The sequence below is a fragment of the Stutzerimonas chloritidismutans AW-1 genome, from assembly GCF_000495915.1.
Classification (GTDB): domain Bacteria; phylum Pseudomonadota; class Gammaproteobacteria; order Pseudomonadales; family Pseudomonadaceae; genus Stutzerimonas; species Stutzerimonas chloritidismutans.
The window spans coordinates 1-55,644 of the sequence record NZ_AOFQ01000074.1 but is presented as its reverse complement, the minus strand read 5'-3'; the positions used below and the strand labels follow the sequence as shown (position 1 = coordinate 55,644).

Below are 55,644 nucleotides of genomic sequence, written 5' to 3'. Positions count from 1 at the left end.
CGTCACCTGCAACGTCTGTACGACGATCTGGTGGCCGACGATCGCAGCAAGAGCGGCCTGCTCGGCAAGCTGTTCGGCAAGAAACAGCAGGAGCCGATCAAGGGCATCTACTTCTGGGGCGGCGTTGGCCGCGGCAAGACCTACCTCGTTGATACCTTCTTCGACGCATTGCCGTTCAAGCAGAAGACGCGCACGCACTTTCACCGCTTCATGAAGCGCGTGCACGAGGAAATGAAGACGCTCAAGGGCGAAAAGAACCCGCTGACCATCATTGGCAAGCGCTTCGCCGACGAGTCGCGGGTGATCTGCTTCGACGAATTCTTCGTCTCCGATATCACCGACGCGATGATTCTTGCCACGCTGCTCGAAGAGCTGTTCAAGAACGGCGTGAGCCTGGTGGCGACCTCCAACATCGTGCCGGACGGTCTGTACAAGGACGGTCTGCAGCGCGCGCGCTTCCTGCCGGCCATCGAGCTGCTGAAGAAGCACACCGAGATCGTCAACGTCGACAGCGGCATCGACTATCGCCTGCGTGCGCTGGAACAGGCCGAGCTGTTCCACTTCCCGCTCGATGCCGAGGCCGAGCAGAGCCTGGAACGCAGCTTCAAGAGCTTGCTGCCGGAGAACTGCCGGGTCGTCGACAAGGACGCACTGATGATCGAGAACCGCGAAATCCGTGCGGTAAAGACCGGCAACGATGTGGCCTGGTTCGAGTTCCGCGAGCTCTGCGACGGGCCGCGTAGCCAGAACGACTACATCGAACTGGGCAAGATATTCGGCGCCATCCTGCTGGCCAATGTCGAGCAGATGAGTGTCACCAAGGACGACATGGCGCGCCGCTTCATCAACCTCGTCGACGAGTTCTACGACCGCAACGTCAAGCTCATCATCTCTGCCGAGGTCGAGCTCAAGGACCTCTATACCGGTGGTCGCCTGGAGTTCGAATTCCAGCGCACCCTGAGCCGTCTGCTGGAAATGCAATCGCACGAGTACCTGTCGCGGCCGCACAAGCCCTGACCATGGCGTGGCCGCGAAGACCGACTCTTCGCGGCCAAAGGCCGCTTTCTCGCAACGTCTGGCACTGCGCCTTAGTAGGCGCGGTCTTCGTCAAGAAGGCGTATGCCAGCTGTCGGTACCTGCTTCAGCAGGCCAGCCTTGGCTGTTCCGTGGTCGCCCTTACGACTCAGGCCGGTATTTCTGCCGGTAGTGATTGGGTGACAGCTCGGTGTGCTGGCGGAAAAGGCGGGCGAAGAAGCTCGCATCGTCGTAGCCCACTTCGTAGCTGATCGTCTTGATGCTCTTGCCGGTGGTGGCGAGCAGGCTTTTCGCCGTCTCGATCCGCAGGCGTTGCAGATAGTGCAGCGGCTTGTCGCCGGTGGCTGCCTGGAAGCGGCGCATGAAGTTGCGAATGCTCATGCCGTGCTGCCGCGCCACGTCCTCGAAGCGAAACTTTTCGGCGAAGTTGGCTTCCAGCCATTCCTGTATCTGCAGAATCCGCGTATCCAGATGCAGCTTCTGCCCGCCGAAACCCAAGCGCCCCGGGCTGTAACTGCGTTGTAGCTCGTAAAGCACGTCACGCGCCATGCCCTGGGCCACGTGTGCGCCGCAGAAGCGCTCGACCAGATACATGTACAGGTCGCAGGCCGAGGTCGTGCCGCCTGCGCAGTAGAGGTTGTCGCTGTCGGTGAGGTGCTTGTCGGCGCTGAAAGCCACACCGGGGAAGCGCTCGACGAAGTCATTGGCAAAGCGCCAGTGGGTGGTCGCCTCGCGGCCTTCCAGGAGGCCCGCCTGGGCCATCCAGAACACGCCGGTGGCTTCGCCACAGATGACGCTGCCTGCTGCGTGACGCTCGCGCAACCAGGGCATCACACCCGGATGCTGCGCGCAGAGCGCATCGAAATCTCCCCAGAAGGCCGGCAGGATCACCATATCGGCGTCGTCCAGCGGACTATCCACGGCGATGGCGATACCGCTGAAGGTATTGACCGCCTTGCCGTCTGGGCTGACTAGGCGGGTTTCGAAAGCAGGGGTGAGGTCAAGGCCGAGCTGTTTGCCATAGCGCAGGCTGGCCATGTGGAAGAAATCCTTGGCCTGGGTGAGTGTCGAGGCGAACACCCCTTCGGTGGCAAGTATGCTGACGCGCTGGATCGAGGCGAGATTGGGCATGCGATTCTAATTATTGTGGTGAGTAACAGGGTAAATCTGCCGTGTGGCGGCTGGAGCGTCCTATTTTTGCATGCATCTGTCCAGCCTTCCCTGAAGCGATGCGGCTGAACCGTCACAGCGACCCGGCGTCGAACCGCTGATGCACAGGAGCGAAGAGATGAGTGAAAGCAGTCAGTATCCGACAGCGCCTTTCGGCGATTGGGATGGCAGCCCGGCGGCGGCGCGTGCGATGCAGCAGAGCCTGGCGGCGCAGGTGAGCTTGCAGGATGACTTCCCATCGTTGCGATTGATCGCCGGGGTGGATGTCGGTTTCGAGGATGGCGGCACTATCACCCGCGCCGCGGCAGTGCTGCTGGATGCCGACACCCTGGAGCTGGTCGGCAGCAGCCTGGCGCGAGTTCCGACGAACATGCCCTACATTCCGGGCCTGCTTTCGTTCCGTGAGCTACCCGCGGTGCTGCAGGCGCTCGGCGAGCTGCCGGCCGTTCCCGACCTGATCTTTTCCGACGGCCACGGCATCGCCCACCCGCGCCGCCTGGGCATTGCTGCTCACCTGGGCGTGGTGACCGGCCTGCCCACCATCGGCGTGGCAAAGAAGCTGCTCATCGGGGCGCACGACGAGCTGGATCTGGCGCGTGGTGCACAGGTCGAGTTGCGCGACAAGAAGACCGGCGAAGTGATCGGCTGCGTGCTGCGCAGCAAGGACAAGGTGCGGCCGCTGATCATTTCCCCGGGTAACCGGGTCAGCATCGTCACCGCACCGCAGCTGGTGATGCGTTATGTCACGCGCTATCGCCTGCCGGAGCCGACCCGGCTGGCCGACCGGCTGGCATCGCGGCGGGAAGAAAAGGCCGCCGCGCGGCGCTTGTCTGGAGCGGCCGAGTAGTTCAAGCAGTTGTAACCGGGATTGCCCGCGACCGTGGCGACGCTTGCAGCTGGCGTCTCGCAGGCGCTAGCCTGCGGGCCTGTTGTCAGCTCGGACCCTACGATGATTCTGGATTGCGCTACCGGTTGGTGTCAGGGCGTTCGCCACTGCCCGTCACCGAACTTCAACCAGCGGCCGGCCGGCGAGATTTCCCTGCTGGTGATCCACAACATCAGCCTGCCGCCGGGGCAGTTCGGCACCGGCAAGGTTCAGCAGTTCTTCCAGAATTGTCTGCAGTGCCATGAGCACCCGTTTTTCGAGGAGATCGCCGAGCTGCAGGTGTCGGCGCATTTTCTCATCGAGCGTGATGGCGCGATCACTCAGTTCGTCTCCTGTCTGGATCGTGCCTGGCACGCCGGCGTGTCCTGCTTCGACGGTCGCGAGGGCTGCAACGATTTCTCCATCGGCATCGAGCTGGAGGGGACCGACGACCAACCCTTCAGTGAGGCGCAATACCAGGCGCTGATCGGATTGTGCCAAGTACTGCAGGGCGCGTTTCCAGCGATTACCCCCGAGCGGGTTTGCGGCCACAGCGATATCGCGCCGGGGCGCAAGACCGATCCCGGCCCGGCATTCGACTGGCAGCGGCTGCGTGCGGCTTCCATTACCTGCTGACGAAAGGAAAGGACGATGAGTTTTCTGGTGATCCTGCTCGTGCTGCTGGTGGAGAAGTTCTCTGATTGGCGCCCGCGGCTGCAATACGACAGCCCCTGGCTGACGCGCCTGCGTCAGGTGGAGGCCAGCCCGCGTCTGCGACAGACGCCCTGGCTGGCGCTGCTGTTGCTGGTGTTGTTCCCGGTGCTGCTGCTCGGCCTGGTGCTTCTGGCACTGGAGCCGCTGGCCTACGGGTGGCTGAGCCTGCCGGTGCATCTGCTGGTGCTGCTCTACAGCCTCGGCCGCGGCCATGCCAAGGCTGAACTCGGTGCGTTCCGCGACGCCTGGCGCCGTGGAGATGAGGAAGCCGCCGCGCTGGCCGCCGAACGTGACGCCGGCCTGCAGGCGCAGGAGCGGGCGCAGGCCCCGCCGAGCCTGTTGGCAGCGGTGCAGTCCTGGCTGCTGTGGCGCAGCTACGAGGGTTTTTTTGCGGTGATCTTCTGGTACCTGCTGCTCGGGCCGATGGCTGCGCTGGCGTACCGGCTGCTGGCGCTGTGCGCCGAGCACACCGAGCTCGAAGGGTTGCGCGAGCGGGCCGAGCAGCTGCGGCATGCCTTCGACTGGTTGCCGGTGCGGGTGTTGCTCGGCAGTTTTGCGCTGGTCGGCAACTTCGTCGCGGTCAACCGGGCGCTGCTGCACGAGTTGCTGAGCTGGGATGTGCCAGCCCGGCGGCTGTTGGCCGATGCCGGTCCGCTGGCCGCCGATCTGCCGCCAGCGACCGAGGGTGAGGCGGGCATCGCGCGGCTCGACGGGATCGCGGCGTTGCTGGTGCGCACACGCGTGTTCTGGTACGCGGTGATTGCGGTCTGGACGATCCTCGTCTGAGCCTTATCCGCCAGCGGCGGCGCTGATGGACCTCCATAACGCCGCTGTATGAGGTTTGCCTGTCGAATCGCTGGAACCCTTGAGCCAGACGCCTCGCCGGGTGCCTATCCAATACAGAACTGCTGGCCATGATTTGGCCATTACCTTAAGTTACAAAAGCCCATACCGATATCCCGTATAACCCGGGCAGATGCCACTCTCTGACGAGCCCTGCTGCGCGCTGCAATTGCGTGCACGCCAATACCAATAAAATTGGGAGACGTCGTGTGAATAGTCTGTTGTATCCCGCGATTGCGTTCATGAACCGCCTGAGCTTCGGCATGAAGTTCAGCCTGGTCAGCGTCCTGTTTTTCGTTCCCATGCTGCTGAGCAACTACTACCTGGTGCGCGACTCGTACCGGGCGTATGTCGGTACCCGTAACGAGCTGCAGAGCCTCGAGCTGCTCGGCTCGACCCTGCAGGTGCGGCGTAGCATGGAAGACTGGAAAGACCTCGTGCATATCGAATCGATCATCGGCCAGACCGGCAATGTCGAGGCGTTGAAGACCCGTCTGAACCGCGTCGAAAGCGAGCTTACGGCGCAGCTGCAGGCGCTCGCGCCGGTTGGCGATGCGCCCGAGCAGGTGGCCGAATTCAATGCCCGTCGCGACGAGCTGGTGACCGGCCTGAACGCCGCCCAGGCCGAGCAATCGTTGCAGTCCAAGGCAGCCATGGCCGAGTCCCTGCTGGGTCAGTCTCAGGTGATGATCAAGCTCGTCGCCGGCCAGTCTGGCCTCAGCCAGGATCTCGAGCGTGAGGTCCGTCTGTTGGCCGAGCTGCTGACCACGGTAACCCCGGCCATCAGCGCATCGCTCGGCGAGGGGCGCGCGGTGGGCTCCTACACGTTCGGCCAGGGCTACCTGAACTCCGATGCCAGCAATACGCTGGACAGCCTCGTGCTGGAACTGGAAAAGCAGCAGGCGCAGTACGCCGCACAGTTGCAGGATGCCCTGGGCGCAAGCCAGGCCGCGCGTACCCGGCTCGACGCCTTCGCCACCGCCAGCCGTGAGTCCCTGCAGGCGAGCAGCGAAATCCTGCAGGACGAGGTGATCATGGCCGAGGCGCTGGACCTGCCTTGGGAGCAGTTCTACGAGCGCATCAGCGCGCAGATGGCCAAGACCTACGAGCTGAACGACGCCATTCTCGGTTTCCTCGAGGTGGAGCTTGCCGAGCGGCTGGAGCAGAAGCGCCTGCTCATGACCCTGCTGCTTTCGGCACTGGCGGTGGTGCTGTGCCTGGTGGCGTATCTGTACGCGGGCTTCTACGCCTCGACGCGCGCCTCGCTGCACAGTCTCGGCAGGATTATGGACAAGGTCGCCGCCGGTGACATGACCGCGCGCTATCAGGTACAGAGCCGCGATGAGCTTGGCGAGCTGGGCCAGGTGTTCAATACCACCGTGGCGCAGATCCGCGAGCTGATCGAGCGAGTCGGGCAGACCGTCGCCGAAGTCGAGCGCCAGGCACAGCGGGTCGAAAGCGTCTCCGGCGAGAGCAATCAGACGGTATCCGAGCAGCGTGGGCAGATCGAACAGGTCGCCACGGCGATGAACGAGATGTCCGCCACCGCCCAGGAGGTCGCCAGCAGTGCCGAGGCAGCAGTGGGCAGCGCACAGAGCGTCAACGAGGAAACCGTCAGCGGGCGCGAGCTGGTGGTAGCGCAGGTCGGCGGTATCCAGCGGCTGGCCGGCGAGATCGAGCAGTCGGTGCAGGTGATCAACCAGTTGGCCGGCGACAGCAAGGCGATCAGCCAGGTGCTGGACGTGATCAAGACCATCGCCGAGCAGACCAACCTGCTGGCCCTCAATGCGGCCATCGAGGCCGCGCGCGCGGGCGAGCAGGGCCGTGGCTTCGCGGTGGTCGCAGACGAGGTGCGCGGGCTGGCGCAGCGGACGCAGAAGTCCACCGCGGAAATCGAGCAGATGATCGCTCGCCTGCACAATGGTGTCGGCGCAGCGGTGAAAACCATGCATGCCAGCCATACGCTGGCCGAAGACACCGTAGGCCAGTCGGGGCGGGTCGAGCAGGCGCTGGAAAACATCCTCGGCGCGGTGGGGCTGATCGTCGATCAGAACCAGCAGATCGCCGCTGCGGCTGAGCAGCAGACAGCCGTGGCGCACGATATCGATCGCAATATCGTCGCCATTAATGAGGCCGGCCAGCGTACCGCCGAGGGTGCCGGGCATACCGAGCAGGCGAGTCGTGAGCTGTCGCAGCTGGTGGGACGCCTGCAGCAGCTGATCGGCGCGTTCCGGGTCTGACCGCGGCGATGATCAGGGCTGCGGCCAGCCGAACAGTTCACAGCTGTTGCGATAGCTGGCGGCGGCCAGCTCTTCGGCGCTGACACCCTTCAGATCGGCCAGCATCCGGCAGATCTCCGGCAGCAGTTCCGGGCTGTTGCGCTCGCCGGCGTGGCCGGCTGGTGGGATATCCGGCGAGTCGGTTTCCAGCACGATGGCCTCCAGCGGCAGTTGCTTGAGCACCCGCTGCATGCGCAGCGCCTGTGGCCAAGTACCGGCACCCCCGAGGCCGAGCCTGAAGCCGAGGCGCAGGTATTCCTGAGCTTCCTCCCAGCTGCCACTGAAGGCGTGCACGATGCCGGCGCGCTGCAGCTTGTAGCGTTTGAGCATGGCGATCATCGGTGCGTGGGCGCGGCGTACGTGCAGCAGTACTGGCAGCTCGAACTCCGCAGCCAGCGCCAGCTGCGCTTCGAGCAGTTCGTGCTGGCGCTCGATGTCCGGGTCCTCGACGTAATAGTCCAGGCCGATCTCGCCGATGGCGCAGAGTTTAGGCTCACCGCGTAGCTGCTCCAGCCAGTCGCGCAGCTTGCCCAGGTGCTCGTCCCGGTGCTCGGCGATGAACACCGGGTGAAGGCCCAGCGCGGCATGAACCGCTGGCTGCTCGCAGGCTAGCTGCCAGACCCGCTCCAGATTCGCTTCGTTCACGCCGAGTACCACGATGCGCTCGACGCCAGCGGCCGCGCTGCGGGCGATGACCTGGGTCCTGTCATCATCGAACATCTCGAAATCGAGGTGGGTATGGGTGTCGATAAGCTGCACGACAGGCTCCGTACGGTCGGCGGTGGGCGGGCGCGTAATGCTACATGGCCTTCAGTGGCTTTCCTCTTCGATCTGAATGTCGCTGACACCCAGCTCTTCAAGCCGGCTGTCTTCGCTGGGGCGTATCGGGTTTTCCCAGGGAGCGTCGACCGCCGCACGCGGCTCGCGGACGTAATGCAGCAGTATTTCCAGTTCGGCCTGCTCCAGACCGGGCACTTCGAACGAGCTGATCAGCAGCGAGGCGGGCTCGCCGTTGATGCAGTAGTGGATGCGGTAACGCTTCAGATCGGTCATGGCGGGCTTCCTGCGGTTGGCGGCACTGAAGTATCCGACCGCCGAAATCCGCTCAGGCTCCCGAGTCTCGTTGTGCTTCGCGCTCGAGCAACGCCGCCTTGCGTTCCAGCCCCCAGCGATAGCCGGTCAGCGCCTGATGACTACCGACCACGCGATGGCAGGGCACCAGCAGGCCGACGGGGTTGCTGGCGCAGGCGCGGGCGACCGCTCGGGCGTGGCTGCCGAGGGTTGCCGCCAGCTCACCGTAGCGACGCGTCTCGCCGGCGGGAATCTGCTGCAACGCCTGCCAGACGCGCTGCTGAAAGGCCGTGCCGCGCAGATCGAGCGGCAGCTGGGCGGCACGCTGCGGTTCTTCCAGTTGGCTGACGATTGCCTGCAGCCACTCACCCAGGCCTTCCTGGTCGCGCTGCAACTGTGCCGCGGCAAAGCGTGAGCGCAGCTCGTCTTCCAGCGCTGTCTGGTCGTCGCCGAACAGCAGGGCGCAGATGCCTTTGTCGCTGCTGGCGACCAGCAGCTGGCCGAGTGGGCAGGGCGCCAGGGCGTAGCGCAGGGTTTCGCCCGCACCTTTGCGGCGGCGCTGGGCCGGCGTCAGTGCCTGGGCGTCCGCATAAGGGGCCCGCGTGCCGGAGTAGCCGGCAGCGAGGGCGGCATCGAGTACCGAGTCGGCCTCGGTCAGGTGGGTTTCCAGACGTTCGCGGCGGCGCGCCGCCGACCACGCCCGCGGGGTCATGCCGGTGCGCGCCTTGAATGCCCGTGACAGGTAGGCCGGCGACAGCCCGATGCGCGCGGCCAGCTGCTGCAGCGGCAGCGGCGTCTCGGTTTCGTCGAGCAGGCGGCAGGCGGCGATCACCAGCGCATCGAGCTGCTCGCTCGGGCTCGGGCCGCAGGGGGAGCAGCGGCGACATGGCCGGTAACCGGCGGCCTGGGCTGCCGCTGGATCGGTGTAGAACGCCGTCCGCTCGCGAGCTGGCCGGCGTGCCGGGCAGCTGGGTCGGCAGAAAATACCGGTCGAGCGCACGGCGAACACGAAGCGGCCATCGAAGGCGGCATCGCGTTCGCACAGCGCTTGCCAGCAGCGGTTCTGGTCGAGCATGGCGCGACTCCCCTGGTTGATGCTGCGATTGTCGGTCCTGACCGGACGTGCGCCAATCCAAAGCGTGCTTTCAAAGTCGATGGGGAGCATGGAAGCCGCCCCGTGATTGCCGTAACCTGCAGCATCGCCCTGACCGAGAAGGACCTGCAAGCCGCTGATGAAAACGCCTAAACGACTCGAACCGCTGATCGAGGATGGCCTGATCGACGAGGTGCTGCGGCCGCTGATGAGCGGCAAGGAAGCAGCGGTATACGTGGTGCGCTGTGGCGACGAGCTGCGCTGCGCCAAGGTCTACAAGGAAGCCAACAAGCGCAGCTTCCGCCAGGCCGTGAAATACCAGGAAGGCCGCAAGGTGCGCAGTAGTCGCGATGCGCGCGCGATGGCCAAGGGCTCCAAGCACGGGCGCAAGGAGAAGGAAGACAACTGGCAGAACGCTGAGGTCGCGGCGCTGTTCCGCCTGGCAGATGCCGGCGTGCGCGTTCCCAAACCCTACGACTTTCTCGACGGCGTGCTGCTGATGGAGATGATCGCCGGCGAAGATGGCGATGCCGCACCGCGACTGAACGACGTGGACCTGCATCCGGACGACGCCCGCGAGTTCCATGCGTTCATGATCCACGAAGTGGTCAAGATGCTCTGCGCGGGGCTGGTGCACGGTGATCTGTCGGAATTCAACGTGCTGCTCGACGAGCACGGCCCGGTGATCATCGACCTGCCGCAGGCGGTGGATGCGGCCGGCAATAACCATGCGTTCGAAATGCTCGAGCGCGATGTTGGCAACATGTCGGCCTATTTCGGACAGTTCGCGCCGGAACTCAAGTTCACCCGGTACGCCAAGGAGATGTGGGCGCTGTACGAGCAGGGCAAGCTGACCACCGAGACCGAGCTGACCGGGGAATTTGCCGAGCCGGAAGATGCCGCGGATATCGATGCGGTAATGCGGGAGATCAAGGCCACGCTGGCCGAGCAGGAGCGCCGTGAGGCCTTGCGCGGTGCGGACGATGCGCCGAAGGATGAGCCGCCGGAGCCGCCGTGGATGAAAGGCTGATCGGCAGTCTCTGGCGAACCGCGGAGACTGCTGCTTCTGTGTTTTTGCCGACTAGCGGGAGTCTTCAAAGACTCCGGCCAGTTAAGGTCTTCAGTGCGTCGATTGCTCTGTAGGGTTTTCCCCAGCGTCCGCGGTATCTGCGGACGCCGCCTTCCACCCACCCCCCAACGCCACATACAACGCCACCTGCGCCGTCGCCAGCGCGCTCCGGCCTTCCAGCGCCCGCTGGCGGGCCTGTAGCGCACCGCGCTGGGCGTCCAGTACCTCGCTCAGGTTCGCCTCACCTAGCTCGTAGCTGCGCTGCGCCAGCCGATGCGCCCGTTCACGGTGCTCGCGGGTGCGGTTGAGGGATGCGTGCCTGCGCTGCTGACCGGCCATTCTCGTCAGGCCCCGTTCGACTTCCTCCAGGGCTCGGGCCAGCGCCTGTTCGAAGGCGACATAGGTGGTCTCGCCCTCGGCATCGGCGAGGTCGATGGCGGCGCCGCGGCGAGGATAGTCGAGCAATGGCAGGCCGAACGTCGCGCCGACCCGGGCGAAGTTCGAGGCGCCGGATATCGCGTCTCCCAGAGCGAAGCCGGAGCGGCCCACCGCGGCCTGCACCGCCAGCTTGGGGAACAGATCGCGGCGGGCGGCCAGCGATTGCAGCTCGGCGGCGTCCAGCCGTGCGGCTTCGGCGATAAGATCCGGGCGGCGGCGCAGCAGGTCGATGGGCTGGCCCGGGGCGATGCGCTGCTCGGCCAGTGGCACCGGCGCGCTGGCGGCGAGACGTGCAGCGGTGCCGCCCGGCGGCTCGGCGAGCAGGGTATCCAGCGCCAGCTGCGCTTCGGCCAGATGAATGTCCAGCTCGTCCAGATCGGCTTCCAGCGATGCCCGCTCGGCGGATGTGGCTTCGACGTCCAGACGGGTCACTTCGCCGGCGTGGAACAGCAGCCCGGCGATACGCTCCAGTTCGCGCGCCACTTCGATGCCTTCGACCAGCAAGGCGCGCTGGCCCTGCAACGCGCGCAGCTGCAGATAGCCCTGGGCGGTGTTCGAGGCCACGGCCAGCCGTGCGGCGATCGTTTGCGCTTCGGCTGAGCGCAATTGCTGGGCGGCACTGTCACGTCGCGCGCGGGTGGCGCCGAACAGGTCCAGCTCCCAGGTCGCCTGCAGCGCCAGCTCCCAGGTATCGAAGCTGATCACGTCGTCGTCGGGGATGAAGTCGGCCAGCGGGCTGTCGGGTTCGGCTTCCTGATCGTTCTCGTTCCACTGGCGGCTGGCCGAACCAGGCAGATCGAAGCTCGGCAGCAGGCCGGCGCGCGACTGGCGCAGCTGGGCTCGCGCTGCGGTGACGCGCGCCATGGCCAGGCGTACATCGTGGTTCTGCTGCATGGCGCGGCTGACCAACGCGCTGAGCTGCGGGTCATCGAACTGGCGCCACCAGACGGCCAGCGACTCGGCATCGGCCGGGTGCGCACCGGCGGCACTGAACCAGCCTTCCGGCAGTTGCGGATCGACATGCTGCGGTGCGCTGGAGCAGGCACTCAGGGCCAGGGCGAGTAGCAGCGGGGCGGCCAGGGCCTTGGCAGTCATGCAGTTTCCTCCGCGCGCACTTTCATGAACAGCAGGTACAGGCACGGCACCGCCAGCAGCGTAAGCAACGTGGCGAAGCCCAGGCCGCCCATGATGGTAACCGCCATGTTGGCGAAGAACGGGTCGAACAGCAGCGGCACCATGCCCAGTACGGTGGTGCCGGCGGCCATCATCACCGGTCGCAGGCGCGACGCCGAGGCTTCGATGATGGCGGTCAGGCGCGGTACTTCGTCGTCGATCTGCCGGTCGATCTCGTCCACCAGCACCACGGCGTTCTTGATCAGCATGCCGGTCAGGCTGAGCAGGCCGAGCAGTGCCATGAAGCCGAACGCCTGACCGGTGATCAGCATGCCGAAGCTCACCCCGCAGATCGCCATGGGTACCACCAGCCAGATCATCAGCGGCTGGCGCACCCGGGCGAACAGCAGCACGGTGACCAGCACCATCGCCAGGTAGGGCACCGCGAGCGTGCTGGCCAGCGCCTGCTGGGCCTCGGAAGACTGTTCGTAATCGCCGCCCCACTTGAGGCTGTAGTTGACCGGCAGCTCGATGCCCTCGATCAGCGGGCGAATGCGCTCGTGCGCCTCGTTGGTGTTCTCGCCATCGCGAGGTTCGGCGCGAATGGAGATGGTGCGCTCGCGGTCGTAGCGCACGATGATGCTGTCCTCGCTGACCGGCTCGACGCCATCGGCGACCTGCGCCAGTGGCACGTAGCCGGTGCCGGCGGGGCTCCAGATCAGCCGTTGCAGCAGCTCGCCGCTATCGATGCGATCCTCGGGCGCGGCGCGCAGCAATACCGGGATCAGCTCGTCGCGCTCGCGCAGCAGGCTGACCCGCTGGCCCTCGCTGCCAGCGGCCAGGGCACGCGCCACGGCCTGGCGGGTCAGGCCGGCGTCGGCGAGGCGATCCAGTGCCAGTTGCGGGCGCAGCACCAGCACCTGCTGGCGCCAGTCATCGCGCACGTTGAACACCTTGCCCTCATCCTGCAGTCGCTTGCGACCCTCGGCGGATATGGCCCGCAGCACCTCGATGTCCGGGCCGCTGATGCGCGCTTCCAGCTTGGCCTCGGCATTGGGGCCGAACATGAACTGCGCAGCCGAGACGTCGGCCGAGGGATAGCGTTGCGGCAGCTGCTGGTTGATCTGCCTCACCAGCCCGGCGATCAGCTCGGCATCCTCGGTGCGCACGAGAAAGTGCATCAGCGACGAATTCGGCTGCTCCGGCATATAGGTCAGCATGAAGCGCGAGGCTCCGGCGCCGATGAAGCTGGACACCTCGCTTACCCCCTCCAGCTCCGCCAAATACGCCTCCACGTCAGAGGCGGTCTCTGCGGTCTCGCGAATATGCGTGCCCTGTGGCAGGAACAGATTGACGTAGAACAGCGGCGTGCTCGACGGTGGGAAGAAGCTCTGCGGCAAGCGGGTGAACAGCACCATGCTGACCACCGTCAGCACCACTAGCACGCCGACCGTCAGCCAGGGCCGATGCAGCACTCCGCCGGCCAGTCGGCGGTAGCGGTTGTACCAGGGGCCGTCGTAGGCGGCGTCGGGGTCCTCGTCGGTCTTGGCGTTGCGCAGCAGGTAATGACCGAACAGCGGCACCAGCAGCAACGCCAGTAGCCAGCTGAGCAGCAGCGACACGGCGATGACGAAGAACAGCGAGAAGAGGAATTCGCCGGTGGTGTCCTGGGACAGGCCGATGCCGGCGAAGGCGAGGATGCCGATGATGGTGGCGCCGAGCAGCGGCCACTGCGTCTGTTGCAGCGTTTCCTGTGAGGCTTCGAGGATGCTCTTGCCCTGGCGCTGGCGCACCAGCATGCCGTCACAGACCACCACCGCGTTGTCGACCAGCATGCCCATGGCGATGATCAGTGCGCCGAGGGAAATCCGCTCCAACTCGATGCCCGCCAGCCACATCACCAGCAGCGTGCCGAGCACGGTGAGAAACAGCACCGCGCCAATGATGACGCCGGCGCGCAGACCCATGGCGATGCACAGCACGCCGACCACGATGGCCACCGAGAGGAACACGTTGAGCGCGAAGCTGTTCACCGACTCATCGACGATCTGGTGCTGCTCGTACAGCGGATGCAGTTCGGCGCCCAGTGGCATGCGGTGTTCGATGGCCTGCAACGCCGCTTCGACGCTGTGGCCGACCTCGACGATATTCGCTCCGGAGACCCCGCTGACGCCCAGGGTCAGTGCCGCCTGGCCGTTGTGGCGGATGATCTGCCGCGGCCGCTCGGCGTAGTCGCGCGACAGCTTGGCGATAGCGCCCAGCTCGACCCGCTGCGGGCCCTGGCCGACTGGCAGCGCCCGCAACTCGTCGAGGGAATCGAAGGCGCCGCTGGGGCGCAGGCGTACGAAAAAGTCGCCGGCACCGACCCCACCGGCATCGACGGCGGCATCGGTATCGGCCAGCGCCGCGGCGATCTCGTCGGGGGCGACACCCAGCGCCGCCAGCTGCGCCTGGTCGACTTCGACGAGGATGCGCTCTTCTTGCACGCCCGCGATTTCCACCTTGCCGACGCCGTCGGCAGTGAGCAGGGCGCGGCGCAGGTCCTTGGCCGTTTCGTGCAGCTCCTTGAGCGTCAGTCCGTCGCCGGTCAGCGCATAGAAGATGCCGTAGACGTCGCCGAAATCATCGTTGACCTGCGGCGGTTCGATCCCCGGGGGCAGGTCGCCCTGGGCATCGTCGATCTTGTTGCGCAGCTCGTCCCATATCTGCGGCAGGGCATCGCCGTCGTAGCGGTCCTGCATCTCCACGCGGAGCTCGGCGATGCCCGGCATCGAGCGCGAGCGGATCTCCTTGATCTGCGACATCTGCTGGATCGCGCTCTCCAGCGGCTCGGTCACCTGCTGTTCGACCTCCAGCGCCGTGGCGCCGGGATACTGCACGTTGACGATGGCCTGCTTGATGGTGAATTCCGGGTCTTCCAGGCGGCCGATCTCGAAGAAGGCGAGGGAGCCGCCGAGCAGGCAGATCAGTATCAGAATCCAGATGTTGACCGGGCGGGTGATGGCGTAGCGGGCGAAATCCATCGGCTCAGTTCCGCTCCTTCGCTTCGATCGGCTGGTCGTCGTGCAGCTTGCTGCCGCCAGCGACGATGATCGGCAGCTGCGCCTGCAGGCCCTCGCCACGGATCAATGCCTGATCGCCTTCAACCTGCTGCAGGTCCACGGCCAGCCGCCGGGCGCGGCCGTCGTCGGCCTGCCAGATGAAGTGCTGGCCGTCGCTGCCGGTCTGCAGCGCCGACAACGGCAGGCGAAAGGCGTCGCGGGTCGTCTGCGGCTGCGCCGGACGTTCGATGCTGACGCGCATGGCCATGCCCGGCAGCAGATTGAAATCCTCCGGTGGCTCACCCTGCAGCACCAGACGGTAGGTGCGCGCGCCTTCGCGTGGCTGAGTGCTGTGCTCCTTGTAGCGCAGCGGCACACGCAGATCGGCGATCACCAGTTCAGCCTCGGCCTGCAGCTCGTGCCCGAGCGGGATGCTCAGCGCTGCGCTTTCCGGCAGGTCGACGCTGACTTCGATATGGCGGTTGTCCTGCATCTCGAATACCGGCGTGCCTACCGCTACCACCATGTCCGGCTCGGCCAGGCGGCGCGCCACCACGCCATCGAACGGCGCGTTCAGCGTGCTGTGGTCGAGGTCGCGCTGGGCGCTGTCGCGCGCCACCCGTGCGGCCACGGTGTTGGCTTGCAGCGCTTCGATGGCGGCGGGGGCGAGAATGCCCTCGGCGAGCAGCGTGCGCTTGCGCGCCAGATCCGCTTCCAGTTGACGCAGGCGTGCCTCGGCTTCGCGCATCTGCAGGCGATAGTCGGTGCGATCCAGCTGTGCCAGCGCCTGCCCGCGGCGCACCCGCGTGCCTTCGTCGACCAGGATGCGCTCGATACGCCCGGCCACCTCGAATGACAGCTGCGTGGATGTCACGCTCTGCACCACGCCGGAGAAGCGCAGCGCCTCGGCTTGCGGTTCGGCCGCCTGCAACGGCTCGACCAGGGCCACCCGTGGCGGCTCGGGTGCCGGCTCGGCTTCCGAGGAGCAACCACCGAGCAGCGGCAGCGCACAGACGATGATCGTCAACCAGGCACGGGACACTGGGAATGCTTGCGTCGACGTCATCGGGGCTCCTGTCTGATCGGCGCTGCGGGCGCGCTGGCACCCGTTGGGACTGACAGTAGAGCCCTGCGTCTGCTCAGGAGTTCGCCGGCTATGCGCGCACAAGCATGTGACCGGGCGGTCGACTTCTGCCGAGGCTCTGCCACACTCAAGGGGGCGCGGCTGCGGCTCTGCAGCGCTTGACCGTCGTGAACTCAGCGGGGATGCTTGCCCGCTGTTGAAGGCGCATCACTCATGGGGAATACGCAATGCAAGGCCAGGCACCGGTAATCGACTATCTGAAGGAGCTGTTGCGCGGCGAACTGGCGGCGCGCGATCAGTATTTCCTGCATTCGCGGATGTACGCCGACTGGGGCTTCAGCAAGCTCTACGAGCGTATCAATCACGAGATGGAAGAAGAGACGCAGCACGCCGATGCACTGTTGCAGCGCATCCTCTTTCTCGAAGGCACCCCGGACATGACGCCGGAGCCGATCAATCCGGGGCACACTGTGCCGGACATGCTGCGCAACGATCTGGCGCTGGAGTACAAGGTGCGCGCCGCGCTGGCCCAGGGCATCGCGCTGGCCGAACAGCACGGCGACTACCCGACCCGCGACATGCTGGCGCTGCAGCTGCACGACACCGAGGAAGACCACGCCTACTGGCTGGAGCAGCAGCTCGGCCTGATCGACCGCATCGGTCTGCAGAATTACCTGCAATCCCAGGCCAGCTGAGCCTTCCACCCCGCGAGGCAGGGCCTGCCTCGCGAGGTTCCGTCAGAGCCGGAAGCGGCTCACCATCGACTGCAATTGACCGCCCAGACGGGCCAGCTCGGTGCTCGACGCCGCGGTTTCCTCGCTGGCGGCGGCGGTCTGTTCCGACACATCGCGCACATTCACCACGCTGCGGCTGATCTCCTCGGCCACCGCGCTCTGCTCCTCGGCGGCCGCTGCGATCTGCTGGTTCATCGCCTGGATGTTCGACACGGTGCGGGTGATGCTGCCCAGTGATGCACCGGCCCGGCGCGCCAGCTCGACGCCGCTGTCGGTCAGGTCGCGGCTGGTGTGCATGATCGAGGCAACCTGCTGGGTGCCGTTCTGTAGCGCGGCGACCAGCCCTTCGATTTCCTCAGTGGACTTCTGCGTACGCTGCGCCAGGCCGCGGACCTCGTCGGCGACCACGGCGAATCCGCGTCCGGCCTCGCCGGCACGGGCCGCCTCGATGGCGGCGTTGAGCGCCAGCAGGTTGGTCTGCTCGGCCACCGCCCGGATCACGTTCATCACGCTGCCGATCTTGTCGCTCTCTTGCTGCAGTGCGGTCATCGCCTCGGTGGAGCGCACCACGGCGCTGGCCATGCGTTCGATCTGGGTGACCACCTCGGTGACCACGCGATCGCCTTCCCGCGCTTCGCCGTCCGCCTCGGTGGCGGCCAGCGCGGCCTGTTCGGCATTGCGCGCGACTTCCTGAACGGTCGCCGACATCTCGTGCATGGCGGTGGCGACCTGATCGGTTTCTTCCTTCTGGCTGTTCACGCCGGCGCTGGTCTGCTGGGTGACGGCCGAGAGCTCCTCGGCGGCGGCACTGATCTGGCTGACACCATCGCGGATGCCGCCGATCAGCTCGCGCAGGGTCGAGCCCATCTGCTGGATGCCGCGCTGCAGCACGCCCAGCTCGTCGCGGCGCTGAACCTGTGCGGTGGCACTGAGGTCGCCGGAGGCGATGCGCTCGACGTCAGCCAGGGTGGCACGCAGCGGCAGGATGATCTGCCGGGTGATCAGCCAAGCGGCCAGCATGCCCAGCACCAGGGCCAGCAGCGCGCTGACGATCAGGCGCGTGCGTGCTGCGGCGCTTTCCACGTCGAGCTGGTCGAGCTGGAACTGGTAGAGCGAGTCGCTGATACGGACGATTTCCTTCTGCTGGTCGGTCATCTCCTGGCGCGCCTTGGCGATTGCCTGGGTGGCCTTCTCCAGCGCCTCGATGGCGCTGCGGTACTCGCCGAGCACCGTGCGCATCTGCTGCAGCGCCGCGCCGCTGTCGGCGTCCAGTGCGCCGGCATGACGGCCGAGGGTGGCCTGCGCGGCGTCGAGCTGGGCGTAGATCGCCTTCGCCGCCTCGGCACCCGGGCTACTCATGTAGACGCGCAGCAGGTACTGCGCACGCTGCACGTCGTCTTCGATCTGGGTGATCGCCTGGAATTGTGCGAAACGGCCCTCGTCATAGTCCGAGAGCTGCAGCACCTGACGGTTCACGCCAGCCATCAGCTCGCTCAGACGGCCTGCGGCCTGGTCGATGATCTGCCGCGAGGCGTTGGCCTGGGCATAGGCCTTGCGCATGTCGTTCAGCGAATTCTGATACTGCGCGTTGTAGCCGGCCTGCTCCTTGAGCTGGGCGACGTTGACCGGGTTCTTGAAGGTCTCCAGCAGCTTGGTCTGCTGGGCGAGGTAGATGCCCAGGTTCTTGTCCAGACGCTCGGTGGATTCGTTGTCACCATTGGCCAGCATGAATTGCAGGCGGGCGATGCGCAGGTCGGTCAGCGTCTTGTTCAGCAATGAGATCTCGGTCATCCAGCCGCTGCGCTGGATGACACTGCCGAGGCTGCCCCAGCCGTTCCAGGCGAGGATTAGGGTCAAGACCAGCACGGCACCGAAGCCCAGTGTGAGCTTCCTGCTGACGCCGATGTTTGCAAACCAGTTGTTCATGTCATTCCAATCAGATGAATAGTTCGATCCGAGCGGGTGCCTTGCCGGCGGCCCGCGGGTGTCTTCGGGCCCTCTTTCGGCCGCGAGCATACGAACTTGAATGTAAATCGAGGAATGGTCGCAGCGAATACTGGAGCAGGGGGCGCGGGCCGGGGCTGCCCGCGTTGGCATCAGCCTTTGCCAGGCGCAGTGATTGGGGAGGGGCGGGATGACGGGGCGCTGCAGCAGCCGCTTTCGATGCCCTGCAGGATCGGGCAGTCCGGGCGATCATCGCCCTGGCAGTGGTCGACCAGCTCCTGCAGGGTGTCGCGCAGGCCGACCAGCTCGGCGATCTTGCGGTTCAGCTCGTCGATGTGCGCGCCGGCCAGGGCTTTCACGTCGGCGCTGGCGCGCTGACGGTCCTGCCACAGCGCCAGCAGCTTGCCGACCTCCTCCAGCGAGAAACCCAGGTCACGGGCGCGGCGGATGAAGGCCAGCTGATGCAGGTCGCGCTCGTTGTAGTGGCGATAGCCATTGGCGCCACGCCCGGCCGGCGTGAGCAGGCCGATGGATTCGTAGTAGCGGATCATCTTCGCCGTGAGGCCACTGTGCTTGGCTGCCTGACCAATGTTCATGGCGTGCTCCCGATCATTCTTCCGGCTTCCAGGAACGCAGCAGCAGGGCGTTGCTCACCACGCTGACGCTCGACAGGGCCATCGCCGCGCCAGCCACCACCGGGCTGAGAAAGCCGAAGGCGGCGAGCGGAATGCCCACCAGGTTGTAGATGAAGGCCCAGAACAGGTTCTGCTGGATCTTGCGGTAGGTGCGCCGGCTGATTTCCAGTGCCGCCGGTACCAGCCGTGGATCGCCGCGCATCAGGGTGATGCCGGCGGCGTGCATGGCTACATCGGTACCGCCACCCATGGCGATGCCGACATCCGCTGCGGCCAGGGCCGGGGCATCGTTGATGCCGTCGCCGACCATCGCCACCACGGCGCCGCCCTTCTTCAGCTCCGCCACGGTGGCGGCCTTGTCCGCTGGCAGCACCTCGGCATGCACATCATCGATGTGCAGCGCTTCGGCCACCACCCGCGCGCTGCCACGGTTGTCGCCGGTGATCAGGTGGCTGCGGATATGCCGCGCCGCGAGCCCGGCAATCGCTGCTGCGGCGCCGTCCTTGAGGCTGTCACCGAAAGCGAACAGGCCGAGGATACGCGGCTCGGGCGCATGCTCCACCAGCCAGGAGAGGGTGCGACCCTCGGCTTCCCAGCGCTGGGCGGTTTCCAGTAGCTCGCCCGGCTGCAGGCCGTACTCTTCGAGCATGCGCCGGTTGCCCAGCGCCAGCTGCTGACCATCCAGCGTTCCGGCGATGCCGCGGCCGCTCAGGGCCTGGCTCTTCTGGACATCCGGCACGGCGATGCCGTCGGCTTCGCAGCGCTCCAGCACGGCGCGCGCCAGCGGGTGTTCGCTGCCCCGCTGCAGGGCGCCGGCCAGGCGCAGTATCCGCGCTTCGTCGCCGTCCACGGCATGCAGGTGGATGATCTGCGGCTTGCCCGAGGTGAGCGTGCCGGTCTTGTCGAAGGCCACGGCCGTGACCGCATGGGCTACTTCCAGCGCCTCGGCGTCCTTGATCAGGATGCCGTGGCGCGCGGCCACGCCGGTGCCGGCCATGATCGCCGCCGGCGTGGCCAGACCCAGGGCGCAGGGGCAGGCGATGACCAGCACGGCCACAGCATTGATCAGCGCGACCTCGACCGGCGCGCCAGTCAGCAGCCAGCCGATCAGGGTGAATACGGCGATCACCAGTACCGCCGGGACGAACACCTGGCTGACCTTGTCCACCAGCTTCTGGATCGGCGCCTTGGCTGCCTGGGCGTCTTCCACCAGGCGGATGATCCGCGCCAGCACGGTCTCGCCACCGAGCGCAGTGGTGCGCACCAGCAGCCTGCCCTCGCCATTGATCGCGCCGCCGGTGATGCGGTCGCCTGGCGCCTTGTTCACTGGCAGGCTCTCGCCACTGATCAGCGCTTCGTCGGCCTGGCTTTCGCCCTCGACCACTTCACCGTCCACCGGGAAACGCTCGCCGGGCTTGACCATCACCAGGTCGTCCAGGCGCAGCGCGGCGATGGCGACGTCTTCCTCGCGGCCGTCGACTACCCGTGTCGCGCGGTCTGGGCGCAAGGCTTCGAGCGCACGAATGGCGGCGCTGGTCTGGCGCTTGGCGCGGCTTTCCAGGTATTTGCCCAGCAGCACCAGGGCGATCACCACTGCCGAGGCCTCGAAATACAGGTGCGGCATCTGCCCGGCCGGCGTCGCCCACCATTGATAGAGGCTCAGGCCATAACCGGCGCTGGTGCCGATGGCGACCAGCAGATCCATGTTGCCGGCGCCAGCGCGCACCGCCTTCCAGCCGGCCACGTAGAAGCGTGCGCCGAGGATGAACTGTACTGGGGTGGCGAGCAGGAACTGGATCCACGCTGGCAGCATCCAGTGCTGCCCGAACAGCTCGCCGAACATCGGCAGCACCAGCGGTGCGGCCAGCAACAGGGCGGCGATCACCGCCCAGCGTTCACGCTGCAGGCGCCGCTCGGCATCTTCTTCGGGGCGCTGCTGGTCGCCGGCGCTTGCCTTGTAGCCTGCGGCCTCGACCGCCTGGATCAGCACGGCGGGGTCCGGCGTACCGATCACCTCGACATGCGCACGCTCGCTGGCCAGATTCACCGCGGCGCTGCGCACGCCTGGCACCTTGAGCAGGGCGCGCTCGACCCGGCCGACGCAGCTGGCGCAGGTCATGCCCTCGATGTTCAGCTCGATGCTCTTCAGCGGTACGCCGTAGCCGGCCTTTTCCACGGCCTCGATCAGCGTCGCCACACCCAGGTCATCGCCTTCGATACGCACCTGTTCGTTGGCCAGGTTGACGTTGGCCGCGGCGACGCCCGGCACCTTGAGCAGGGCCCGTTCGACGCGGCCGGCGCAGCTGGCGCAGGTCATACCGCTGACCGGCAGCGTATGGGTGGCGCTGGACATGGCAGTGACTCCTCGGATTGCGATGGCTGCAGGATCGACCTTAACCCTATGGCAAGGTCAACACCATGATCTGCGACAGCAGGTGCCTTGACCTTGCCCGGGTGGCAAGGTCGAGAATCGGCGCCTTCAGCAGACGAGGAGAGCGACGATGCAAGTATTCAACGTGAGCGGAATGACCTGCAGCCACTGCGAGCGTGCGGTAACCCAGGCCATCCAGGCGCTGGACCCGCAGGCGCAGGTGCAGGTGGACCTGGCGGCCGGAACGGTGGAGGTCCAGAGCAGCGCCACCGAGCAGGCGATTCGCCAGGCGATCAGCGAGGAGGGTTACCAGGTGAGCTGATCGCTCACGCGGCAGGCTGGTCGGGATCGTCCGGCCAGTCGCGGACCAGGCCGCGGAACAGCGGGTCGATCAGCGCCCTGGTATCGACCTCTGGGGCGAACAGTTCGGTGTCGCGCGTCCAGTCGGTGAACAGTCCGACCACCAGGGCATGCAGCGACAGCGCGGCGAGCCGCGGCGTGACGCCGGGGCGCAGGCAGGTCGAGGCGTTGCGCAGCAGGTTTTCGCACAGATCGATGAACTGGTTGATGAAGGCGTGGTGACGTTCCTCGGCTTCACGCAGTTCATCGGTGAATTCGCACTTGTGCAGCAGGATGGTGAAGATCCGGCGCTTCTGCTCGTTGCTGGCCAGGGTGCTGATGGCCTCGACCGTCAGGTTGCGCAGGGCGATCAGTGCCTGCAGCGGCTGCTGCTGATCGCAGCTGCACAGGCGCTCGGTCATCTGCTCCGGTGGCAGGCGAATCTGGTTGAGCATTTCGTGGAACAGGTGCGCCTTGTTCTGAAAATGCCAGTACACCGCGCCGCGCGTCACACCGGCGTCACGGGCGATCTGGTCGAGGCTGGTGTGGGCCACCCCCTTGTCCAGAAACAGCCGCTCGGCAGACGCGAGGATGGCGATACGAGTTTTTTCGGCTTCTTCTTTGGTTCGGCGCATGGGCAGATTCAGGCAGATGACGGCTGCTTCGGGCGTCCAGCAGCGATGGAGGGCGGCCAGTGTAACGGCGCATCTCGTCGTGATGCATGTTTACAATCGGCGGTGTATGTAACAGCATCTTGCACGCCGGTGCAAATTCCCGGGCACGGTCGAGGTCCCAACAACTCACCCGGCCACGTCTTCTTTCCAGCTTGCGAGCCTCTGATGTCCCTGCGGATTCTTCTCATACTGGGCGCGCTCAGCGCGTTCGGTCCCCTGGCGATCGACATGTACCTGCCGGCGTTCCCCTTGCTGGCGGAGTCGTTCGGCACCAGTGTCGATCACGTGCAGCTTTCGCTGGCGGCCTATTTCATCGGCCTGGCCATCGGTCAGCTGGTCTACGGGCCGTTGGCCGATCGCTATGGGCGGCGCGGGCCGCTACTGGTCGGTGTGACGCTGTTCACCCTGGCATCGCTGGCCAGCGCCTTTGCGCCGTCCATGGACTGGCTGATCGGCGTGCGTTTCGTCCAGGCTCTCGGTGGCTGTGCCGGCATGGTGGTAGCGCGTGCCGTGGTGCGTGACCTGTGCGACCCGATGACCAGCGCCAAGGTGTTCTCGCAGCTGATGCTGGTGATGGGCCTGGCGCCTATCCTCGCGCCGGTGGCGGGCGGTGCGTTGCTGGCATCGTTCGGCTGGCCGTCGATCTTCATCCTGCTGACGCTGTTCAGCGCGATGTGCCTGGTGGCGGTCACGCTCTGGCTGCCGGAAACCTATCCGGCTGGGTTGCCGCGTCAGCCGATGTCCGGTGCGCTCGGGCAATATCTGCGGCTGTTCCGTGATCGCTTCTTCATCGGCCACGTGCTGACCGGTGCGCTGTGCATGGCCGGCATGTTCGCTTACATCACCGGCTCGCCGTTCGTCTTCATCGAACTGTATGGCGTCAAACCCGAGCATTTCGGCTGGCTGTTCGGCGTCAATGCGGCGGGTTTCATCCTGATGGCGCAGGTCAACGTGCGGCTGGTGCGCTGGCGCGGGCCGGAGTTCTGGGTGCGGCGCTGGGTGTGGTTCTTCTTCGGCAGTGCGCTGGCGTTGTTGGCAGTGGCGGCCGCACAGCCCGAATCGCTCTGGCCGTTGCTGATCCCGCTGTTCTGCTGCGTGTCCTGCCTCGGTTGCCTGCTGCCGAACGCCACGGCCTGCGCCATGGCCGACCAACGCGCCAATGCCGGCAGCGCCTCGGCCTTGCTCGGCAGCATGCAGTTCACCATTGCCGCCATCGCCGCTTCCGCGGTGGGGGCTTTGCACAACGGCACCGCAGTGCCCTTGGCGGCGATCATCAGCCTGTGCGGCCTGCTGGCAACGATCGTCGCCTACACCACGGCGCGCGCCAGTACGGAATGACTGTCAGGCGCTGAGTGGCAGGGGATGCGGCGCCTGCAGGCGACGGTGCAGGGTTGCGACGAAGGCGCGCGCTTCGGCTTCGCTGCGAAAGGTGACTTTCTGCCGGTCGAGGCTCACCTGCCAGGCGCTGTCGGGGTAGGGCGTCAGGGGACGGACGAGAATGTGCATGGCGATCTCCTCGTGAAGTAGACGCGGCACAGTCTAGGCGCAGCCATGGCTCGCGCGGCGAGCCATGGTGTCGCAGGTCGGCCGGGCGCCGACGAATGGCTCAATAGGCCAGCCGTGCGTCCAGACTGTTTTGCGCCAGGCGGCGGGCCTGTTCCTCGGTCATGCCCAGGCTTTCGTGCAGCGCGACGAAGTTCTCCGTCACATAGCCGCCGAAGTAGGCCGGGTCATCGGAATTCACCGTGACCTTCACGCCCTGCTCCAGCAGTTCGAGGATGTTGTGCTGGCGCATGTCGTCGAACACCTTGAGCTTGGTGTTGGACAGCGGGCAGACGGTCAGCGGAATCTGCTCCTCGATCAGCCGGGCGATCAGCTTCGGATCTTCGGCCGCACGCACGCCGTGGTCGATGCGGCTGACCTTGAGCAGATCCAGCGCCTGCCAGATGTACTCGGGTGGGCCTTCCTCGCCGGCATGGGCAACGGTGAGGAAGCCTTCGGCACGCGCCTTGTCGAAGACGCGCTGGAACTTGCTCGGCGGGTGGCCGACTTCGGAGCTGTCGAGGCCCACGGCGAAGAATGCGTTGCGATAGGGCAGCGCCTGTTCCAGCGTCCTGAAGGCTTCCTCTTCCGGCAGGTGGCGCAGGAAGCTGAGGATCAGCCCGCTGCTGATGCCCAGCAGCTCACGGCCATCGGCCAGCGCCGCGCTGATGCCGTTGAGCGCGGCCTCGAACGGCACGCCGCGGTCGGTGTGGGTCTGCGGGTCGAAGAAGGGCTCGGTATGCACCACGTTCTGCTCTTCGCACTTCTGCAGGTAGGCCCAAGTCAGGTCGTAGAAATCCTGCTCGGTGCGCAGCACGTCGGCGCCGGCATAGTAGAGGTCGAGGAATTCCTGCAGGTTGCCGAAGTTGTAGGCGCTGCGCAGTGCCTCCACGTCGTTCCAGGGCAGGGCGATCTTGTTGCGCTCGGCCAGGCGGAACATCAGTTCGGGTTCCAGCGAGCCCTCCAGGTGCAGGTGGAGTTCGGCCTTGGGCAGATTGTTGAGCCAGTCGTGCATCGCGAAATTCTCGTCTTTCGGGTGTGCGGGCATTCTATCGGTGGGTTGGAGCAACTGATATGCCAGCTGACCACTTTGTCCCGCCTAGCAATTCTGGATGACAGCCGAATGACCGGTTCATTGCGGCTAGCGCGATTTGGCGATTAATTGACCAGCGGTCTGCAGCCCAGATCTGACGGGCGCTGGCGCGGTTGTTCCCAACGTTATCCACAAAGTTCTCCACTCAATTCGGGCATAACCTCGAGCTGGCAGAACGCGATTGATAGCAAAACGTCAGTAGCCGACTGCTCAGTCAAAAAACACAGTAATTCAAGCGCTTAACGCACCCCATTGGGGCGCGTAAGGCTGGTTGATCAAAAATTGTGCAGTTTTCCCGAGCGCCCGCCGCGAGCGCTTTCCAGGCGGCCATACAATTGTTATCCACAATTGCGTCCACAGTATTTGTGGGCAACGACGCGTCTAGTCCATGGCTTCCAGCTGGCTGCGCCCGCGGGTGATATCAGCGAGCAATCTCGCCAGCGGCTGCAGCTGAGCGGCGGGAAGGGCAATCTCCAGGGTCGCGCCTTCGGCATCGAAATGTTCGGCTTCCAGCAGCGCCTCGAATTCCGCCAGGCGTGCCTTGAACAGCGCCAGCTCGGCGAAGCGGCAATGACAGCGACAGCGCGAGCGCGACACCAGCTCGCTGCGTTCGCCGGCCTGCAGGCACTTCGCCGTGGTGCCGCCATAGGCACGGGCCAGTCCGCCAGTGCCGAGCTTGATGCCGCCGAACCAGCGGATCACCACCACCGCGACCCGGTCGAAATCCTGCCCTTCGATGGCGGTGAGCATCGGCCGACCCGCCGTGCCGCCGGGCTCGCCGTCGTCGCTGAAACGGTACTGGTTGCCGATCTTCCACGCCCAGCAGTTATGCGTAGCGGTGGGATCGCTGACCGCCTGGATAAAGGCCTGGGCCTCTTCGGCGCTCTGCACGGGTGCCGCCTTGGCCAGGAAGCGGCTTTTGCTGATGACTTCCAGCAATTCGCAGGGCGCGGACAGGGTGAAGGGCATGGCTGTTACGGCGTCGGTGATGGTTTGCAGGGCGGCCATTGTAGCGGCGCCGCCGCGGCTGCGCTGCGTCGTCCTGCAAGAGGCCATCCGGCGAACGGATTGAACTTCGCCGGACCGTCCAACCCCTATCTAGTAGGGCGCGGTTGCGCGCATGGCCTGGAGAGGCCCCGCCGTACCGCATTTCGCTGGCACATCGGATGGAGGACATTCCATGCTCAATTCCAGTTACCAGTCATGTATCCAGGCCTGTTCCAATTGCGCACTGGTCTGCGAGACCTGCGCGGCATCCTGCTTGCGCGAGGACGACGTGAAGATGATGGCGCGCTGCATCGAACTCGATCGTGACTGCGCCGACATGTGTGCGATCGCAGCAGTGCTGATGACCCGCGACAGTGCCTATGCCAAAGCCTTCTGCAAGCTTTGCGCGCAGGTCTGTCGCGATTGCGCCGAGGAGTGCGGCAAGCACAAGCACGACCATTGCCAGGCCTGCGCCGAGGCCTGTCGCAAGTGCGCTGAAGAGTGCGAAAAGATGGCAGCCTGATCGGTTGTCGATTCGGAGGGCCGCAGCTGCGGCCCTTTTGCTTCAGCTCAGCCAGTCCAGCGTCAGGATCAGACGGTGCTCAGCCGTTGTCGCCTGCGGCGAGCGATGAATGATCCCGGCGCCTTCGTTACCCAGCCATTTCTCCCCCTTGAACAACGCCACGTCGCCAACCCCGAGCTGCTGGATGGCAGCTGGGATCGCCCAGGCGCCGACGCTGCATGTCGCCCTCCCGAAGCCGTTCGCTACCTGCGCCGGCGTAGGTGGTGATCAGCCGCAGCGGTACATGATCGACGTGAAAGCGCGGGCACATGGGTTTGTCCAGCATGCGCAGGCGGAGGCCGATGCGCCGCGCGTCGACCAGGCAGCTGAACGCCCGCACCAGCCAGGCCACGTCGGCGACGAAACCGGCATGGCCGGCAAGGTCCCGATAGGCCGCCGCCAGGGTTGGCAGTTGCAGCTCACCGTCGCCGGTCGGTTCGAGGGTCAGCGATTCCGCCAATGGCTCGGCCAGGGCCAGGAGCGTGTCGGCGAACTCGGCAATGTGCAGCGGCAGCTGGCGCTGCCATACGCTGAGGTTGACGCCATCGTTCAGCGCTTCGCCGAGTACTGCCGGGGAGTCGCCCAGCAACTGGCGGGGCTGTGAGCGGATGATCTGCTGCGCCAGCATCAGGCGACCTGCTCGTGCCAGGGGCCGAACGGGTCCGGCAGGCGCAGCCAGCCGGTGACGCCCACGGCCCACTCGCTGTCGTTCAGCAGGCAGGCGTCGAGTTCGCGGCGCAGCTGGTCGAAGTTGATGTTCTGCCCGATGAAGACCAGCTCCTGGCGGCAGTCGCCGAACTCACCGCGGGACTTGCCGAGGATTGCCGTGCGGCTTTCGCTGTCGCTCGGCCAGGCCGATTCAGGGGTGAAGTGCCACCAGCGCCCGGCATAGTCGTAGCGCATCAGCCCACCGGCCTGGGACCAGCTGCCTGCTTCCTCTGGCCGGGTGGCCAGCCAGAAGAAGCCTTTGGAGCGCAGCAGGCGGCCGTTGCTCCACTCGCGGTTGAGGAAGTTGTAGAAGCGTTGTGGGTGGAACGGCCGGCGCGCCAGATAGGCGGTGGAGGCGATGCCGTATTCCTCGGTTTCCGGCACATGCTCACCGCGCATTTCCTTGAGCCAGCCCGGCGCCTGGGCGGCGCGTTCGAAGTCGAAACGGCCGGTGTCGAGGATTCGGTCGAGCGGCACCTGGCCCATGCTCATCGGCAGAATCTCGGCGTGGGTGTTGAGGCGACCGAGAATGGCGGTCAGCTCTTCGCGCTCGGTGGCGGAAATCAGGTCGATCTTGCTGATCAGGATGACGTCGGCGAACTCCACCTGCTCGATCAGCAACTCGGTGACCGAGCGCTCGTCGTCCTCACCAAGGGTTTCGCCGCGGTTGGCCAGGCTCTCGGCCTCCTGGAAGTCGCGGAGGAAGTTAACCCCGTCGACCACCGTGACCATGGTGTCCAGCCGAGCCAGATCGGCCAGGCTCTGGCCCTGCTCGTCGCGGAAGGTGAAGGTTTCGGCCACTGGCAGCGGTTCGGAAATCCCGGTGGACTCGATCAACAGGTAGTCGAAGCGGCCCTCACGGGCGAGCTTGCCGACTTCCTCGAGCAGGTCTTCGCGCAGGGTGCAGCAGATGCAGCCGTTGCTCATCTCGACCAGCTTTTCCTCGGCGCGATTGAGGCTGACGCCGCGCTGCACCTCGTTGCCGTCGATGTTGATCTCGCTCATGTCGTTGACGATCACCGCGACGCGGCGGCCTTCGCGGTTCTTCAGGATGTGGTTGAGCAAGGTGCTCTTGCCGGCACCGAGGAAGCCGGACAGGACGGTAACGGGGAGGCGGTTCATGGCGGTCTCTCAGGCGGAACGTTGGTGTTTTTCGCGCTGTTCCTGGCGTTGCTTCGCCTCGATGGACAGCGTCGTGGTGGGGCGCAACAGCAGGCGCTGCAGCCCGATGGGTTCGCCAGTCTCGGCGCACCAGCCGTATTCGCCGCGGGCGATGGCATCCAGCGCGGCGTCGATCTTGTCGAGCAGCTTTTTCTCCCGCTCCAGCACACGCAGCTGCCAGTGACGCTGTTCTTCTGCGCTGCCGATGTCGGCGGGGTCGCTGCTCGGCTCCTGTTCGCGCAGCGCCTGGAATTCTTCCTCGATACGCGCCTGCAGCTCGGCACGCTGGTGCAAAAGCAGGTCGCGGAAGAAGGCCTGCTGCTCTGCGTTCATGTACGCCTCGGCGGGCTGGGCGAGTAGTTCGGCTTCGGTCATCGGGAGGCACGTGTCGGAAATAATGTAAGAGTTATAACATAACAATTATGTTCGTGATGCAAGCGCTGTTTGCGTGTCGAGCGGCGCACCGGTAAGCGCGTTGTTCCGAGGCAAAGAAAAAGCCCGCGGCGCGGATCGCGCGGCGGGCTCGGGTGTTGATGGGGGCTGGGCGGTCAGACGGCGCCGGGCAGCCCGTGGTAGTTGCGACCGAAGTACACCAGCGCATCGCTGCTGTCGCGGCGGTACACGGCGAGCACTTCGCAGTAGAGGATGTCGTGGGTGCCGACGCTGGCGCTGTGGCTGATGCGGCAGTCGAACGACACGGTGGCGCCGTCGAGCAGCGGCGAGCCGGTCACGCCGGTGCTCCACTGTGCTGCGGCGAAGCGTTCTGCCATGGGCGTCTTGCCGCCGAACAGGTTGGACAGGTCCCGCTGTGCGCCGGCCAGGGTGTTCACGCACAGCTGCCCGTTGGCGGTGACGATGGGATGTGCCGATGCGCTGCGGTGCCGATGCGCTGCGGTTCAGGCACACCAGCAGCGTTGGTGGTTCGTCGGTGACGCTGCACACCGCGGTGGCGGTGAAGCCGGCGCGGCCGCTGGGGCCGTCGGTGGTGATGATGTTGACCGCCGCGGCCAGCCGCGCCATGGCATCACGATAATCTTCACGAATCACTGGAGCGCTGAATTGACTGGTGGTTTCGCATTGAGCCAGTTGCATGATCGGTTCTCCATCAGGCGAGGACGCAGGCGCGGTCGAAGGGCAGGCGTGGCAGGCGGTCGCGCAGCTTGCTGGCGTCGCCGTAGCCGAGGTTGATCAGCAGATTGGATTTCCAGCTCGTACCGGCGAAGAAGGCCTCGTCCAGTGCCTTGCCGTCGAAGCCGGACATCGGTCCGCAATCGAGCCCCAAAGCGCGGGCGGCGAGGATCAGGTAGCCGGCCTGCAGCGAGCTGTTGCGCAGCGCGTTCTCGGTGATCAGTGCCGGTTGCCCGGCGTACCAGCTGCGGGCGTCGGCAAAGGGGAACAGCTCTGCCAGGGTTTCCGGAAAGTCCTCGTCATAGGCGACGATCACCGTGACCGGCGCGGCCATGGTCTTTTCGAGATTGCCCTTGGACAGGCAGGGCGCGAGCTTTGCCTTTCCCTCCGGCGTGCGTACGAAGACAAAGCGGCCGGGGCAGCTGTTGACGGCGGTGGGGCCGAGGCGGACGTGCTCGTAGAGTTGTTCGAGCAGGGCATCCGGCACTGCTTTGTCGAGCCAGGCGCTGTGGGTGCGGGCCTCGCTGAACAGCGTGGCGAGGGCATTCGAGTCGATGGGGGCGTGCATGTTCGGGTCCTCAGGCTGCTGCGACCTGGCCGCATTGCTCGGCAAGATGGTCCAGCAGGATCTGGTTGAAGGGTTCGCTGTCGCTGACGCTGGACGCGTGGCCACCGTAGTTCAGCAGTGCCAGCTGTGCGTTGGGCATGACGTCGGCCAGGTGCTGCGAACGCTGCCACGGCACCAGCATGTCGTCGCGGTTGGCGATCAGCAGGGTCGGGGTGGTGATGCGCGGCAGCTCGGCCTCGATATCGAAGGCCAGCAGTGCCTCGATACGCCGCACCAGATTCATCGTCGCTGGGAAATGCGCCAGTGCATGGGCATCGTCGCGTGCCAGTCGCTCGCTGTTGGCTGCGATCCAGTCGGCCGGGTAGAGGAACAGCGACTGCGCCTGCACATAGGCCGCCGGGCCGCTGTCGTGCAACAGCTTCAGGCGTACTGCGAAACAGCGGGCGCTGTGCGGGTTGGGGCTGCTCCAGGCATTGATCGGCACCAGGCTCTGCAGCAACTGCGGCCGCAGCAGGGCGATCTGCAAGCCGACCAGCCCGCCGAGTGCATGGCCGATGAAATGGCAGCGGCGGATGCCCAGGGCGTCCAGCAGCTCCAGTAATTCCACTGCCATGGACTCGATGGAATAGCCCGCCGGCAGGTTCGCCGGGCTCCTGTTGGTCCCCAACTGGTCGTAGACCAGCACCCGGTAGTCCTGGGTCAGCGCCGGCAGCTGCGGTGTCCAGAAGGCGGCGGCGCCGCCGAGGCCGGAGCTGAGCACCAGGGTCGGCGCATCCGGCTTCATGCGGCCATGAAGTTCGTAGTGCATGTCATACCTCCGCGAGGTCGATCAGCGGGCCGCCGGCGTGCCGGCTGGCCCGCTCTGGCAGGCGCTATTGGCCGACGTGGGCGATGCTGGCGATCTCGATCAGGGCATCGGGCTTCACCAGCCCGCACTGGATGCAGTAGCGCGCGGGCTTCTCGCCGGGGAAGTACTCGGCGTACACCTCGTTGACCTTGGCGTAGTTGGCCCAGTCGGTGAGCATGATCATGTTGAAGGTGACGTCGTGCATGCTGCCGCCAGCGGCTTCGACCACGCCCTTGATGGTTTCCAGCACATGGCGGGTCTGCGCGGCGGCGTCGCCGACGTGGACCACGTTGTTGTCCTTATCGAACGGCAGGGTGCCGGAAACGTAGACCACGCCATCGGCCATGGAGCCGGGCACGTACGGGGCGAGCGGTTTGCCGGAGCCGGCGGGGATGATGGATTGCTTGGGCATGTCGTTGATTCCTTGCAAGGCATTCAGGCGAACCCGGCGGACGCCTCTGCGGGCGCCGCGGTCGGGCACTCGGGTGTAATCAGCTGGCGACCGCCACCTCTGGCGCGGTCGCGAAGCTCCGGCAGAAGGCGTCGACGCTGGAGACCCAGCCGAAGAACGTCTCGATGTTGTACAGCGCCGCCTGCTGGGCGAACTCCGGCCCGGCCTGGTGCGTGGCATCGGCCAGCACCACACCGAAGTACTCCAGGTGGAACCCGTCGCGCAGGGTCGACTCCACGCACACATTGGTGGCGATGCCGGTGAACACCAGGTTGCGGATGCCACGGGCACGCAGGGTGCTGTCCAGCTGCGAATTGAAGAAACCGCTGTAGCGCGGCTTGGGCACCAGGATGTCGCCGGGCTGCGGCGCCAGTTCATCCACCAGCGCGTAATCCCAACCGCCCTTGGCCAGCAGCGTGCCGGCCAGTTCCGGGCGCTTGCGCATGGTCTTCAGCGCGTTGGACTTGTGCCAGTTCGGCGAACCCGGCCCGCCCGCCTCGACATAGCCTGCGTCCCAGCCGTTCTGCAGAAAGATCACCTGTATGCCGGCGGCGCGAGCCGCGCATAGTGCCTGGCGGATTTTCGCGATCACCGGCTGGGTCGCCGACACGTCGAAGCCGGCCAGATCCAGGTAGCCGCCGCGGCTGGCGTAGGCGTTCTGCATGTCCACCACGATCAGCGCGGTTTCGCTGGGCTTCATTGCCAGCGGCTCGGGCCGCGCCGGCAGCCGCACGGGTTCGTCGGGCGCGCTCAGGCCGTAGCCCGAGATCTGTTCGACGGCGCTCATCAGGCCGACTCCTTCAGCGCGTTGATGTGCCGGCGGCTCTGCATCAGCGGCTGGATCTTCTGGCCAAAGGCTTCGACGCCCTCGAGAAAGTCGTCGAAGGTCAGCATCACGCCCTGCATGCCCGGCACCGTGGCGATCTCGTCGAGCATCCGCGCTACGTTGGCGTAGGAGCCCACCAGCGTGCCCATGTTGATGTTCACCGCCGAGGTCGGATCGGCCATCTGCCGGATGTTGCTGTCCGCGCCCTTGTCGGCTGCGCCCTGCTCGCCGAGCCAGGCGATGGCTTCCTCGTCGGCGCCGGCCTTGTAGTGCTCCCACTTGGCCCGAGCGGCTTCGTCGGTTTCGTCGGCGATCACCATGAACAGCACACAGGAGGTGACATGTCGGCCGGTCTTGGCGCAGGCCGTCTGCAGCCGTTCGGCGGCCGGGGCGAAGGCGGTGGGAGTGTTCACGCCCTTGCCGAAGCAGAAGTTGTAGTCGGCGTACTGCGCCGAGAACGCCATGCCGGCATCGGATGAGCCGGCGCAGATGATCTTCATGTCCGCCTGCGGTGTCGGGCTGACGCGGCAGTCTTCCATCTGGAAGTGCTCGCCCTTGAAGTCGCTGCGGCCGGTGGCCCAGAGGTCGCGCAGCACCTGGGCGTACTCGCCGAGATACTGATAACGGGTGCCGAAGAACTCATCGCCCGGCCACATGCCCATCTGCGTGTATTCCGGTTTCTGCCAGCCGGTGACGAGATTCACGCCGAAGCGGCCGCCGGAGATCGAATCGATGGTCGAGGCCATGCGCGCGACGATGGCCGGCGGCAGGGTCAGGGTGGCGGCGGTGGCGAACAGCTGGATCTTGCTGGTGACCGCGGCCAGGCCCGCCATCAGCGTGAAGGATTCCAGGTTGTGCTCCCAGAATTCGGTTTTGCCGCCGAAGCCGCGCAGCTTGATCATCGATAGGGCGAAGTCGAAACCGTAGCCCTCGGCCTTCTGCACGATGGCCTTGTTCAGCTCGAAGCTCGGCATGTACTGCGGCGCATTCTCGGAGATGAGCCAGCCGTTGTTGCCGATCGGAATGAAAACACCAACATCCATGGGTAGCACCTCTGTACGCAATGGCTAGAAAGCGCTGCCCGAACGTGACGGGCAGGGTCGAAGGTGCGTTAGCAGGATGCAGGCCAGAAAGCGAATTGCCTTTCTTATCAACGATATAAGTTGCTTGTGTGGTGCGATGTGGACCATTTGGTCTGAATCGGAGCACCTGGTTTGTGCGCGGCGCACGAAGATCGTGCAGCAGTCGCAGCCGCCTTCGTCGCTCGTGCGCCACACGCTCACCGCGCTACAGTAGCGACTCGTTCGAACCCAGCCGGTAATCCCGTGACAGATCAGCCTCCCGTTCCGCCCCGCAAGCGCCTCACTGCCAGCAAGACCCCTCGGCTCAAGGGCGCGACCCGCGTACCGAGTGCCAGCGCGCAGGACCGGCGCCTGCGCATGATCGAAAGCAAACGCGCCAGCATCCTCCAGGCCGCGCTGGAGCTGTTCTCCCGTTTCGGCCTCCACGGCACCAGCCTCGATCAGGTGGCGACTCAGGCCGACGTTTCCAAGACCAACCTGCTGTACTACTTCGGCAGCAAGGAAGAGCTGTACACCAACGTCCTGCGCCAGCTGCTGGAGGTCTGGTTGCAGCCGCTGCAGGCGTTCTCCGTCGAGCAGGACCCGATCGAGGCGATCCGCGATTACCTGCGGGTCAAGCTCGAACTCTCCCGCGACCATCCCGCCGAATCGCGGCTGTTCTGCATGGAGATCATGCAGGGCGCGCCGCTGCTGCTGGGCGAGCTGCAGCAGCCGCTGCACGATCTGGTCGAGAACAAGGTCGCGGTGATCCAGGCCTGGATCGACGCCGGCAAGCTCGCGCCCATCGCGCCGCATCACCTGATCTTCTCGCTCTGGGCGACCACCCAGCACTACGCCGACTTCCGCGTGCAGGTCGAGGCCGTGGCCGGCAAGACGCTGGATGATCCGGCGTTCTTCGAGGAAACGCTCAAGAGCCTGCAGTCGCTGATCCTCGATGGGGTGAGGCCGCGATGAGCATGCTTTCCATCAAGCCGCCACGCTCCACGCTGAGCTGGCTCGGCCTGAAACTGCTGTCGATTACTCTGATCGCGCTGAGCCTTTCCGCCTGCTTCGAGGAGGCGCCGCAAGCAAACCCGCGGGCTAAGGACGTCACCGTGTCGACCGCCACCAACTTCGCCCGCGCGCTCGTTTCCAGCGACTTCACCGAGGCTCATACTCTTCTCTCAACGCAGGCGCACCAGCGATATTCCGCAGCGGAACTGCAGCAGGCTTATGCCGACATGACCTCCTACGGCGATGGTCCGGGCGCAGTGGATGGCCACGTCGAATTCATGGACGACTGGCCCGCCCGGCAGTCGCAGGACATCGGTTGGGCCTACGTTTCGATTACCGGTGCAGGCTTCATCGAGGCCGTGACGGTAGTCGTAGCCGAGGAGAACGGCGCCGCAAAGATTCGCGAGATCGAATGGGGGCGTCCCTGACTTGCCCCGGTCAACGCTAACGTTCTAGCGGCGAAGAACCGCTGCCTAGCGGCTGCCGTACGCTGCGTTCACCGGCTCACCCGCTGCAATCACCTTGCACGAATAGCCGCTGCTGTCTGTACTGGCTGGTCTAACCGTGCGCGGGCCGGAGCGCCTTGGGCACCTCCGGTATCAGCGCCCTCATGGAGTGAAACGATGAAACCGACATTCCAGCCTGGCCGAAATATCGCGATGAAGGTGCCTGCCCACGAATACCAGCGGACGCTCGCGTTCTACCGCGAGACGCTCGCACTGGAAGAACTCACCCCGGCGGGCGCTGAAGGTGAGCACACGCCGCGCTTCGATTTCGGCGGCAAGGTGCTCTGGCTGGACTGCGTGCCGGGCATCAGCCAGGCGGAGATATGGCTGGAGGTCGTCACGGATGACCTGAAAGGTGCTGCCGCCCACTTTGAGGACCACGCCTGCACCCGCCGGGACGAAATCGAACCGCTGCCGGAAGGCTTCAGGGCGTTCTGGATATCGAGCCCGGCCAATATCATCCATCTGGTTTCCGAAGGCACTGCGTCCTGACATACAGGCGGCATGATGACGAACGCTGCCTGTGATTCCGGGACTATGACGTGCATCCGCTTTTCGGAAATCGAACGGTACGTGCCTGCTCTGCCGGGACTCTATGAGATATACAAGGACGACGGCGCGGCGTTGAAGGTTGGAATCGGCGTCAACCTGCGCAAGCGGCTGATTCAGCACCGGAAGTCTCGCCAGAGCAGACTGATCCTCAGGGCTGGCGGTTACTGGAACAACCCTGCCGATGTCAGGAGCGCCCAGTCGATACTGGCTAAACATCTGTACTTTGCCGGCAGCATCGACGGATACGACCTCCGAGCGGAAGCGGGTCGGCAGGCGTTTCTCGAAGAGCGTTGCTACATCCGCGTCCGGATTACTTCGAGCCGTGAGGAGGCGCGTTCGCTGGAACGTGTGCTGGAGGCCGGCGGAGCCTTTCCTTTTCAGGGACGGGTTAATTCTGAGCGTTGAGCTCCGCCGGGTGGTGCCAGCAGTCGCCGCGCCTTCAAACCGCCTGCCTTTGCCGGTAGCCCTGCGCAACCTGCGCCAGCACCACCAGCGTCACGATGGGCAGCAGCCCGATGTTCACCGCCGCCCAGCCAGCCTGAGCGATCAACGCGCCAGAGGCGAAGGACATCACCGCGGCGACGCTGCCGTTGCTCAGCTCCATCAGGCCCTGTGCCCGGGCGCTCTCGCTTGCGGCATGGCCCTGGCCCAGCTGGGTGGTGCCGGCGACCAGCATCAGGTTCCAGCCGATGCCTAGTAGGCAGCTGCTGAGCAGGAAATGCCAGTGGCTGACGCCGAGCAGCGCGACCACCGCGCTGGCAATCAGCAATCCTCCACCCACACAGGCGACCAGCCGGCAGCCGAAGCGGTCCACCAGCGGCCCGGCGACGAATGCCGGGAGGAACATGCCGAGCATGTGCCACTGGATGACCTGACCGCTGGCCTGCAGATCCAGACCTTCGCCATGCATCGCCAGGGGCGTGGCGTTCATCACCAGAATCATCAGGCCGTGGCCGGCGGCGGTGGTCAGCACCGCGGCGCGAATGGTCGGCCGTGCAAGCAGCGCCTGCCAGCCGACAGTGGCCGCATCGGCCCGGGTCGCCGGCATTCCCGAGGTCGCCGGCAGCCCGGCCAAGATCATGAACCCCAGTGCCGCCAGAATGGCGATCAACAGATAGGTGCCGGCGAATGGAACGCTGGCGAGATCACGCGCCATGTGACCGAGCGTGGGCGCGATCAGCGCCGCCAGCACGCCACCGCCGATCACGCATGCCGTGGCGCGCCCCTTGAAGGCTTCGCTCACCGCTTCCAGCGCGGCGAAGCGGTAGTACATCGCCGAGGCCTGGTAGGCGCCGATGGGCAGAGCGCCGAGACAGAGCAGGGTGAAGCTGTCGAGCCAGAGCGACAGCGCGCTGATCAGTCCGCCCAACACGCCGGCCAACGCACCGATGAGAAAGCCGGCGCGACGGCCGCGGCGCTGCATCAGCCCCGCCAGTGGTTGCAAGGCGAGCAGGCCGCCGAGCATCAGCAGGGCCAGCGGTAGGGTGGCGAGACCGGCCGCCGGCGCCAGGCGCAGCCCGACGATGGAGGTGAAGATGATCCCGGTCATCGAGCAGGACCAGAACAGCGCCTGGGCGATGAACAGGCGCAGGACCTGAGGGTTGCTGAACAATAGGTGCATGGCGAGGCCCCTTGAGGGTGATGAGCGGGCACAGCGCTGCCTGGCGATAAGCCGGGCAAGCTGTGAACGGTGAGTGAGGTTCGGACGAAGCGTCAGCCGAAGCGCTGATAGAAGTCCCGCGGGCTGATCGACAGGTGTTTCTGGAAGCTGCGCCTGAGGTTCTCCGGATGGCCGAAGCCGGTCAGCCGCGCCACCGTCGCGATCGAGGCCTGGGCGTCGAGCAGCAGATTGCGCGCGGCTTCCAGGCGCACCCGTTCGATGTACTGGCCCGGCCCCATGCCGGTTTCCTGGCTGAACAGACGGCACAGGGTGCGCGGCGTCATATGCGCCTGGGCGGCCAGCGCCTCGATGGACAGGTCGTCGCCCAGGTGCCCGGGAATCCATTCCAGCAGCGCGGCAAGACGCGCCACGCCGCCACTCGGCGCCGCCAGCATCGGGCTGAACTGGGTCTGCCCACCCGGCCGGCGCAGAAACATCACCAGCCGCTGCGCAACCGAAAGCGCCAACGCGCGGCCGAGATCGGCCTCGACCAACGCCAGCGCCAGGTCGATGCCCGCCGTGACGCCCGCCGAGCTGAACAGATGCGCCGCCTGCGGATCGGTCGGGTCATAGGTGTGCAACCGGTCACCCTGCACCTCGATGGTCGGGTACGTGCCCAGCGCAGCGAGGTCCGCCCAGTGCGTGGTCGCCTTGCGTCCATCGAACAGCCCGGCCTCGGCCAGGATCAGCGCGCCGGAACAGACCGAGCCCAGGCGCCGCACCCTGGGTTCGGCGGCCCGCAGCCAGTCGAGCAGCGGTTGGTCGTGCTTCTGCGCATCCACGCCGACACCGCCCGGAACCAGCAAGGTATCCAGCGTGGCCGGATCGCACACGGCCCAGCTCGCATCCGCCACCAGCTTCAGCCCCGCCGAGGTGGCGACCGGGCCGACGCTGGCAGCGAGCAGCATCAGCTCGTAATGTCTCGGCAGGCCCTGACGCTGCCGCTCGACATTGGCCGAGGCGAACACCTGCATCGGGCCGGTGACATCGAGGCTCATCACATCCGGGTAGATCAGGCAGGCGACGGTGCGGGTGGCGTCCATGGTGCAGCTCTCAGGGTGGATGCCTGCAGTCTGCTGCCGAGGCGCCGCTGTCGCAATGACAAGGTTCCCACGGATCTTGCCATTTGCATTTCCTGATTTAGCGAGCCGGAGTGCTTTGCAGAACAGCGCAACCAGACGGTCGTGTTCGCATCCGCTCCAGATAGTCACGCAGCCGCGGCCATTGGCTGAGTAAGCCCGCTGGTTCGGTGATGAGCATCAGATAGTCGAGCATGGGTGTCAGCAATGCGTCTGCGATGCTCCAGTGCTCTGTGCAAAAGAAGAACTGCTCGCCCAGTTGCGTGTGCAAATGGCCGTTGCGCTCATTGGCGGTTTGGTATTGGCTCGCGCTGTGGAAGAACCCGATCTGTCCGAAGAGATTCTTGCCGCCTGCCGGTCGGACTGTCATGGCCTGCTTGCGCAGCAGCACTCGCTGAGTGCCAATGACGTCTAGTGGATCTACGCGACACGCCAGATGCTTCTCTAGCAGTGAGTGTTTGCCACGTTCGAACACGGGGATAGCGCGCTTCCGGCCGCTGTAACCGTTACCGTCCAGATAAGCCGCCGCCACCGAGCGCCTGCTCCCCCAGAAAAGGTTTCAGACAGCTATGTCCAGGCATACGCGCATCTGGATATTGACATTTATCGATATGAGGTCGAGGATCATCCGCTCGGCAGTGACGGTAGTACCGGACTGCACAGCCCTCACGGGGCCGTACTCACATTCGGTGAGGCAGCCTCCATCATTTAATATCTAGAATTCACGATATCTAAATCTTACGTTATGAATCATAAAGCACTTTTTACTCCCGGCTCCCTTGGCTCCTTCACGCTACGTAACCGCATCGTGCTGCCACCGCTGACACGCTCGCGCAGCTCGCAACCGGGCAATATTCCAAACGCCGTAATGGCGACCTACTACCAGCAACGTGCCAGTGCAGGGTTCATGGTGACGGAAGGCATTCAGATCGAGCCGCGAGGCCAGGGATATGCCTGGACGCCCGGGATCCACAGCCCTGAGCAGGTCGAAGGCTGGAAGGCCGTTACCCAGGCGGTGCATGACGAGGGCGGCGTGATTTTCGCCCAGCTCTGGCATGTCGGCCGTGTCTCGCACACCTCGCTGCAACCCGGCGGTGCGCAACCTGTTGCGCCGTCCGCCATTGCGGCGACCAACGTCAAAGTCTTTATCGAAACGGGACCGGGCGAGGGCGCGCTGGTCGAGCCCTCGATGCCGCGGGCGCTGTCCAATGCCGAAGTCAAAGAGCTGGTACAGCTCTATGCCGAGGCCGCACGCAACGCGATTGAAGCAGGCTTCGATGGCGTCGAGATTCACTGCGCCAACGGCTACCTGGTCAACCAGTTCATTTCCGCCCACACCAATCGCAGGACTGACGAATACGGCGGTTCGCTGCAGAACCGACTGCGTTTTCTGCACGAAGCGGTCCAGGCGATAGCCGACGCCATCGGTGCCGAGCGCGTGGGGGTTCGTTTTGCGCCGCTGTTCGCCAGTACGGATGAGGAGCGCGTCTACCTTGGCCTGGTGGAGCAAGACCCGCATGAGACCTACATCGAAGCGGTGAAGATTCTGCAAACCATCGGCGTCGCGTACGTATCACTGGCCGAGGCCGATTGGGACACCGCGCCCGAACTGCCCGGCAGTTTCAGAGAGGCGGTTCGTGCGGCGTTCAACGGCGCGATCATCTACGCAGGCAAGTACACCCCGGAGCGCGCCACCGCGGCGATCGAAGCCGGTTGGGCGGACCTGATCGCCTTCGGCCGTCCGTTCATTGCCAACCCGGACCTGCCGGCGCGCATTGCCCGTGGCTGGCCTATGAACCCGCTGGATGCCAGCAGCATGTACGGCGGCACCGAAAAGGGTTACATCGACTACCCGGTGTACGCGCACTGAGTCGGCGTGCGTGCACGGCCGTGGCGTGCACGCAGCCAGCACCGACAAAGTATCGTAAGATCGCGAAAACCCATTACCTGCCGCGGATATGAGCATAGACATCAGTGAAGCGCTGAAGGCCCTGGATAACCCCACACGCCTGGCCATTCTTACCCTGCTGAAGGACCCGAAGACCAACTTCCCCGAGCAGGAAGCCGATCCCGAACAGCTGGGTGTCTGCGTCAGCATCATCCAGGAGCGTGTGGGGTTGTCGCAGTCCACCGTTTCGAATTACCTGGCGGCGCTCCAGCGCGCGCAGTTGGTGACGTCGCAGCGTATCGGTCCCTGGACCTACTACAAGCGAAACGAAGAGAAGATCGCTCAGCTGCTCGAGGCGCTCAGCAAAGCCATCTGAGCTGGCTGTGAACTGCGTGTCGCTGGCGTCAGCAGCATGTGAGTCGATCGTTTTTTCCGCCGGACGTGACGGGTCGCCCGCAATGGGGCGCAGTTATCGACTGACCTTGCTCGCCCGATATCGACCCGGCGTCATGCCGACCACCGTCTTGAAGTCATGAATGAAGTGCGCCTGATCGCTGTATCCGCAGGCCAGGGCGGTGTCCAGTAACGGCTGGCCGGCGCGCAGCTGGTTGCGCACCAGCGCCACGCGCTGGATGCGGCTGAACTGCTTGGGTGTCATTCCTACATGATGGCGGAACAGGCGCTCCAGCTGGCGCTGGCCGAGCGGTACGGACTGGAGGAGGTCGGCCAGGCGTGCACGGCCCTCGGTCGCGGTGATCTCCGACAGTAGCTGTTGCACTGGGGAGCGTCGCTCCTGAGTCGCCTGCAGACGTCTGATCAATTCCTGCTCTACCAGCAGTTGCTGCGCCTCGCGGCTCAGCTCGGCCAGTTGGTCGACCATCCCGGCAAACCCCAGTCGCTGCCAGTCGGAGCTATGAAAGCCCGCCAGCTCATCCAGGCTGATGACAAAGAACGCCGCGCCCATCCCAGGGCGAAAGCGCACGCCCATCAGCCTCACCTGCCCAGCCAGTTGCAATCGCGAACTGGCAAGCTGCGGCCCGGCGATCAATGCACGCGGCTTGTGCAGATGACCATCGAAGGCCAGCGGGTCGGCGAAATTGAAGATGACCCCACAGGCGCCGTCCGGATGCAGCATCTGCTCGTCGTACACCGTGGCGGCGTCACCCTCCAGCCACCAGAAACGCTGCACGTAGGCAGCCAGTGCTGGCGCAGGCGGGCGAGTCAGGAAGCCACTGATGTGTGGCAGTCGTTCGTGCAGGGCGGACATGGAAGGCGGCGTTCAAAGATGTCGAAAATCTACAATAGCTCAGCTCGGCGGCTGCGTAGCCTTGGCTGCACATTCAAACCGAGGAGTGACCACCATGCGCATGAACTACCAGGCCGCCGCCCCCGATGTGATGACCGCCATGATCGGGCTGGAAACCTACCTGGCGCGGCAGAGTCGCCGCGAGGACGGCGTCGACAAACCGCTGATGGAGCTGGTCAAGATCCGCGTCTCGCAGATCAACGGGTGCGCCTACTGCCTTGACATGCACACCAAGGACGCCCGCGCCCTCGGCGAAACCGAGCAGCGCATCTATGCCCTGAGCGCCTGGCGCGAAACCCCGTTCTTTACCGACCGCGAACGCGCCGCGCTGGCCTGGGCCGAGGCCAACACCCTGTTGCCGCAAGGCGTTTCGCAACAGCTGTTCGAGGAGGTGCGTGAGTATTTTTCCGAAGCCCAGCTCGCCAACCTGACCCTGGCCATCGCCACCATCAACGCCTGGAACCGCTTTGGCGTGTCCTTCGCGCCGGTGCCGGGCAGCTACCAGCCGGGATAGGGCGGATGCCTGCCGCCACTCGGCCGGAAGGTCGGGCGGTCAGGGCTTGATCTGCTGGTTGCCCATGGCGCAGAAGCTCTGCGCCTGCCGGGCAGCCGGCAGCGCGCGCAGGCGGCTCATGCATTGGGCCTGGCTTGGCGTCCGCTCCACGCTGAGCATCGCGTTCTCGTCGACAGCGATCAGGTAGGGCTGGTTGTAGCGCGGGCCATCGTGCCAGCTGCTGAACTGCAGATCGCTGAAGGCGCAGCGATAGTGCATGTGGCCGGCGAAGCCCTTGAAAAGATCGTTCCGGAAGATGTGATGGTATTTCTGCCAGTCACGGGCGCGCTGGCCCTCGCGCACCGCTTCGCGGCACCCCTCCAGTTCGGTGATATCCGCTTCATGTAGAAACGCGCTCTGCGCCAGGCTGGTGCCGTCCAGCTGTACCGTGGCGACCAGATAGACCCGCTGTTCGGCCGCCTGTGCCGTGAGCGCCATCAGCAAACCCAGCGCCAACATCCCTGTTCTGATCAATCTGCAATGCTCCTGAAGGGCCGTTTCGTCGAGGACCGCACCCTAGCCGAGGAGCGCGTCGGGAAACAAGCGTGCGAGTTGCCGGAAAAGGGCGCCGATCGAGGGGATGAACTCCATTGTCGGCTGCTGTCGAAATCAGTGTGTCCAGCGCGTTCGTTCATACGGGGAAATGAAATGTTGCAAGCCCATCGCGGCATCCGGCTAACGCTCGGCGGCTTTGCTGTAAATTGGCCTGCCATTGGCAATGAAATCTCCCTTACATGACCCTCCTGATAGCGTTCGCTGTCTTATCCATCCTCGTTTCATTCATCTGTTCGATCCTCGAAGCCGCACTGCTCTCGCTGACACCGAGCTTTATCGCGCACCAGAAGACGACCCGTCCGAAGCTGTACGAGCGCCTCAAGGAACTGAAAGACAAGGTCGACCAGCCACTCGCGGCCATCCTGACCTTGAATACCGTCGCCCACACCGTTGGCGCGACCGGTGTCGGTGCGCAGGTCACCGTGGTATTTGGCAACGGCTATGTCGGTATCGCCTCGGCGGTGATGACGGTACTGATCCTGGTGCTTTCGGAAATCCTGCCCAAGACCATCGGTGCCCGTTACTGGCGCACGTTGGCGCCGTACCTGCCGCCTCTGCTGAACGGCATGATCTGGATTCTGAAGCCCTTCATCTACCTGTCCGACATGATCATGCGGCTGGTCGGTGGCAAGGAGCCGGAGCACGACATCCGCCAGGAGATCAAGGCGTTGACGGTGCTTGGTCGCGAGAACAAGAGCCTCGACGAGGACGAGCAGCGTGTCATCAGGAACATCCTCGACCTGCACGAGATCAAGGTCCGTGACGTCATGACACCGCGTACGGTGTGCGACTACACGTCGCCGGAGACCAGCATTGGCGCATTCAAGGAGCAGGTTGCCGACAGCCAGTTCTCGCGCTACCCGGTGATTGGCGATGACGAGAGCCCGCTGGGTGTGGTGTTCCGCTATGACGCCCTGTCAGCGACCGATGACGAGGCGCCGGTCTCGACGATCATGAAGCCGATGAAAGTCGCGCCGGAAATGACCAGCGTCGAGAACCTGATGACTCAGCTGCTGCACGAGCGCCAGCACATGTGCCTGGTCTACGACGAGTTCGGCAGCTGGCGCGGCCTGGTGACGCTGGAAGACATCATGGAAACCATCATCGGCCAGCCGATCATGGACGAAACGGACGACATCCCGAACATGCGCCGCTTCGCCAAGCGCCGCTGGGATCACCGCATCAAGCGCGCCCGCGACAGCTGACCGAGCATGCGGAGCGGGTCTGCCGCTCCGCATGAAGCTGCCGGATATCAGCGCTTGACCGTCCCGAACCGCATGAAACGCGTCTCGCCGCTGGCATCCTCGACCCCGTCGTTATCGGTGACGACGAACAGACGCCCCTGCTTGTCGACCGCCGCACCTTCGACCTTGTCCAGCACCCAGCCACCGGTGCTCTTCAGATCAGGTAGCAGATCGCGCTCCAGACGCTTGCTTGCGAGCGGGAAGCGCTGACCTTCGGCGGCGGGCTGCAGGCCATTCAGGTCGATGCGGTACAGACGCTTGATCTGTGCCGCCGGGCCCTGCTGGTTGTCGCGCTCGATCACCAGGAACTGGCCGTTGCCGATTGAAGTGAGTTCGGACAATCCGACCCAGCCGCCCTCGGCTGCGGCGTCGAGCGGGTAGTGGATGAAGCCCCATTCACCAGTGCCCGGGTTGAACACGCCGATGCGCACCCGCCCGGCGGGGTCGTTCTTCCACTCGCGTTGAAAGGCCACGTAGACGCGGGTGCTGGCGCCTTCGCCGACCACCGCGACGCCCTCGAAACCGTTGCTGGTCTGCTGGGCGGCGACTTCCGCGGGCAGGGCGAACTCGTCCAGTACTTCGCCTCTGGCGTTGGCGTGGATCAGCAGGTTCGGCCTGGCCTTGCCGTTACCTTCCGAAGCCAGCCAGAAATCGCCATTGCTGGCCTGGGCGATGCCTTCCAGATCGTAGTCGACGCTTGCGCCAGCCTTGCGCAGTTCGATCTGGCGGTCGATCAGTGCCGGTGTCTGGCTGGTGTCGATGCTGAAGATCCGCGACGCCTTGTAGTAGCTGTCCGGCACCGCATAGAGGCGGTCGGACTGGCTGCGGTCCGCGACCAGGCCGCTCAGAGCGCCCCAGGGGATCAGGTCGCGATCAGTGGAGCGGATCTCCGGGTAAGGTGCGGTCTTGGCACCGTATTGGTAGATCGAGAGCGTCGACCGGTAGCCGTCCTCGGCCGAATCCTCCTCGCTGCTGACCACCAGCAGGTTGCGCGACGGGATCGGCAGGATGCCCTCCGGCCCCATGCCCGTCGGCAGCAGCTGATGCATCACCGGCGCCCAGGGGCGAGCCACGTCGTAGACGGCGACCGCATTGCCGCGCTCGCTGCCGACGAACAGCAGGCTGTGCTTGCGGAAACGCGCCGCGGCGATGCCTTCCGGCTCGATGCCCTTGTTCTCCGAGCGGTTTTCCGGGTAGTGCCCGGCGCGGATGAAGGCGTGTTCCAGCGAGGCGCCGGCCTCGTGCCAGACGTGGCCGTTGTAGTCGAACAGGGTGAAGCTGCGGCTGCCGCCTTGCGCGCCTTCGGCATCCTCGTAGTCGCCCTCGTTGGCGGTCGCCAGCAGCGGCCCGACCCAGGCGATCGAATCCGGCTCGCGACGCTTGCCAGCGAGCACGCCGACCGGTTCGATGCGGTCGTTCTCCTCGACGTCCACACCTTGCAGATCCACCTGGCCGGCGCTGAAGTGGCGCATCACCCGGCCACGACGCAGGTCGACCAGCACGATGTGGTTGTTTTCCTGCAGGGTGACGGCGGCCACGTCCTGGTCGTTGATGCTGACGTACTCAGGCTCCGGATCACCCGGCGCGACCTCGGCCAGGCCGGTCAGGTCGACGTCCCGCGTGCGCCAGCGCGACGGCTGACCCTTGAGGTCGACGATGCGCAGAAAGCCGGCCGGCAGCTGTGGGATCAGCCCGTCGTTGAGGTCCTCGTCGCGCTCGTTCTCGATCGCCACCGCGGCATAGCGGCCCCGCGGGCTGATGGCGATGGAATCCGGCTGGCCACCCATGGGCAGCGTGGCGACGCGTTTGGGTTGCGCCGGATTGCGAATGTCGAACACCGCCAGCACACCATCGGGCTGGGTGAAGCCGAGCGAGGTGTTCACCGCGACCAGCGCGTAGTGGCGATGTACGGCGACCGAGGTCGGCTCGCCTTCCAGCTGGATAAAGCCCGCCGGCTGCGGCGCTTTCGGATCGCGAATGTCCACCAGGCCGATGCGCTCGCCAGGGCTGTCGGTGTAGATCAGCGTGCGGCCGTCGCGACTCACCGCGGTGATCTCGGCTACGGTCTGCCGGGTGGCATCCTCATCGGCACCCAGGTTGCGAAAGACCGGGAAGGTCGCGACCCGCTCGAAGTAGTCTGCGGCGCGGAGAGGTGCCGCCTGCGAGGCCAGCGGCAACAAGGCCAAGGACAGGGCAGTGGACAATACGGTGCGGGTCAGGCGGGTCGGAGTTCTCATGCGGGCCTCGGCGGTCAGTGTGGGGGACAGCCAGAACACGCTAGGGCCGGATTGTTACGTGGCGGTGACGGCGAGGAGGTCGAGCATTACGGGAGGAGATGCGGGTGGCATCGGTTCTGCGTTGCCGGCGCGTTGGTTATCGCTCCCGCTGGCAGGCGGATACCCGTGCAGGCTCAATCGACGGCCGGCACCGCTTCGTACAGCTCCAGCGGCAGGCCGTCCGGGTCCGCGAAGAAGGTGAATCGGCGACCGGTGTACTCATCCAGCCGAATCGCTTCCACCGCAACGCCCTGACGCTCCAGCCATGCCTTGCACTGCGCGACGTCGTCCACCGCAAACGCCAGATGCCGCAATCCCTGCGCCTCCGGTCGTGAAGGGCGCGGCGGCGCATCGGGAAAGGAAAACAGCTCGAGCTGAGCGCCATCCGGCAGCGCGAGGTCGAGCTTGTAGGAGCGACGCGCCTCGCGGTAATGCTCGGCAATCACCGTCAGCCCCAGCGTCTCGGTATAGAAGCGCTTCGATACGACATAGTCCGAGCAGATGATCGCGACGTGGTGGATGGAGCGGAGCATGCGCAAGGTCCAGCGGGAATTGTCGGGTAGAGACTGTCAGGAAAGGCGAGTGTTCGACGAGCCGGATCGTTACATCTCGTTCGGTTCTCTGCCCTGGAGGCCCAGCGCAGTCACCGTCAATAGAATCAGCCCCATGCCCAGGATCTGCAGCGCTGCCAGACTCTCATCCAGTACCACGACGCCGAAGAGCGAAGCGGTTACCGGCTCGACCATCGCCACGATGGACGCCACAGCCGGTGCGGTATGTCTGAGCCCGACGATGTAGAGAATGAAGGACAGCCCTGCGCCGACCACACCCAGAACGATGAACATTGGCCAACTCGGGGCGCCTGGCACCGCCGCTGCCTGTTGCGCGTCGCTCATCGAGGCGAGTATGCCAACGAGCACGGCGAACGCTATGACGAGAATCGCCTGAGGACTGCCGTGGGGCGCCGCGTACTTGAACGCAAAAATAAAAGTCGCATAGGACAAACCGGATAGCAGGCCGGCTCCGACTGCCACGAGTGTAATGTCGCTCGCGCCGACGTCATGGATACCGGTCAGCAAGATGACGCCGAGCATCACCGTTGCGATTGCTGCCCATTTGAACAGCGTCGGCCTTTCGAGTCCGAATGCGAAGGATGCCAGGTAGACGAACACCGGCGCTGAGTACATCAGGGTCGCTGCCACCGCAACGCTGCCCTCAGCGATGCTCAGGAAGTAAAAAGAGAAGTTGCCCGCCACGCCGATGCCGGCGATTACCGACCAGAACCACAGCCTGTGGCTCGTCATTCCACTGCCGGCCGGGCGTAATGCCAGCCAGATGAGCACGCTCACGAGGCCGATCAGGCCCCGGTAGAGCGAGACTACGGTGGGACTCCAGCCCTCGCTGATGAGGATGCCGCCTATCCCACCCGATAGTCCCCAGCACAGTGCCGCAAGCACCACCAATAGCGCGCCCAGGCTTGCCGGTTTCCCCTGAGTTCTTCCATTTGTTCGCGGCGAGCGCTGCGCCATAAGGTCATCTATGCCTTGAAGAAAGCCGCAAGGGACCAACCTGCAGCGCCCGCCGGGGCGCATGAGGAGCAGCCGGTAACTGCGCGGTCACCGGCCTGCTACTCGTCACTGGTTGCGCGTCACCCGCCAGACCACATTGGCCAGGTCGTCCGCGACGATCAGGGCTCCGCTGGGGTCGACGGTCACGCCCACCGGACGACCGCGGGTTTTGCCGTCCTTGCGGAAGCCGGTCATGAAGTCGACAGGTTCGCCTGCCGGGCGGCCATCGCGGAACGGCACGAAGACCACCTTGTAGCCGGACGGATCTTCCCGGTTCCAGCTGCCGTGCTCGCCGACGAACGCGCCTTCGGTGAATTGCTCGCCCATGACATCCGAGGAAAAGTCCAGGCCCAGCGCGGCGACGTGGGCGCCCAAGGCGTAGTCCGGGGTGATCGCCTGCTTGACCTTGTCCGGGTCCTGCGGACGGACGCGATCGTCGACGTTCTGCCCCCAGTAGCTGTAGGGCCAGCCATAGAAACCGCCTTCCTGCACCGAGGTCAGGTAGTCCGGCACCAGGTTTTCGCCCAGTTCGTCGCGCTCGTTGACCACCGACCACAGCTGGTCGGTGCCGGGCAGTATCGCCAGGGCCGTGGGGTTGCGCAGGCCGGTGGCGTAGGGCTTGTAGGCGCCGGTTTCGGTGTTGATCTGCCAGACCATGGCGCGGTCGACCTCGGCTTCCATGCCGCGCTCGGTGATATTGCTGTTCGAGCCGATGCCGACGTAGAGGTACTGGCCATCGGGGCTGATGGTCATCGCCTTGGTCCAGTGGTGGTTGATCTCCGAGGGCAGGTCAACGACCTTGGTCGGCGGACCGCTGGCTTCGGTCTGACCTTCCTCGTATTCGAAACGCACCAGTTCGTCCTGGTTGGCGACGTAGAGGTTGCCATCGTGGAAGGCCAGTCCATAGGGGGCATTAAGTTCATCGGCGAAGACGTTCTGCATTTCGTAGCGGCCGTCGCCATCGGCATCTCTCAGCAAGGTCAGCCGGTTACCGCTTTTGACCGACGTGTTGCCCTTCGCCTTGATGTAACCGGCGATCACGTCTTTCGGTTTCAGCTTGGCTGCATTGCCGCCACGACCTTCGGCCACAAGGATGTCGCCGTTGGGCAGCACCAGGGTCTGGCGCGGGATCTGCAGGTCGGTGGCGATCGCCGTCACGCTGTAGTTTTCCGGCACCGTGGGTGTTGCATCGCCCCAGGGTGTCGGCTCGGCGATCTTCATGCTCGGCAGCATTCCGCGGTCGGGTTCCGGCAGTTTGGGGTTGGCACCGTACAGGCTGGCGGCGTCCTGCTCATCGCCACCGCAGGCGCTAAGAAACAACGCGATGGTCAGTGCGGAGAGTGCATTGGTGTGCTTCATGCTTCACCTCCGTCACGCAGGTTGGAAAGGCCGATCCACGCGGCGGCGCAGGCCAGCAGAGTGACGATCACCGAGAGCACCAGGCCGGTCGGCATAACTGCCCAGGCGTCCTTGGCGTGCTGCAGTGCATTGATGAAGCCGAGTACCCAGGTCGCCACGAGCAACAGCAGATAGATCAGCGGTCGCCCTGCCCTGTGCCTGGCCTTGATCAGGTTGACGACCGCGAACAGGATCGCCAGTCCGCAGAACACCAGCCCGCCGGCGATCAGCCAGGAGGCGAAGTTGCTCCATTGAATCTGGTAGCTGCGAAAGTAGGCGACGTCGCTCAGCAGTGCGCCGAGAAACAACGGCACGCTTCCGGCCAGTAGGATCGAGTGCAGCGGATGCGGCACATGGCGGGAAACGCTGTGAGTGGTTTCTGTGGTGCGGTGGGTAATGACGGTCACAAGGAACTCCTCATTGCTTTCGACCAGCCCTGCGCGGCGCGGATCGCTCTGAAGGTGCTTAAGAGGGGATCGTGTCGTCGGGCCGTTAGTTCACTCCTATCGCTGAGCGGCGGGGCTGACCTCGGCTGCTGCAGCCCTCGCCCGCTTTTCGTGCCTCATGCACAAACCAAGTGCTCCGAACCGGACCATTTGATCCGTTATTTTCCCGCCATAACGCTAAACCACTGATCTAAAAGAGAATCGATCCGGTGGCACGCTTTCTGCTCTCTCCTCGAAAGTCGCCCGTGTGCAAAGGGCGGCGGCATCGCACATACAGAGAAGCGCCTGCGCCACTGGCGACGCGCTCAGTTTCCGCCCTGCGTCAGAGGAGTGCGTCACCCATGACTCTGCAATACGTTCCCATCATCGACCTGGCGCCGTACTTTTCCGGCACCCCGGAGGGCAAAACCCAGGTAGCCAAGGCCGTCGACCAGGCCTGTCGTGACATTGGATTTCTGGTCATCACCAACCATCAGATCCCCACAGAACTGATTGAGCGCGTGTCGCGGCTGACGCGGCAATTCTTCGCTTTGCCACTCCCGGAAAAGCGCAAGGTCGACCGGCCCAGCCCCGACATGGTGCGCGGCTACAGCGCGGTGGCGGAGGAGAGCCTGTCGTACTCACTGGAGGAGGCGGCGCCGGGCGATCTCAAGGAATCCTTTTCCATCGGCCCCAGCGATGTGCCGGCTGAGGACTACTACCGCTGCGCCGCTGCCGGCCCGCATTTCGCGCCGAATGTCTGGCCGGCCGACATTGAAGGCTTCGAGCGGGCCTATCGCGACTATTTCGCCGCGATGAGCGAATTGGCGCAGTCGCTGATGCGCATCTTTGCCCTGGCGCTGGACCTGCCGGAAACCTTCTTCGACGACAAGATCGACAAGCACATCAGCATGTTCCGCAGCCTGAGCTATCCGGACCTAAAGGGTGAAGTCGAGCCAGGTCAACTACGCGCCGGTGCCCATACCGATTACGGCAGCCTGACCATCGTCAAGCCGGACAACGCGTTGGGCGGTCTGCAGGCGCGCAACCGCCAGGGCGACTGGGTGGACGTGCCTTATGTGGAGAACGGATTCGCGGTGAACATCGGCGACCTGATGATGCAGTGGACCAACGACCAGTGGATTTCCACTCTGCATAGGGTGGTCAACCCGCCGGCCGACAGCGCCGCCGACAACGGTCGCCAGTCGCTGGTGTTCTTCCATCAGCCCAACTACGACGCGCTGATCGAGTGCCTGCCGAGTTGCTGCAGCGCCGCCAATCCCCCGCGCCACGCGCCGGTCACCTCCGGCGACAACCTGCTCTCCAAGTTCGTCAAGCAGACCACCTTCGGCAAAGGCCTGGAGGTCGCATGAGCACGCTGTCCTACGTCAACGTTTTCGCCCGCGACATCGAAGCCCTGAGCGGCTTCTACCGCGAGCTGTTCGGCTTCCGGAACATTCCTGATATCGCCTCACCGATCTTTCGCGGGCTGGATACCGGCAAGAGCTGCATCGGCTTCAACGCGCCGGACGCCTACGAGCTGCTGCATCTGGATGAGTACGCCGACACGCGCGGCTGCAAGTTCCTGCTGAACATCGATGTCGACTCGAAAGACGAGGTCGACCGCCTGGTGCCCGTTGCCGTCGCCATGGGCGCGACGCTGATCAAGGCACCCTACGAGACCTATTACCACTGGTATCAGGCGGTGCTGCTGGACCCGGAAAACAACGTGTTTCGCATCAACCACATGCTTTGACGTGCCAACCTCAGGAAGACCAAAAATGCTCAATCAGATGAAACGGACCTTGTGTGCGGCGGTGGCTCTCGGCCTGGCGACGACTGTTGGCGCCGCCGCGGCGCAGGAAGGGCAGGGGCTGACCCTCGATAAGCCGGCGAAGATCGCCATGCTCTACATCAGCCCGCGCAACGACGGCGGCTGGACCCAGGCCTTCGACGAGGCGCGGCAGAAGCTCGAAACCGAGCTGGATACCAAGATCCAGTACGTCGAGAGCGTGCCGGAGAACGCCTCTTCTATCCGCCCAGCCGTGGACCGGCTGATCCAGCGTGGCGCCAACGTCATCATCGGCACCGCGTTCGGCTACTCGGACACCTTCAAAGAGCTGGCCGAAAAATACCCGGACGTGGCGTTCCTCAACGGCTCGGGCACCACCAACAGCGGCAATCTCGAATCCTTCTATGGGCGCACTTACGAGAGTCAGTACCTGTGCGGCATGGCCGCGGGCGCGGCGTCGAAGACCGGCAAGCTCGGCTTTGTTGCGGCCAATCCCTTCGGTCAAGTCAACTGGACGGTCAACGCCTTCGCCCTCGGCGCCCAGCAGATCAACCCGGACGCCACCGTCACCGTGGTCTACACCGGCGCCTGGAACGATCCGGTCAAGGAACGCGCCGCCGCCATGGCTTTGATCGACGCCGGCGCCGATGTGCTCGGCCAACACGTCGATAGCCCGACACCGCAGATCGTCGCCCAGGAGCGCGGCGTGCACGGCACTGGCCACCACCGAGACATGCGCGAGTTCGCCCCGGACGCCACCGTCTGCTCCTCGGTCTGGGTGTGGGACAAGTTCCTAGCCCCGGAGCTGAAGAAGATCAGTGCCGGCAACTGGACGCCACCGGAAAACGGCGCGCTGCTGTCCATGGCCGAAGGCGGCACCGATGCTGCCTGCTGCGGCCCTGCGGTTTCCGAAGCAGACAAGGCGAAGATCATGGCCGCCCGCGAAGAGCTGCTCAAAGGCGAGAAGAAGATCTATGCCGGGCCCATGGTCGACCGTGACGGCACCGAGCGCATCGCCGCCGGCGAGGTCATGGCCGACCCTGCGCTGTGGCAGATGGACTGGTTCGTCAAGGGAGTGATCACCCAGCAATGAGCAACCTCAACGCGATCCAGCTGACCGGGGTGAGCAAGTCGTTCGACGGCTTCATGGCCCTGTCCCAGGCGGACTTCACCGTCAAGTGGGGCGAAGTGCACGCGCTGCTTGGCGAGAACGGCGCAGGCAAATCCTCGCTGATGAACATCGCCGCTGGCTTGTACGCACCGGAAAGCGGATCGCTGTTGATCAATGACAATGCGGTGCGGCTCAGCGGCCCGCGGGATGCTGGTCGCTACCACATCGGCATGGTTCACCAGCATTTCAAGTTGGTGAAGCCCTTTACCGTGGCCGAGAACATCCAGCTGGGGCTGCCCGTGGGGCCCGGCAATCATGCTTTCGCGGGCAGCCATCGGCAGCGCTTGGCTGCATTGGAGCAGCGGATCAGCGACAAGGCAGCAGAGCTGGGTTTCACCATCGACCCGCGCAAGGTCACCGAGTCGCTGTCGGTGGCCGAGCAGCAGCGGGTGGAAATTCTCAAGGTGCTGCTGGCGGGGGCGCGGATATTGATTCTCGACGAGCCAACAGCGGTGCTGACCGATGGGGAAGCCGAGCGCCTGCTGGAAACGGTGCGCGCCTTTGCTCGTCAGGGCGCAGCGGTGATCCTTGTCACCCACAAGATGAGCGATGTGAAACGCTTTGCCGACCGCGTCACCGTGATGCGCGGCGGACGGACGATTCAAACCCTCGATCCGCATACGGTCTCCGTGCCGGAGTTGGTGCGCCTGACCGTGGGCGAATCCGCACCGGCCAGCGAGTATCAACCGGCGACGCCCGGCGAGGTGCGGCTGCAAGTGCGTGATCTCAGATCGACCGGCGGGGGCGAGCATGGCGCACTCAATGGCGTGACGCTGAGCCTGCGCGCGGGCGAGATCTACGGCATCGCTGGCGTCGGCGGTAACGGCCAGAGCGAGTTGGCGAACGTGTTGATGGGCTTGCCCGAGTCCTGCGAAGGCACGTTGGAATTGACCGGTTTTGGCGATCTGCGCCGGGCCAGCCCTGAGCAGCGCCGGGAGTTGCGCATCGCCTCGATTCCGGCCGATCGCTACGGCACCGCGCTGGCTGGCGAGCTCTCGGTGGCCGAGAACTTCGGTGTCGGGCAGATCCACAGTGGGCGCTATGGTTCGTTCTTCAATCTCCGGCGCAAGCGTCTGGAGGCCGACGCCGCAGAGGCGGTGGCCGGATTCGACGTGCAGGGCGTGCGCTCCCTGAAGCAAAAGGCCGCGCTGCTCTCCGGTGGCAACGCGCAGAAGCTGGTGATCGCCCGCGAATTCTCCCGCGACCCGCAACTGGTGTTGGTACACAGCCCCAGTCGCGGGCTCGACGTACGCGCCACCGCTGCCGTGCATGGCCGCCTGCGCGCCGCCCGCGATGCCGGTGCGGCCGTGCTGGTGATCAGCGAAGACCTCGACGAAGTGCTGGCCCTAGCGGATCGAATCGGCGTGATGAACGCCGGGCGCATTGTTGCCGAGTTCGACCGGCCCGCGGATCGCCAGGCCATTGGTAGGGCGATGGTCAGCCATGGGGAGCTGAGCCATGGCGAGTTGAATCTAGAAGGGGTAAACCATGAATGAACAGGTGCGCCCCGTGATGCTGGAGCAGGCTGCGCAAGCGGCCGAGCGCCCGAAACAGCCGCTGCTGTCGCGGCGTTACGCACTGGAGATCCGCCAGCAACTGGCTTGGCATTGGCAGGCTGTGATCATCGGTCTCGCCCTGCTGTTGGGGCTGGGTATTTCCGCCGCCATCCTGATCGCTGCTGGCGTACCGGCCGGTGAGCTGCTCAATGAGTTTGTCATCCTCACGGTATTCGATGCACAGAGCCTGAAAGCGGTCTTGTTTCAGGCATCGCCGATGATCCTCGTCGGCTTGGCCGGCTGCATGGCGTTCCGCGCCAAGTTCTGGAACCTCGGGCTTGAGGGTCAGATGATCTGGGGCGCCATCGGTGCGACGGCGATCTCGCTGTTCGAGATCGGCCCGCAGGCGCTGCGTCTGCCGCTGATGCTCGCAGCGGCGATCTTTTGCGGGCTGCTCTGGGCGCTGGCGCCGGTGTTGCTCAAGCTGCGGCTGAAGGTCAACGAGATCATCTCGACGCTGATGCTCAACTACCTGGCGATCAATTTCCTGCTGCACCTGCTGTACGGCAGCTGGAAGGACCCGAGGAGCTCGTTCCCCTATTCGCCGCAGTTCCAGCCGTTCGAGCGCTTGCCCGAACTGTTCGATGGCATCAGCGCGGCCGTGCCACTGGCGGTGGTCGTCGCGCTGCTGGCGCTGTGGTTTCTCGGCATCTCCCGCGCCGGGCTGTACCTGCGCTTTGTCGATGCCAACCCGCGGGTGGCCGGCGCGGTGGGCGTGCCGGTGCAGAAGATGATCATCGGCACGGTGCTGATTTCCGGCGCCATCGCCGGGATCGCCGGATTCCTCGTCACAGCAGGGCAGGAGGGGCGGCTGACCCAGTCGTTCTATCAGGGCTACGGCTTCTCCGGCATCCTCATCGCCTTTCTCGCCCGCAACAACCCGGTGGCGGCACTGGTGGTGGCGCTGCTGATGGCGATGCTGTTCGTTGCCGGGCGCAGCCTGCAGGTGTTCTACCAGATCCCCTTTTCCATGGTGCAGCTGATCCAGGCGATCCTGGTGATCTGCGTCGCCTCTTCGGATTTCTTTATCCGCCACCGTATCCGCCGCGTTCAGGGAGGCGAAAGCTGATGGACATGATCGCCAACTGGCTTGGGAACACACCGGACTTCGCCGTACCTTTCGCCCTCGCGGCGCTGGGGCTGATTCTCACCGAGCGTGCCGGGGTGCTGTCGCTGGGGGCCGAAGGGCTGATGCTGGTCGGCGCGTTGGCCGGTATCGGCGCGCAGCTGACCTACGGCACGCCGGGCATCTCCCTTTTCCTGGCCATGGTTGCAGCCGCGGTGGTGTCGTTGCTGTTCGCACTGATGGTACTGGTGCTGCGGATCAACCAGGTGATCGCAGGGTTGGCGCTGGTGTTCTTCTGCCAGGGGCTGACCGGGCTGCTCGGCACGCTGCTGGACTGGACCAACAAGCCGGTGAAGGGGTTGGGCGCGGTCGAGCTGTGGCCGCTGTCGGAGTTGCCGCTCCTGGGCAAAGTCTTCGTGCAGAACCCGCTGGTGTTCATTACGCCGCTGATCTTTCTCGCCGTGATCTGGTTTCTTACCCGCACCACCACCGGCCTGCGGATGCGTGCGGTGGGTGAGAACCCGCAGGCGGCGGACGCGGCGGGCATCTCCGTGCTCGGCTATCGGCTGGGGGGGGGGGGGGGGGGGGG

General features: G+C 65.1%; 55 protein-coding genes and 2 pseudogenes (1 of these 57 only partly in view). 24 read left to right on the top strand and 33 right to left on the bottom strand.

Going from position 1 to position 55,644, the window contains the following annotated elements; genetic code table 11:
* Positions 1-1,017: the 3' portion of a cell division protein ZapE gene (zapE, locus tag F753_RS48145; protein WP_014819073.1), read on the top strand. It extends 78 nt beyond the left edge of the window; only the last 1,017 of its 1,095 coding nucleotides appear in the window; its start codon lies beyond the left edge, outside the window; the stop codon is at positions 1,015-1,017.
* Positions 1,018-1,176: 159 nt separating this feature from the next.
* Here zapE and F753_RS48140 read toward each other — a convergent pair whose 3' ends face one another.
* Entirely contained in the window at positions 1,177-2,166 is a 990-nt protein-coding gene (locus tag F753_RS48140) for a GlxA family transcriptional regulator (RefSeq protein ID WP_023447164.1), read from the bottom strand.
* A gap of 157 nt (positions 2,167-2,323) precedes the next feature.
* Here F753_RS48140 and nfi point away from each other — a divergent pair, with 157 nt between their 5' ends.
* The 4 genes from nfi to F753_RS48120 all read left to right on the top strand — a co-directional run bounded on the left by nfi (position 2,324) and on the right by F753_RS48120 (position 6,867).
* A complete protein-coding gene (nfi, locus tag F753_RS48135) occupies positions 2,324-3,052 on the top strand; it encodes a deoxyribonuclease V (RefSeq protein ID WP_023447163.1) in 729 nt (242 codons plus the stop codon).
* 102 nt (positions 3,053-3,154) lie between these two features.
* On the top strand, positions 3,155-3,706 hold the full coding sequence (gene ampD / locus F753_RS48130) for a 1,6-anhydro-N-acetylmuramyl-L-alanine amidase AmpD (protein ID WP_023447162.1): 552 nt from the start codon (positions 3,155-3,157) through the stop codon (positions 3,704-3,706).
* Positions 3,707-3,721: 15 nt separating this feature from the next.
* On the top strand, positions 3,722-4,570 hold the full coding sequence (ampE, locus tag F753_RS48125; RefSeq protein WP_023447161.1) for a regulatory signaling modulator protein AmpE: 849 nt from the start codon (positions 3,722-3,724) through the stop codon (positions 4,568-4,570).
* 266 nt (positions 4,571-4,836) lie between these two features.
* On the top strand, positions 4,837-6,867 hold the full coding sequence (locus F753_RS48120) for a methyl-accepting chemotaxis protein (RefSeq protein ID WP_031298503.1): 2,031 nt from the start codon (positions 4,837-4,839) through the stop codon (positions 6,865-6,867).
* A 12-nt stretch (positions 6,868-6,879) separates the two neighbouring features.
* On the opposite strand, the gene F753_RS48115 is transcribed toward F753_RS48120, so the two are convergent.
* The 3 genes from F753_RS48115 to ada are packed head-to-tail and all read right to left on the bottom strand — an operon-like array spanning position 6,880 to position 9,052.
* Complete coding sequence (locus tag F753_RS48115) at positions 6,880-7,665, bottom strand: TatD family hydrolase (protein ID WP_023447159.1); 786 nt, start codon at positions 7,663-7,665, stop codon at positions 6,880-6,882.
* 51 nt (positions 7,666-7,716) lie between these two features.
* Positions 7,717-7,959 (bottom strand): hypothetical protein, encoded by a 243-nt coding sequence (locus F753_RS48110; RefSeq protein WP_014819080.1) that lies wholly within the window; start codon positions 7,957-7,959, stop codon positions 7,717-7,719.
* Between the two features lie 52 nt (positions 7,960-8,011).
* Positions 8,012-9,052: a bifunctional DNA-binding transcriptional regulator/O6-methylguanine-DNA methyltransferase Ada gene (gene ada / locus F753_RS48105; RefSeq protein ID WP_031298501.1), complete on the bottom strand. Its 1,041-nt coding sequence runs from the start codon at positions 9,050-9,052 to the stop codon at positions 8,012-8,014.
* A 157-nt stretch (positions 9,053-9,209) separates the two neighbouring features.
* Here ada and F753_RS48100 point away from each other — a divergent pair, with 157 nt between their 5' ends.
* Entirely contained in the window at positions 9,210-10,100 is an 891-nt protein-coding gene (locus F753_RS48100) for a PA4780 family RIO1-like protein kinase (RefSeq protein WP_014819082.1), read from the top strand.
* Positions 10,101-10,190: 90 nt separating this feature from the next.
* Here F753_RS48100 and F753_RS48095 read toward each other — a convergent pair whose 3' ends face one another.
* From F753_RS48095 to F753_RS48085, 3 genes are read right to left on the bottom strand one after another with little or no spacing between them, the layout of a single operon-like run.
* The gene (locus tag F753_RS48095; RefSeq protein ID WP_023447157.1) at positions 10,191-11,672 is read right to left on the bottom strand and encodes an efflux transporter outer membrane subunit; all 1,482 of its coding nucleotides are present in this window, start codon (positions 11,670-11,672) and stop codon (positions 10,191-10,193) included.
* A complete protein-coding gene (locus F753_RS48090; RefSeq protein ID WP_023447156.1) occupies positions 11,669-14,713 on the bottom strand; it encodes an efflux RND transporter permease subunit in 3,045 nt (1,014 codons plus the stop codon). The genes F753_RS48095 and F753_RS48090 overlap by 4 nt, the downstream gene beginning before the upstream one ends.
* A gap of 4 nt (positions 14,714-14,717) precedes the next feature.
* Positions 14,718-15,797 (bottom strand): efflux RND transporter periplasmic adaptor subunit, encoded by a 1,080-nt coding sequence (locus F753_RS48085; protein WP_023447155.1) that lies wholly within the window; start codon positions 15,795-15,797, stop codon positions 14,718-14,720.
* 245 nt (positions 15,798-16,042) lie between these two features.
* Between F753_RS48085 and bfr the strand changes: the two genes are divergently transcribed.
* Entirely contained in the window at positions 16,043-16,510 is a 468-nt protein-coding gene (gene bfr / locus F753_RS48080; protein WP_014819086.1) for a bacterioferritin, read from the top strand.
* A 42-nt stretch (positions 16,511-16,552) separates the two neighbouring features.
* Here the strand turns inward: bfr and F753_RS48075 are convergent, their stop codons facing one another.
* From F753_RS48075 to F753_RS48065, 3 genes are all read right to left on the bottom strand, one after another.
* Complete coding sequence (locus F753_RS48075) at positions 16,553-18,475, bottom strand: methyl-accepting chemotaxis protein (protein ID WP_023447154.1); 1,923 nt, start codon at positions 18,473-18,475, stop codon at positions 16,553-16,555.
* Between the two features lie 170 nt (positions 18,476-18,645).
* On the bottom strand, positions 18,646-19,089 hold the full coding sequence (gene cueR, locus F753_RS48070; RefSeq protein WP_014819088.1) for a Cu(I)-responsive transcriptional regulator: 444 nt from the start codon (positions 19,087-19,089) through the stop codon (positions 18,646-18,648).
* A 13-nt stretch (positions 19,090-19,102) separates the two neighbouring features.
* Positions 19,103-21,481, bottom strand: a complete 2,379-nt coding sequence (locus F753_RS48065; RefSeq protein WP_023447153.1) for a heavy metal translocating P-type ATPase — start codon at positions 21,479-21,481, stop codon at positions 19,103-19,105.
* A gap of 148 nt (positions 21,482-21,629) precedes the next feature.
* Between F753_RS48065 and F753_RS48060 the strand changes: the two genes are divergently transcribed.
* A complete protein-coding gene (locus tag F753_RS48060) occupies positions 21,630-21,821 on the top strand; it encodes a heavy-metal-associated domain-containing protein (RefSeq protein ID WP_023447152.1) in 192 nt (63 codons plus the stop codon).
* Between the two features lie 4 nt (positions 21,822-21,825).
* On the opposite strand, the gene F753_RS48055 is transcribed toward F753_RS48060, so the two are convergent.
* Positions 21,826-22,473, bottom strand: coding sequence for a TetR family transcriptional regulator (locus tag F753_RS48055; protein WP_023447151.1), 648 nt, complete (start codon positions 22,471-22,473; stop codon positions 21,826-21,828).
* 204 nt (positions 22,474-22,677) lie between these two features.
* On the opposite strand from F753_RS48055, the gene F753_RS48050 reads away from it, so the two are divergent.
* Positions 22,678-23,850, top strand: a complete 1,173-nt coding sequence (locus tag F753_RS48050) for a Bcr/CflA family multidrug efflux MFS transporter (RefSeq protein ID WP_014819092.1) — start codon at positions 22,678-22,680, stop codon at positions 23,848-23,850.
* A gap of 3 nt (positions 23,851-23,853) precedes the next feature.
* Here the strand turns inward: F753_RS48050 and F753_RS49795 are convergent, their stop codons facing one another.
* From F753_RS49795 to F753_RS48040, 3 genes are all read right to left on the bottom strand, one after another.
* Positions 23,854-24,018: a hypothetical protein gene (locus tag F753_RS49795; RefSeq protein ID WP_023447150.1), complete on the bottom strand. Its 165-nt coding sequence runs from the start codon at positions 24,016-24,018 to the stop codon at positions 23,854-23,856.
* Positions 24,019-24,118: 100 nt separating this feature from the next.
* Positions 24,119-25,069 carry an adenosine deaminase gene (locus tag F753_RS48045; RefSeq protein ID WP_023447149.1) on the bottom strand — a complete coding sequence of 317 codons (951 nt, stop codon included), beginning with the start codon at positions 25,067-25,069 and terminating at the stop codon, positions 24,119-24,121.
* Between the two features lie 459 nt (positions 25,070-25,528).
* Positions 25,529-26,116, bottom strand: coding sequence for an IMPACT family protein (locus F753_RS48040; RefSeq protein ID WP_031298498.1), 588 nt, complete (start codon positions 26,114-26,116; stop codon positions 25,529-25,531).
* Positions 26,117-26,327: 211 nt separating this feature from the next.
* On the opposite strand from F753_RS48040, the gene F753_RS48035 reads away from it, so the two are divergent.
* Entirely contained in the window at positions 26,328-26,657 is a 330-nt protein-coding gene (locus F753_RS48035) for a four-helix bundle copper-binding protein (RefSeq protein ID WP_023447147.1), read from the top strand.
* Between the two features lie 42 nt (positions 26,658-26,699).
* Here F753_RS48035 and F753_RS48030 read toward each other — a convergent pair.
* The 9 genes and pseudogenes from F753_RS48030 to rutA form a co-directional block, all read right to left on the bottom strand.
* A pseudogene (locus tag F753_RS48030) lies at positions 26,700-27,324 on the bottom strand (DUF1826 domain-containing protein).
* On the bottom strand, positions 27,324-28,526 hold the full coding sequence (zigA, locus tag F753_RS48025; RefSeq protein WP_023447145.1) for a zinc metallochaperone GTPase ZigA: 1,203 nt from the start codon (positions 28,524-28,526) through the stop codon (positions 27,324-27,326). Before zigA ends, F753_RS48030 begins: the two are co-directional and overlap by 1 nt.
* Before the next feature lie 9 nt (positions 28,527-28,535).
* Positions 28,536-28,940 (bottom strand): RNA polymerase-binding protein DksA, encoded by a 405-nt coding sequence (gene dksA, locus F753_RS48020; RefSeq protein WP_017244483.1) that lies wholly within the window; start codon positions 28,938-28,940, stop codon positions 28,536-28,538.
* A gap of 173 nt (positions 28,941-29,113) precedes the next feature.
* Positions 29,114-29,657 (bottom strand): annotated as a pseudogene (gene rutF, locus F753_RS48015) (NADH-dependent FMN reductase RutF).
* A 13-nt stretch (positions 29,658-29,670) separates the two neighbouring features.
* Positions 29,671-30,261 (bottom strand): malonic semialdehyde reductase, encoded by a 591-nt coding sequence (locus F753_RS48010; RefSeq protein WP_023445073.1) that lies wholly within the window; start codon positions 30,259-30,261, stop codon positions 29,671-29,673.
* A gap of 10 nt (positions 30,262-30,271) precedes the next feature.
* The gene (rutD, locus tag F753_RS48005; protein WP_023445072.1) at positions 30,272-31,069 is read right to left on the bottom strand and encodes a pyrimidine utilization protein D; all 798 of its coding nucleotides are present in this window, start codon (positions 31,067-31,069) and stop codon (positions 30,272-30,274) included.
* A 64-nt stretch (positions 31,070-31,133) separates the two neighbouring features.
* Positions 31,134-31,520 (bottom strand): pyrimidine utilization protein C, encoded by a 387-nt coding sequence (gene rutC / locus F753_RS48000; RefSeq protein WP_023445071.1) that lies wholly within the window; start codon positions 31,518-31,520, stop codon positions 31,134-31,136.
* A gap of 79 nt (positions 31,521-31,599) precedes the next feature.
* Positions 31,600-32,346, bottom strand: coding sequence for a pyrimidine utilization protein B (rutB, locus tag F753_RS47995; RefSeq protein WP_023445070.1), 747 nt, complete (start codon positions 32,344-32,346; stop codon positions 31,600-31,602).
* Positions 32,346-33,428, bottom strand: a complete 1,083-nt coding sequence (gene rutA / locus F753_RS47990) for a pyrimidine utilization protein A (RefSeq protein WP_023445069.1) — start codon at positions 33,426-33,428, stop codon at positions 32,346-32,348. The genes rutB and rutA overlap by 1 nt, the downstream gene beginning before the upstream one ends.
* A gap of 282 nt (positions 33,429-33,710) precedes the next feature.
* On the opposite strand from rutA, the gene rutR reads away from it, so the two are divergent.
* From rutR to F753_RS47970, 4 genes are all read left to right on the top strand, one after another.
* Positions 33,711-34,421: an HTH-type transcriptional regulator RutR gene (gene rutR, locus F753_RS47985; protein ID WP_031297577.1), complete on the top strand. Its 711-nt coding sequence runs from the start codon at positions 33,711-33,713 to the stop codon at positions 34,419-34,421.
* Positions 34,422-34,423: 2 nt separating this feature from the next.
* Positions 34,424-34,888, top strand: a complete 465-nt coding sequence (locus F753_RS47980; RefSeq protein WP_156924035.1) for a hypothetical protein — start codon at positions 34,424-34,426, stop codon at positions 34,886-34,888.
* Positions 34,889-35,083: 195 nt separating this feature from the next.
* The gene (locus F753_RS47975; RefSeq protein WP_023445066.1) at positions 35,084-35,458 is read left to right on the top strand and encodes a VOC family protein; all 375 of its coding nucleotides are present in this window, start codon (positions 35,084-35,086) and stop codon (positions 35,456-35,458) included.
* A 15-nt stretch (positions 35,459-35,473) separates the two neighbouring features.
* Complete coding sequence (locus tag F753_RS47970; protein WP_023445065.1) at positions 35,474-35,923, top strand: GIY-YIG nuclease family protein; 450 nt, start codon at positions 35,474-35,476, stop codon at positions 35,921-35,923.
* A 34-nt stretch (positions 35,924-35,957) separates the two neighbouring features.
* Here F753_RS47970 and F753_RS47965 read toward each other — a convergent pair whose 3' ends face one another.
* From F753_RS47965 to F753_RS0125385, 3 genes are all read right to left on the bottom strand, one after another.
* On the bottom strand, positions 35,958-37,139 hold the full coding sequence (locus tag F753_RS47965; RefSeq protein ID WP_023445064.1) for an MFS transporter: 1,182 nt from the start codon (positions 37,137-37,139) through the stop codon (positions 35,958-35,960).
* Positions 37,140-37,231: 92 nt separating this feature from the next.
* On the bottom strand, positions 37,232-38,221 hold the full coding sequence (locus F753_RS47960; protein ID WP_023445063.1) for a GlxA family transcriptional regulator: 990 nt from the start codon (positions 38,219-38,221) through the stop codon (positions 37,232-37,234).
* A 97-nt stretch (positions 38,222-38,318) separates the two neighbouring features.
* Entirely contained in the window at positions 38,319-38,648 is a 330-nt protein-coding gene (locus tag F753_RS0125385; RefSeq protein ID WP_023445062.1) for a glutathione S-transferase C-terminal domain-containing protein, read from the bottom strand.
* 354 nt (positions 38,649-39,002) lie between these two features.
* On the opposite strand from F753_RS0125385, the gene F753_RS47955 reads away from it, so the two are divergent.
* A complete protein-coding gene (locus tag F753_RS47955) occupies positions 39,003-40,127 on the top strand; it encodes an alkene reductase (protein WP_031297571.1) in 1,125 nt (374 codons plus the stop codon).
* An 88-nt stretch (positions 40,128-40,215) separates the two neighbouring features.
* Complete coding sequence (locus F753_RS47950) at positions 40,216-40,521, top strand: ArsR/SmtB family transcription factor (protein ID WP_014819114.1); 306 nt, start codon at positions 40,216-40,218, stop codon at positions 40,519-40,521.
* 93 nt (positions 40,522-40,614) lie between these two features.
* Here the strand turns inward: F753_RS47950 and F753_RS47945 are convergent, their stop codons facing one another.
* Positions 40,615-41,412 (bottom strand): helix-turn-helix transcriptional regulator, encoded by a 798-nt coding sequence (locus F753_RS47945; protein ID WP_023445059.1) that lies wholly within the window; start codon positions 41,410-41,412, stop codon positions 40,615-40,617.
* A 94-nt stretch (positions 41,413-41,506) separates the two neighbouring features.
* Here F753_RS47945 and F753_RS47940 point away from each other — a divergent pair, with 94 nt between their 5' ends.
* Entirely contained in the window at positions 41,507-41,965 is a 459-nt protein-coding gene (locus F753_RS47940) for a carboxymuconolactone decarboxylase family protein (RefSeq protein WP_015275696.1), read from the top strand.
* A gap of 39 nt (positions 41,966-42,004) precedes the next feature.
* On the opposite strand, the gene F753_RS47935 is transcribed toward F753_RS47940, so the two are convergent.
* Positions 42,005-42,463: a hypothetical protein gene (locus F753_RS47935; protein WP_023445058.1), complete on the bottom strand. Its 459-nt coding sequence runs from the start codon at positions 42,461-42,463 to the stop codon at positions 42,005-42,007.
* Between the two features lie 275 nt (positions 42,464-42,738).
* Here F753_RS47935 and F753_RS47930 point away from each other — a divergent pair, with 275 nt between their 5' ends.
* Positions 42,739-43,764: a CNNM domain-containing protein gene (locus F753_RS47930; RefSeq protein WP_023445057.1), complete on the top strand. Its 1,026-nt coding sequence runs from the start codon at positions 42,739-42,741 to the stop codon at positions 43,762-43,764.
* Between the two features lie 47 nt (positions 43,765-43,811).
* Here the strand turns inward: F753_RS47930 and F753_RS47925 are convergent, their stop codons facing one another.
* From F753_RS47925 to F753_RS47905, 5 genes are all read right to left on the bottom strand, one after another.
* A complete protein-coding gene (locus tag F753_RS47925; protein ID WP_023445056.1) occupies positions 43,812-46,040 on the bottom strand; it encodes an esterase-like activity of phytase family protein in 2,229 nt (742 codons plus the stop codon).
* Between the two features lie 173 nt (positions 46,041-46,213).
* Positions 46,214-46,612: an SMU1112c/YaeR family gloxylase I-like metalloprotein gene (gene gloA2, locus F753_RS47920; RefSeq protein ID WP_023445055.1), complete on the bottom strand. Its 399-nt coding sequence runs from the start codon at positions 46,610-46,612 to the stop codon at positions 46,214-46,216.
* A 69-nt stretch (positions 46,613-46,681) separates the two neighbouring features.
* Entirely contained in the window at positions 46,682-47,608 is a 927-nt protein-coding gene (locus tag F753_RS47915; protein ID WP_023445054.1) for a DMT family transporter, read from the bottom strand.
* A 105-nt stretch (positions 47,609-47,713) separates the two neighbouring features.
* Positions 47,714-49,006, bottom strand: a complete 1,293-nt coding sequence (locus F753_RS47910; protein ID WP_023445053.1) for a PQQ-dependent sugar dehydrogenase — start codon at positions 49,004-49,006, stop codon at positions 47,714-47,716.
* On the bottom strand, positions 49,003-49,452 hold the full coding sequence (locus F753_RS47905) for a DUF2231 domain-containing protein (RefSeq protein WP_014819122.1): 450 nt from the start codon (positions 49,450-49,452) through the stop codon (positions 49,003-49,005). The genes F753_RS47910 and F753_RS47905 overlap by 4 nt, the downstream gene beginning before the upstream one ends.
* Positions 49,453-49,832: 380 nt before the next feature.
* Between F753_RS47905 and F753_RS47900 the strand changes: the two genes are divergently transcribed.
* The 6 genes from F753_RS47900 to F753_RS47875 all read left to right on the top strand — a co-directional run.
* Positions 49,833-50,843: an isopenicillin N synthase family dioxygenase gene (locus F753_RS47900; protein WP_023445052.1), complete on the top strand. Its 1,011-nt coding sequence runs from the start codon at positions 49,833-49,835 to the stop codon at positions 50,841-50,843.
* Complete coding sequence (locus tag F753_RS47895; RefSeq protein WP_023445051.1) at positions 50,840-51,226, top strand: VOC family protein; 387 nt, start codon at positions 50,840-50,842, stop codon at positions 51,224-51,226. Before F753_RS47900 ends, F753_RS47895 begins: the two co-directional genes overlap by 4 nt.
* A gap of 25 nt (positions 51,227-51,251) precedes the next feature.
* On the top strand, positions 51,252-52,355 hold the full coding sequence (locus F753_RS47890; RefSeq protein WP_023445050.1) for a BMP family ABC transporter substrate-binding protein: 1,104 nt from the start codon (positions 51,252-51,254) through the stop codon (positions 52,353-52,355).
* Positions 52,352-53,929: an ABC transporter ATP-binding protein gene (locus F753_RS47885; protein WP_023445049.1), complete on the top strand. Its 1,578-nt coding sequence runs from the start codon at positions 52,352-52,354 to the stop codon at positions 53,927-53,929. Before F753_RS47890 ends, F753_RS47885 begins: the two co-directional genes overlap by 4 nt.
* A complete protein-coding gene (locus F753_RS47880) occupies positions 53,922-55,058 on the top strand; it encodes an ABC transporter permease (protein WP_023445048.1) in 1,137 nt (378 codons plus the stop codon). Before F753_RS47885 ends, F753_RS47880 begins: the two co-directional genes overlap by 8 nt.
* Positions 55,058-55,644 (top strand): ABC transporter permease (locus F753_RS47875; RefSeq protein WP_023447142.1); only part of this gene is annotated, 587 nt, incomplete at its 3' end. The genes F753_RS47880 and F753_RS47875, both read left to right, overlap by 1 nt.

Bases quoted from the DNA above. Each gene is read 5' to 3' on its own strand.
- F753_RS48140 (WP_023447164.1), bottom strand. From the start codon at position 2,166: ATGCCCAATCTCGCCTCGATCCAGCGCGTCAGCATACTTGCCACCGAA.
- nfi (WP_023447163.1), top strand. From the start codon at position 2,324: ATGAGTGAAAGCAGTCAGTATCCGACAGCGCCTTTCGGCGATTGGGAT.
- ampD (WP_023447162.1), top strand. From the start codon at position 3,155: ATGATTCTGGATTGCGCTACCGGTTGGTGTCAGGGCGTTCGCCACTGC.
- ampE (WP_023447161.1), top strand. From the start codon at position 3,722: ATGAGTTTTCTGGTGATCCTGCTCGTGCTGCTGGTGGAGAAGTTCTCT.
- F753_RS48110 (WP_014819080.1), bottom strand. From the start codon at position 7,959: ATGACCGATCTGAAGCGTTACCGCATCCACTACTGCATCAACGGCGAG.
- ada (WP_031298501.1), bottom strand. From the start codon at position 9,052: ATGCTCGACCAGAACCGCTGCTGGCAAGCGCTGTGCGAACGCGATGCC.
- F753_RS48100 (WP_014819082.1), top strand. From the start codon at position 9,210: ATGAAAACGCCTAAACGACTCGAACCGCTGATCGAGGATGGCCTGATC.
- F753_RS48095 (WP_023447157.1), bottom strand. From the start codon at position 11,672: ATGACTGCCAAGGCCCTGGCCGCCCCGCTGCTACTCGCCCTGGCCCTG.
- F753_RS48090 (WP_023447156.1), bottom strand. From the start codon at position 14,713: ATGGATTTCGCCCGCTACGCCATCACCCGCCCGGTCAACATCTGGATT.
- F753_RS48085 (WP_023447155.1), bottom strand. From the start codon at position 15,797: ATGACGTCGACGCAAGCATTCCCAGTGTCCCGTGCCTGGTTGACGATC.
- bfr (WP_014819086.1), top strand. From the start codon at position 16,043: ATGCAAGGCCAGGCACCGGTAATCGACTATCTGAAGGAGCTGTTGCGC.
- F753_RS48075 (WP_023447154.1), bottom strand. From the start codon at position 18,475: ATGAACAACTGGTTTGCAAACATCGGCGTCAGCAGGAAGCTCACACTG.
- cueR (WP_014819088.1), bottom strand. From the start codon at position 19,089: ATGAACATTGGTCAGGCAGCCAAGCACAGTGGCCTCACGGCGAAGATG.
- F753_RS48065 (WP_023447153.1), bottom strand. From the start codon at position 21,481: ATGTCCAGCGCCACCCATACGCTGCCGGTCAGCGGTATGACCTGCGCC.
- F753_RS48060 (WP_023447152.1), top strand. From the start codon at position 21,630: ATGCAAGTATTCAACGTGAGCGGAATGACCTGCAGCCACTGCGAGCGT.
- F753_RS48055 (WP_023447151.1), bottom strand. From the start codon at position 22,473: ATGCGCCGAACCAAAGAAGAAGCCGAAAAAACTCGTATCGCCATCCTC.
- F753_RS48050 (WP_014819092.1), top strand. From the start codon at position 22,678: ATGTCCCTGCGGATTCTTCTCATACTGGGCGCGCTCAGCGCGTTCGGT.
- F753_RS49795 (WP_023447150.1), bottom strand. From the start codon at position 24,018: ATGCACATTCTCGTCCGTCCCCTGACGCCCTACCCCGACAGCGCCTGG.
- F753_RS48045 (WP_023447149.1), bottom strand. From the start codon at position 25,069: ATGCACGACTGGCTCAACAATCTGCCCAAGGCCGAACTCCACCTGCAC.
- F753_RS48040 (WP_031298498.1), bottom strand. From the start codon at position 26,116: ATGCCCTTCACCCTGTCCGCGCCCTGCGAATTGCTGGAAGTCATCAGC.
- F753_RS48035 (WP_023447147.1), top strand. From the start codon at position 26,328: ATGCTCAATTCCAGTTACCAGTCATGTATCCAGGCCTGTTCCAATTGC.
- zigA (WP_023447145.1), bottom strand. From the start codon at position 28,526: ATGAACCGCCTCCCCGTTACCGTCCTGTCCGGCTTCCTCGGTGCCGGC.
- dksA (WP_017244483.1), bottom strand. From the start codon at position 28,940: ATGACCGAAGCCGAACTACTCGCCCAGCCCGCCGAGGCGTACATGAAC.
- F753_RS48010 (WP_023445073.1), bottom strand. From the start codon at position 30,261: ATGCACGCCCCCATCGACTCGAATGCCCTCGCCACGCTGTTCAGCGAG.
- rutD (WP_023445072.1), bottom strand. From the start codon at position 31,069: ATGCACTACGAACTTCATGGCCGCATGAAGCCGGATGCGCCGACCCTG.
- rutC (WP_023445071.1), bottom strand. From the start codon at position 31,520: ATGCCCAAGCAATCCATCATCCCCGCCGGCTCCGGCAAACCGCTCGCC.
- rutB (WP_023445070.1), bottom strand. From the start codon at position 32,346: ATGAGCGCCGTCGAACAGATCTCGGGCTACGGCCTGAGCGCGCCCGAC.
- rutA (WP_023445069.1), bottom strand. From the start codon at position 33,428: ATGGATGTTGGTGTTTTCATTCCGATCGGCAACAACGGCTGGCTCATC.
- F753_RS47980 (WP_156924035.1), top strand. From the start codon at position 34,424: ATGCTTTCCATCAAGCCGCCACGCTCCACGCTGAGCTGGCTCGGCCTG.
- F753_RS47975 (WP_023445066.1), top strand. From the start codon at position 35,084: ATGAAACCGACATTCCAGCCTGGCCGAAATATCGCGATGAAGGTGCCT.
- F753_RS47970 (WP_023445065.1), top strand. From the start codon at position 35,474: ATGACGAACGCTGCCTGTGATTCCGGGACTATGACGTGCATCCGCTTT.
- F753_RS47965 (WP_023445064.1), bottom strand. From the start codon at position 37,139: ATGCACCTATTGTTCAGCAACCCTCAGGTCCTGCGCCTGTTCATCGCC.
- F753_RS47960 (WP_023445063.1), bottom strand. From the start codon at position 38,221: ATGGACGCCACCCGCACCGTCGCCTGCCTGATCTACCCGGATGTGATG.
- F753_RS47955 (WP_031297571.1), top strand. From the start codon at position 39,003: ATGAATCATAAAGCACTTTTTACTCCCGGCTCCCTTGGCTCCTTCACG.
- F753_RS47950 (WP_014819114.1), top strand. From the start codon at position 40,216: ATGAGCATAGACATCAGTGAAGCGCTGAAGGCCCTGGATAACCCCACA.
- F753_RS47945 (WP_023445059.1), bottom strand. From the start codon at position 41,412: ATGTCCGCCCTGCACGAACGACTGCCACACATCAGTGGCTTCCTGACT.
- F753_RS47940 (WP_015275696.1), top strand. From the start codon at position 41,507: ATGCGCATGAACTACCAGGCCGCCGCCCCCGATGTGATGACCGCCATG.
- F753_RS47935 (WP_023445058.1), bottom strand. From the start codon at position 42,463: ATGTTGGCGCTGGGTTTGCTGATGGCGCTCACGGCACAGGCGGCCGAA.
- F753_RS47930 (WP_023445057.1), top strand. From the start codon at position 42,739: ATGACCCTCCTGATAGCGTTCGCTGTCTTATCCATCCTCGTTTCATTC.
- F753_RS47925 (WP_023445056.1), bottom strand. From the start codon at position 46,040: ATGAGAACTCCGACCCGCCTGACCCGCACCGTATTGTCCACTGCCCTG.
- gloA2 (WP_023445055.1), bottom strand. From the start codon at position 46,612: ATGCTCCGCTCCATCCACCACGTCGCGATCATCTGCTCGGACTATGTC.
- F753_RS47915 (WP_023445054.1), bottom strand. From the start codon at position 47,608: ATGGCGCAGCGCTCGCCGCGAACAAATGGAAGAACTCAGGGGAAACCG.
- F753_RS47910 (WP_023445053.1), bottom strand. From the start codon at position 49,006: ATGAAGCACACCAATGCACTCTCCGCACTGACCATCGCGTTGTTTCTT.
- F753_RS47900 (WP_023445052.1), top strand. From the start codon at position 49,833: ATGACTCTGCAATACGTTCCCATCATCGACCTGGCGCCGTACTTTTCC.
- F753_RS47895 (WP_023445051.1), top strand. From the start codon at position 50,840: ATGAGCACGCTGTCCTACGTCAACGTTTTCGCCCGCGACATCGAAGCC.
- F753_RS47890 (WP_023445050.1), top strand. From the start codon at position 51,252: ATGCTCAATCAGATGAAACGGACCTTGTGTGCGGCGGTGGCTCTCGGC.
- F753_RS47885 (WP_023445049.1), top strand. From the start codon at position 52,352: ATGAGCAACCTCAACGCGATCCAGCTGACCGGGGTGAGCAAGTCGTTC.
- F753_RS47880 (WP_023445048.1), top strand. From the start codon at position 53,922: ATGAATGAACAGGTGCGCCCCGTGATGCTGGAGCAGGCTGCGCAAGCG.